Source organism: Salipiger aestuarii, assembly GCF_003259905.1.
In the GTDB taxonomy this organism is placed as follows: domain Bacteria; phylum Pseudomonadota; class Alphaproteobacteria; order Rhodobacterales; family Rhodobacteraceae; genus Salipiger; species Salipiger aestuarii.
The window spans coordinates 53,989-111,659 of sequence record NZ_QLMG01000009.1 but is presented as its reverse complement, the minus strand read 5'-3'; the positions used below and the strand labels follow the sequence as shown (position 1 = coordinate 111,659).

General features: G+C 59.2%; 53 protein-coding genes (2 of these 53 only partly in view). 25 read left to right on the top strand and 28 right to left on the bottom strand.

The genetic code is table 11. The features are described 5' to 3' along the window. The 10 genes from lnt to ATI53_RS07270 all read right to left on the bottom strand — a co-directional run. Positions 1–1,218: the 5' portion of an apolipoprotein N-acyltransferase gene (gene lnt / locus ATI53_RS07315; RefSeq protein ID WP_111550080.1), read on the bottom strand. 318 nt of this gene lie to the left of the window's left edge; the window shows 1,218 of its 1,536 coding nt (coding positions 1–1,218); the start codon lies at positions 1,216–1,218; its stop codon lies beyond the left edge, outside the window. A 6-nt stretch (positions 1,219–1,224) separates the two neighbouring features. Beyond that, positions 1,225–1,701 carry a signal peptidase II gene (gene lspA / locus ATI53_RS07310; protein WP_067293102.1) on the bottom strand — a complete coding sequence of 159 codons (477 nt, stop codon included), beginning with the start codon at positions 1,699–1,701 and terminating at the stop codon, positions 1,225–1,227. A 3-nt stretch (positions 1,702–1,704) separates the two neighbouring features. Then, complete coding sequence (locus ATI53_RS07305; RefSeq protein ID WP_090270173.1) at positions 1,705–2,487, bottom strand: ZIP family metal transporter; 783 nt, start codon at positions 2,485–2,487, stop codon at positions 1,705–1,707. A 10-nt stretch (positions 2,488–2,497) separates the two neighbouring features. Beyond that, entirely contained in the window at positions 2,498–2,950 is a 453-nt protein-coding gene (locus tag ATI53_RS07300; protein WP_067293107.1) for a DUF411 domain-containing protein, read from the bottom strand. Between the two features lie 20 nt (positions 2,951–2,970). Further along, positions 2,971–4,287, bottom strand: coding sequence for a M23 family metallopeptidase (locus ATI53_RS07295; RefSeq protein WP_190325601.1), 1,317 nt, complete (start codon positions 4,285–4,287; stop codon positions 2,971–2,973). Positions 4,288–4,316: 29 nt separating this feature from the next. Beyond that, positions 4,317–4,940: an SCO family protein gene (locus ATI53_RS07290; RefSeq protein ID WP_111550079.1), complete on the bottom strand. Its 624-nt coding sequence runs from the start codon at positions 4,938–4,940 to the stop codon at positions 4,317–4,319. An 8-nt stretch (positions 4,941–4,948) separates the two neighbouring features. Then, positions 4,949–5,380, bottom strand: coding sequence for a copper chaperone PCu(A)C (locus ATI53_RS07285; protein WP_067293146.1), 432 nt, complete (start codon positions 5,378–5,380; stop codon positions 4,949–4,951). 70 nt (positions 5,381–5,450) lie between these two features. Beyond that, positions 5,451–6,113: a DsbA family protein gene (locus ATI53_RS07280; protein WP_111550078.1), complete on the bottom strand. Its 663-nt coding sequence runs from the start codon at positions 6,111–6,113 to the stop codon at positions 5,451–5,453. Continuing rightward, positions 6,110–6,553, bottom strand: a complete 444-nt coding sequence (locus tag ATI53_RS07275) for a disulfide bond formation protein B (RefSeq protein WP_007120864.1) — start codon at positions 6,551–6,553, stop codon at positions 6,110–6,112. Before ATI53_RS07275 ends, ATI53_RS07280 begins: the two co-directional genes overlap by 4 nt. Continuing rightward, on the bottom strand, positions 6,550–7,158 hold the full coding sequence (locus tag ATI53_RS07270; RefSeq protein ID WP_067293115.1) for an SCO family protein: 609 nt from the start codon (positions 7,156–7,158) through the stop codon (positions 6,550–6,552). The genes ATI53_RS07275 and ATI53_RS07270 overlap by 4 nt, the downstream gene beginning before the upstream one ends. Positions 7,159–7,336: 178 nt before the next feature. Here ATI53_RS07270 and ATI53_RS07265 point away from each other — a divergent pair, with 178 nt between their 5' ends. The 7 genes from ATI53_RS07265 to ATI53_RS07235 all read left to right on the top strand — a co-directional run bounded on the left by ATI53_RS07265 (position 7,337) and on the right by ATI53_RS07235 (position 11,823). Then, entirely contained in the window at positions 7,337–7,765 is a 429-nt protein-coding gene (locus ATI53_RS07265) for a MerR family transcriptional regulator (protein WP_024099356.1), read from the top strand. Further along, positions 7,732–8,088: a YnfA family protein gene (locus ATI53_RS07260; RefSeq protein ID WP_205387933.1), complete on the top strand. Its 357-nt coding sequence runs from the start codon at positions 7,732–7,734 to the stop codon at positions 8,086–8,088. Before ATI53_RS07265 ends, ATI53_RS07260 begins: the two co-directional genes overlap by 34 nt. Before the next feature lie 113 nt (positions 8,089–8,201). Next, a complete protein-coding gene (locus ATI53_RS07255) occupies positions 8,202–8,819 on the top strand; it encodes a cation efflux transmembrane domain-containing protein (protein ID WP_024099354.1) in 618 nt (205 codons plus the stop codon). A gap of 86 nt (positions 8,820–8,905) precedes the next feature. Then, a complete protein-coding gene (locus ATI53_RS07250; protein ID WP_067293121.1) occupies positions 8,906–9,676 on the top strand; it encodes a transglutaminase-like domain-containing protein in 771 nt (256 codons plus the stop codon). Next, complete coding sequence (locus ATI53_RS07245; protein WP_093734380.1) at positions 9,666–10,574, top strand: cation diffusion facilitator family transporter; 909 nt, start codon at positions 9,666–9,668, stop codon at positions 10,572–10,574. The genes ATI53_RS07250 and ATI53_RS07245 overlap by 11 nt, the downstream gene beginning before the upstream one ends. Then, positions 10,567–11,124 carry a methyltransferase family protein gene (locus ATI53_RS07240; protein WP_040652314.1) on the top strand — a complete coding sequence of 186 codons (558 nt, stop codon included), beginning with the start codon at positions 10,567–10,569 and terminating at the stop codon, positions 11,122–11,124. Before ATI53_RS07245 ends, ATI53_RS07240 begins: the two co-directional genes overlap by 8 nt. A gap of 108 nt (positions 11,125–11,232) precedes the next feature. Further along, a complete protein-coding gene (locus tag ATI53_RS07235) occupies positions 11,233–11,823 on the top strand; it encodes a L,D-transpeptidase (RefSeq protein ID WP_067293148.1) in 591 nt (196 codons plus the stop codon). Between the two features lie 370 nt (positions 11,824–12,193). Here ATI53_RS07235 and ATI53_RS07225 read toward each other — a convergent pair whose 3' ends face one another. The 4 genes from ATI53_RS07225 to ATI53_RS07210 form a co-directional block, all read right to left on the bottom strand. Next, complete coding sequence (locus ATI53_RS07225) at positions 12,194–12,859, bottom strand: L,D-transpeptidase (protein ID WP_067293124.1); 666 nt, start codon at positions 12,857–12,859, stop codon at positions 12,194–12,196. A gap of 254 nt (positions 12,860–13,113) precedes the next feature. Further along, complete coding sequence (gene repC / locus ATI53_RS07220) at positions 13,114–14,271, bottom strand: replication initiation protein RepC (RefSeq protein ID WP_240778556.1); 1,158 nt, start codon at positions 14,269–14,271, stop codon at positions 13,114–13,116. A gap of 220 nt (positions 14,272–14,491) precedes the next feature. Next, entirely contained in the window at positions 14,492–15,145 is a 654-nt protein-coding gene (locus ATI53_RS07215; RefSeq protein ID WP_111550074.1) for a hypothetical protein, read from the bottom strand. Positions 15,146–15,230: 85 nt separating this feature from the next. After that, positions 15,231–15,500 (bottom strand): hypothetical protein, encoded by a 270-nt coding sequence (locus ATI53_RS07210; protein ID WP_111550073.1) that lies wholly within the window; start codon positions 15,498–15,500, stop codon positions 15,231–15,233. Between the two features lie 816 nt (positions 15,501–16,316). On the opposite strand from ATI53_RS07210, the gene ATI53_RS07200 reads away from it, so the two are divergent. The 12 genes from ATI53_RS07200 to virB11 all read left to right on the top strand — a co-directional run bounded on the left by ATI53_RS07200 (position 16,317) and on the right by virB11 (position 27,109). Next, positions 16,317–16,670, top strand: coding sequence for a lytic transglycosylase domain-containing protein (locus ATI53_RS07200; protein WP_375342731.1), 354 nt, complete (start codon positions 16,317–16,319; stop codon positions 16,668–16,670). Then, positions 16,667–16,951, top strand: coding sequence for a TrbC/VirB2 family protein (locus ATI53_RS07195; protein WP_009819927.1), 285 nt, complete (start codon positions 16,667–16,669; stop codon positions 16,949–16,951). Before ATI53_RS07200 ends, ATI53_RS07195 begins: the two co-directional genes overlap by 4 nt. A gap of 23 nt (positions 16,952–16,974) precedes the next feature. Next, entirely contained in the window at positions 16,975–17,250 is a 276-nt protein-coding gene (locus ATI53_RS07190; protein WP_037239481.1) for a VirB3 family type IV secretion system protein, read from the top strand. Beyond that, on the top strand, positions 17,240–19,609 hold the full coding sequence (locus tag ATI53_RS07185) for a VirB4 family type IV secretion/conjugal transfer ATPase (RefSeq protein ID WP_170134537.1): 2,370 nt from the start codon (positions 17,240–17,242) through the stop codon (positions 19,607–19,609). Before ATI53_RS07190 ends, ATI53_RS07185 begins: the two co-directional genes overlap by 11 nt. A 165-nt stretch (positions 19,610–19,774) precedes the next feature. Then, entirely contained in the window at positions 19,775–20,863 is a 1,089-nt protein-coding gene (locus ATI53_RS07180; protein ID WP_170134536.1) for a lytic transglycosylase domain-containing protein, read from the top strand. Next, complete coding sequence (locus tag ATI53_RS07175) at positions 20,853–21,662, top strand: type IV secretion system protein (protein WP_111550068.1); 810 nt, start codon at positions 20,853–20,855, stop codon at positions 21,660–21,662. The genes ATI53_RS07180 and ATI53_RS07175 overlap by 11 nt, the downstream gene beginning before the upstream one ends. 3 nt (positions 21,663–21,665) lie before the next feature. After that, the gene (locus ATI53_RS07170; RefSeq protein WP_072506894.1) at positions 21,666–22,154 is read left to right on the top strand and encodes a hypothetical protein; all 489 of its coding nucleotides are present in this window, start codon (positions 21,666–21,668) and stop codon (positions 22,152–22,154) included. Between the two features lie 2 nt (positions 22,155–22,156). Next, positions 22,157–23,158, top strand: a complete 1,002-nt coding sequence (locus ATI53_RS07165; protein ID WP_072506893.1) for a TrbL/VirB6 family protein — start codon at positions 22,157–22,159, stop codon at positions 23,156–23,158. 2 nt (positions 23,159–23,160) lie between these two features. Beyond that, a complete protein-coding gene (locus ATI53_RS07160) occupies positions 23,161–23,805 on the top strand; it encodes a VirB8 family type IV secretion system protein (protein ID WP_111550067.1) in 645 nt (214 codons plus the stop codon). A gap of 60 nt (positions 23,806–23,865) precedes the next feature. After that, the gene (locus tag ATI53_RS07155; RefSeq protein ID WP_163025967.1) at positions 23,866–24,540 is read left to right on the top strand and encodes a TrbG/VirB9 family P-type conjugative transfer protein; all 675 of its coding nucleotides are present in this window, start codon (positions 23,866–23,868) and stop codon (positions 24,538–24,540) included. Positions 24,541–24,542: 2 nt separating this feature from the next. Then, positions 24,543–26,000, top strand: coding sequence for a TraB/TrbI/VirB10 family type IV secretion system protein (locus ATI53_RS07150; protein ID WP_111550065.1), 1,458 nt, complete (start codon positions 24,543–24,545; stop codon positions 25,998–26,000). A gap of 110 nt (positions 26,001–26,110) precedes the next feature. Beyond that, positions 26,111–27,109 (top strand): P-type DNA transfer ATPase VirB11, encoded by a 999-nt coding sequence (gene virB11, locus ATI53_RS07145; protein WP_111550064.1) that lies wholly within the window; start codon positions 26,111–26,113, stop codon positions 27,107–27,109. Positions 27,110–27,237: 128 nt separating this feature from the next. Here the strand turns inward: virB11 and ATI53_RS07140 are convergent, their stop codons facing one another. The 8 genes from ATI53_RS07140 to ATI53_RS07105 form a co-directional block, all read right to left on the bottom strand. Beyond that, positions 27,238–30,189, bottom strand: coding sequence for a type III restriction-modification system endonuclease (locus tag ATI53_RS07140; protein WP_375342730.1), 2,952 nt, complete (start codon positions 30,187–30,189; stop codon positions 27,238–27,240). Between the two features lie 193 nt (positions 30,190–30,382). Then, positions 30,383–32,038, bottom strand: a complete 1,656-nt coding sequence (locus tag ATI53_RS07135) for an RNA-binding domain-containing protein (protein WP_111550062.1) — start codon at positions 32,036–32,038, stop codon at positions 30,383–30,385. Continuing rightward, complete coding sequence (locus tag ATI53_RS07130; RefSeq protein ID WP_205912133.1) at positions 32,038–34,005, bottom strand: site-specific DNA-methyltransferase; 1,968 nt, start codon at positions 34,003–34,005, stop codon at positions 32,038–32,040. Before ATI53_RS07130 ends, ATI53_RS07135 begins: the two co-directional genes overlap by 1 nt. Next, positions 33,998–34,687: a DUF4391 domain-containing protein gene (locus ATI53_RS07125; protein ID WP_111550061.1), complete on the bottom strand. Its 690-nt coding sequence runs from the start codon at positions 34,685–34,687 to the stop codon at positions 33,998–34,000. The genes ATI53_RS07130 and ATI53_RS07125 overlap by 8 nt, the downstream gene beginning before the upstream one ends. Further along, positions 34,684–37,944 (bottom strand): helicase-related protein, encoded by a 3,261-nt coding sequence (locus ATI53_RS07120; protein ID WP_111550086.1) that lies wholly within the window; start codon positions 37,942–37,944, stop codon positions 34,684–34,686. Before ATI53_RS07120 ends, ATI53_RS07125 begins: the two co-directional genes overlap by 4 nt. 265 nt (positions 37,945–38,209) lie before the next feature. Further along, a complete protein-coding gene (locus ATI53_RS07115; RefSeq protein ID WP_111550060.1) occupies positions 38,210–40,147 on the bottom strand; it encodes a type IV secretory system conjugative DNA transfer family protein in 1,938 nt (645 codons plus the stop codon). Positions 40,148–40,159: 12 nt separating this feature from the next. Then, positions 40,160–42,034, bottom strand: a complete 1,875-nt coding sequence (locus ATI53_RS07110; RefSeq protein ID WP_170134535.1) for a relaxase/mobilization nuclease domain-containing protein — start codon at positions 42,032–42,034, stop codon at positions 40,160–40,162. Further along, positions 42,027–42,575 (bottom strand): helix-turn-helix domain-containing protein, encoded by a 549-nt coding sequence (locus ATI53_RS07105; protein ID WP_111550058.1) that lies wholly within the window; start codon positions 42,573–42,575, stop codon positions 42,027–42,029. Before ATI53_RS07105 ends, ATI53_RS07110 begins: the two co-directional genes overlap by 8 nt. A 677-nt stretch (positions 42,576–43,252) precedes the next feature. Here ATI53_RS07105 and ATI53_RS07100 point away from each other — a divergent pair. Further along, a complete protein-coding gene (locus tag ATI53_RS07100) occupies positions 43,253–44,044 on the top strand; it encodes a nucleotide-binding protein (protein WP_111550057.1) in 792 nt (263 codons plus the stop codon). Next, the gene (locus tag ATI53_RS07095) at positions 44,037–44,726 is read left to right on the top strand and encodes a hypothetical protein (protein ID WP_111550056.1); all 690 of its coding nucleotides are present in this window, start codon (positions 44,037–44,039) and stop codon (positions 44,724–44,726) included. Before ATI53_RS07100 ends, ATI53_RS07095 begins: the two co-directional genes overlap by 8 nt. Here ATI53_RS07095 and ATI53_RS22940 read toward each other — a convergent pair. Continuing rightward, positions 44,683–45,102 (bottom strand): hypothetical protein, encoded by a 420-nt coding sequence (locus ATI53_RS22940; protein ID WP_146609894.1) that lies wholly within the window; start codon positions 45,100–45,102, stop codon positions 44,683–44,685. The genes ATI53_RS07095 and ATI53_RS22940 overlap by 44 nt on opposite strands. 103 nt (positions 45,103–45,205) lie before the next feature. Here ATI53_RS22940 and ATI53_RS07090 point away from each other — a divergent pair, with 103 nt between their 5' ends. The 4 genes from ATI53_RS07090 to ATI53_RS07075 all read left to right on the top strand — a co-directional run bounded on the left by ATI53_RS07090 (position 45,206) and on the right by ATI53_RS07075 (position 51,170). Next, complete coding sequence (locus ATI53_RS07090; protein ID WP_040179868.1) at positions 45,206–45,385, top strand: hypothetical protein; 180 nt, start codon at positions 45,206–45,208, stop codon at positions 45,383–45,385. Positions 45,386–45,545: 160 nt separating this feature from the next. Then, positions 45,546–45,815, top strand: coding sequence for a hypothetical protein (locus ATI53_RS07085; protein WP_111550055.1), 270 nt, complete (start codon positions 45,546–45,548; stop codon positions 45,813–45,815). A 416-nt stretch (positions 45,816–46,231) separates the two neighbouring features. After that, positions 46,232–47,266 (top strand): IS110 family RNA-guided transposase, encoded by a 1,035-nt coding sequence (locus ATI53_RS07080; RefSeq protein WP_111550054.1) that lies wholly within the window; start codon positions 46,232–46,234, stop codon positions 47,264–47,266. Between the two features lie 640 nt (positions 47,267–47,906). Further along, entirely contained in the window at positions 47,907–51,170 is a 3,264-nt protein-coding gene (locus tag ATI53_RS07075) for a hypothetical protein (RefSeq protein ID WP_146609893.1), read from the top strand. A 117-nt stretch (positions 51,171–51,287) separates the two neighbouring features. Here the strand turns inward: ATI53_RS07075 and ATI53_RS07070 are convergent, their stop codons facing one another. The 5 genes from ATI53_RS07070 to ATI53_RS07050 form a co-directional block, all read right to left on the bottom strand. Next, the gene (locus ATI53_RS07070) at positions 51,288–51,518 is read right to left on the bottom strand and encodes a DUF6429 family protein (RefSeq protein ID WP_111550052.1); all 231 of its coding nucleotides are present in this window, start codon (positions 51,516–51,518) and stop codon (positions 51,288–51,290) included. 50 nt (positions 51,519–51,568) lie between these two features. Further along, complete coding sequence (locus tag ATI53_RS07065) at positions 51,569–51,826, bottom strand: WGR domain-containing protein (protein ID WP_067296573.1); 258 nt, start codon at positions 51,824–51,826, stop codon at positions 51,569–51,571. A gap of 85 nt (positions 51,827–51,911) precedes the next feature. Further along, the gene (locus tag ATI53_RS07060; RefSeq protein WP_111550051.1) at positions 51,912–52,844 is read right to left on the bottom strand and encodes a DUF2493 domain-containing protein; all 933 of its coding nucleotides are present in this window, start codon (positions 52,842–52,844) and stop codon (positions 51,912–51,914) included. Between the two features lie 369 nt (positions 52,845–53,213). Beyond that, positions 53,214–54,245: a DUF7146 domain-containing protein gene (locus ATI53_RS07055; RefSeq protein ID WP_111550050.1), complete on the bottom strand. Its 1,032-nt coding sequence runs from the start codon at positions 54,243–54,245 to the stop codon at positions 53,214–53,216. Between the two features lie 3 nt (positions 54,246–54,248). Next, positions 54,249–57,671, bottom strand: the 3' portion of a protein-coding gene (locus ATI53_RS07050) for a bifunctional class I SAM-dependent methyltransferase/DEAD/DEAH box helicase (protein WP_111550049.1). The gene runs 960 nt beyond the window's last position; only the last 3,423 of its 4,383 coding nucleotides appear in the window; the start codon falls outside the window, past its right edge — the gene reads right to left on this strand; its stop codon occupies positions 54,249–54,251.

Below are 57,671 nucleotides of genomic sequence, written 5' to 3'. Positions count from 1 at the left end.
GAATATCCAGTCCGGACGCGAAGCGGCGTCTACGACACGTCCCGGAAAAATCGCCTCGTAGCAGATCGAAAGGCCGACCGGAGATAAACCGGGTAGCTCAACGGTCTGAGGGCCGGGACCGGGAGTGAAGTCCCCAAGCCCAATTGTCAGTCGCTGGAGCGGAAGAAAACCCCGCAGGGGAACGTATTCCCCGAACGGCACGAGATGATGCTTGGCGTATCTCGTGACGATCCGTCCGGTCTGATCGACCGCGAGGATCGAATTTCTATAGCGTGTGCCAGTGCCGGCCGACTCGCGCGTCTGCGCACCGGTCAGAAGAACACGGCCCTCAGGCAGACGTTCGGCAATTTGATCCAACATTTCAGGATTCTCATCAAGATAACCGGGAAATGCACTTTCAGGCCAGAGAAGGACGTCGAAGCTGCCAGACTGCGCGGACAGGTCCAGATAGCGGGATATGTTCCGGTCGCGGAACGCGGGGTCCCATTTCTCCGTCTGAAGAATGTTTCCCTGAACGGTCCTGACGGTTGTGTCTGTTGGCGGTGTGGTGGCCATAAGGCGAACCGTACCGAGGGTTCCGGCACCCCCCACCACCGACATGAAAACAAATGCGGCGAACGCATTTTGCCGACGATTCCGCATGAGGAGCGTTACGGGCAGGACCGACAGCAGAACTGTGAGGAGGCCAAGTCCGTAGCTGCCAACCCATGCGGCCATTTGGCGTGGAATATCGTAGTCGGCCCACGTGTAGGCAATAAGGTTCCAGGGGAAGCCTGTCAGCATGGTGCCGCGCAGCCATTCCGAAACCGACCAGCAGACCGCGAAGATCAATGCGCCGGAGACACCTTTCGTCCTGCTCCATGCGAACGCTGCCATTGCCGCCGCTGGGAACAGCGCAAGGCCGGCGGCCAGTCCAGCCACCGCAGGAACGGCCATCCAGGCGAGCCGCTCCGGGTCGACGAAAAAGCTCTCCGCGATCCAGGACAATCCGAACAGGAAGTAGCCAACGCCGAACGCCCATCCGGCAAGTCCGGCCCGCATGCGGCTCTCTCCGACCGTGAGGAGATACAGCGCGCCAAACGCGACGGGCAAAAGCACCGGCATCGAGAATGGTGGCAGAGCGAGAACCGCCAAAGCGCCGAGGCCGAATGCACAGAATGTGAGGATGATACCTGACATTCCGGAAATGCGGAGAACAGTGATGCCGATTGAAATCACCGAGATCTATCTTGAGGTTTCGGACGCAGCGACCTTTTCGCGCCCCGAGAAGATCAGCAAAATCCCGACGCCGCAGACCACGAAGACATCCGCAAGGTTGAACGCTGGCCAATGCGCCGTTCCGAGATAGAAATCCAGAAAATCGGTCACCCCTCCAAAGCGAAGACGGTCCACGATATTCCCAAGAGCGCCGCCGATCACCATGCCGTAGGCAACCGCCTCGGCTGCCTGCGTTGCCCGGATCAGTGAAACGACGAGGAACAGAACGACGGCGGTGGCGACCAATGCAAGGACCCACCACGGCACATTTTGAAAGAACCCAAAGGTCACGCCGTAGTTGCGGTGGAAGATCAGGTTAAAGCCGGGGAATACAGCGACGCCGGTGGCGAGCGCTTCTGCGTTCGCAAGCACGAACGCCTTCGATGCCTGATCGGCGGCGAGCGCCGCGACAGCTGTACAAATGCCGATGGAACGAGTTGCCATGGATCACCCCAACCAGACATCGAGGAACAGCATGACGACGAGCCCGATCGCGAGCCCGGTCGTCGCCTGCTTCTGGTGGCCGCTGCGATGGGTTTCCGGGATGATCTCGTGACTGATGACGTAAAGCATCGCACCCGCCGCAAAAGCCAGACCCCAGGGCAGGAGAGGCTGCGCCACGACGATCACCGCGGCACCGAGAAAACCTGTGACGGGTTCGACCAGACCGGTCAGTGCCGCAATGCCAAAGGCGCGGCCCGCCGAGTATCGCTCGCCCAGTAGGGCGACTGCAACAGCCAGCCCTTCAGGCGCATTCTGCAATCCGATCCCGAGAGCGACGGGAAATCCGCCTGTAAAACCATCAGCTCCGAACGCAACGCCGACGGCCAAACCCTCCGGCGCATTGTGGATCGTGATGGCGATGATGAAGAGCCAGACACGGCGCAGCGAGACCGCCTCCGGGCCTTCGCGCCCGCTGCTGAAATGCTCATGCGGGATCATTTCGTTCATCATGGCGACCGCGCCCATGCCCATCAGGATCGCAGCACAGACGATCAGCGCCGGTATCGCGCCATCCCCGTATCGGCCCTCCGCTGCGTCGAGTGCCGGTATAATGAGAGAAAAGAAAGACGCGGCAAGCATGACCCCGGCGGCAAAGCCGAGCGAAATATCGCGCCATTTGCGTGAAGGGGTCTTGCCGAGAAGCACGGGCGTCGCCCCGACGGCGGTCATGAGACCGGCGGCCAGGCTGCCTAGAAAGCCCAGTGCGACTGGTGAGAGTGTTGTGATTTGCTCCACTTTAACTCGCCGGATAGGACGAAAAGATCTCAGTGGAGCCGTCGGATTTCACCAGAAAGACATCGTAGGCTTCGGCAGCGTCGCCGAAATCCATGCCGGGCGAGCCGATGGGCATGCCGGGCACGGCCAGGCCTATGGCATCGGGACGTTCTTCAAGCAGTCGAGTAATATCGGCTGGCGGAACGTGACCCTCGATGGTGTAGCCTTCGACGGTCGCCGTGTGACAGGAGAACATATCGACGGGAATACCGCGATCCATCTTCAGACGGATCAACGCCCCGCCCATATTCTCACCTTCAGGGGCAAAATCGGCCTCGGACAGCTTTTCCATCCAGGCAAGGCAACAACCGCAGCCGCGCGTCTTTCCGACGTGGATAGCGGTCTGGGCGGTCACGGCCGTCGCGGCAACAATCATGAGGGTCGCAGCCGCCAAGGTTTGAAACCTGTTTTTCATCGTAATTCCTGTCAAATTAGTCATGTGTCTTCGCGAAGAACGGTCACGAACCGTGTGCGCGTCGCTTCAAGGATTTCAGTGGCGTCCGCAGTGTCGAAATTTTCCACAGAGGCGAGCAATTCCTCCCCGAGCGGATCGATAGGTCGGCCGTCCACGCGCACTTCGTAGTGAAGGTTCGGAGCTGTCGCCGTGCCTGTCTCACCGACCTGGCCAATCGTTTCGCCCGCGACCACGCGGTTTCCGACGGCCAGACCCTCCGGCACAGCGCTGAGGTGCGCATAGCGGGTCATTGTGTCTGACCCGTGCGCGATCTCGACCACCCGGCCATACCCGCTCCGCCATCCGATGAAGGAGACCCGTCCGGGTGCGGTCGCTGCAATCGGTGTCCCCGCAGCGGCGGCATAATCGACACCTGTGTGCATCCGCAGATTGCCGTAGATCGGATGCTTGCGCTGCCCGAAGACCGACGACAGTCGTGCGCCTTCCACCGGCGGCGCGACCGTCCGCAGGATTTCATCATTCAAATAGACCGTTGCCCGCCCGCTGTCTTCGGCTGACCAGAGGATTTCGAAGCGGTCGTCGGCCAGATCGAGGGCCGCATAGGAGATTGACGGTTGACCGACCTCTGAACCATCGCGAAGGACGGTCTGACCCCAAAGAATATTCAGGGTCTCTCCGCCTTGAAGATCCCTGCGAAAGTCGACCGTTTCCCCGAGGATTTGTGCGAGATCGACGGCAAAACGGGCCGGGACGCCTGCTCGATCCAGCGAAGCGTAGATCGACCCGTTTACCAGCAGCTGGCTCGCACGCTCGACTGTCAACGCGCTCGGCGTTACCGTCCGACTCGCAATGGTGTCGTCCAGGGTGACTTCGATCCGCACACCGTCAACGACAGCCAACGTCACAACGGATGGCGTGCCGTCCGGGCGAAAGTCGACGCTGAGACGATGGCCCGGTCGAAGGCGGCGCAGGTCGTATTCAACCGTCAGTGCCAGTGCGACTTCGGTCCGTGTTTGCGCATCCATGTCCGCGAGAGAGAGAAGCACGTCCAATGTGTCACCCGCCTCGACCGTCGCCTCCCAAGGCGGCGTGGCGAGGGCCTGAACAAGCGCCATCAGATTATCTGGCTCGGCCCGTTCCAGTGCGGGAAACTCAGGCGGCTGAAAAGCGGCCGGAAGCATATTCGGCATCGTCTCGCCAGATGCGTTGACGCCTGGTCCATCGAGAGGTTCGGGTGGACTGTCCAAGGCTTCCGGAGCCTCGGAAAAGATGTACTCGGGCGGCGCCTCCAGGATCAAAGCCCGGCTCGCTATCGTGCTGACCGCTGCCGCGGCCATTGTCGTTCCCAGAACGATATGTCTCAGTTTCAAGATTCTGCCCTCTCGGTTCTGTTCTGCATCGCGCGCCTTATCTTCGGCACGGCGAATTCGCGTGGTTCGTGATAGTCGATGGTGGTGACGAAGCGACCTGTTGCATCGAACAAGAAAACACCCGCCGTGTGGTTCATCGTATATTCGCCGTTTTCCCCCTCAACCTTCTCATAGGTGACACGGAAACAGTCGGCGATGGCGGCGATCTGGTTGGGCGGGCCCGTCCATCCCTGAATCTGCGGATGGAAATACGAGACATACTCGGCCATGGTCTCGACCGTGTCGCGGTCCGGATCTACGGTGATGAAAACGGTATTCAGGTCTTCGGCGTCCGGCCCAATCTCGTCGAGCCATCCGGAAATGTCCGAGAGGGTCGTCGGGCAAACGTCGGGGCAATAGGTGAATCCGAAGAAGACCAGACTCGGCTCGCCGATGAGGGTTTCCGGGCCGACATCCCGACCATCCTGATCCGTCAGGCTGAATTCCATAGCAGTCAGCGGTAGAGACCGCTTGCCCGGCGCGGCGTCAGCGCCAGGCCCATCCACCTGCCACCAGCCGACAAACAGGGCGGCAAAGACCGCCGCCGCCCCGATCGCTGCGATTTTGGCCACCCTCATCATCAGCCGGATCAGCCTTCGGGGCCGCGTGCGCCGATGCCAAGGACCGGGACGGTGATTTCAAGCTCTGTTCCATCGGAAAAGAGCAGGGTCAGCGGAAAGGTCTCCCCCTCGACGAGCGGAGATTGCAGTTGCATGAGCATGGCGTGATATCCGCCGGGTTCAAGGGCGAACATACCCCCGGGCGGGATCACGATATCGTCCGCCGGAGCCATGCTGCTGACGCCGTCAGAATTGGTTCTGGTTTCGTGGATCGAAGCCATGCCGGAGATCTCCGCGCGAAGACCGATAAGGGAGATCGGATCGCTGCCCTCGTTCCGAACGGTCAGATAGGCCCCGCCGGGCCGCGACATTCCAAGGCTCGCGCGCGCCCAGGGGCTCTCGACCACAATCGATGCGTTCTCTGACAACTGCTGCGCTGAGGATGCCATTGGCAAGCCCATCAGAAGGGCGACAGACAGGCTCTGGATTGCCTTTGCGAAGGTTTTGAACACGTTGGGTCTCCTGTTCGTTCTAGTTTGTTGCCGCAGCCTCGACTTCGGCTTGGACGAGCGACAAGAGCTGCTCCGCACTGAACTCTGGCAAAGGCTTACCGTTGACGAAGAACGTCGGTGTGCCCTGAATTCCGACAGCTTCGACGTCGGCCCGGTCCTGATTGAGGACGCCGACGATGCTGGGTGACATGATCTGATTTGCGGCGGCTTCTGTGTCCAAGCCCGCCGCTCCGGCGATCTCCATGATGCGCTCCGCTGCCGGAGCGCCGTGAGAGGCCCAGGCGGGCTGATTTTCAAGCAGCGCTTCCAGCACGGGAACAAAAACGTCCTGCAACCGGGCCGCTTCCAGCACCTTGATTGCCAGCTCGGACCCCTCGCCGTGGAACGGAGTGTAGCGCATGACGACGCGCACATCGTCGGGGTATTGCGTCAGTATCTGCTTCACGATGGGATGGAAGGCGCGGCAGGCCTCGCAGGCCGGGTCGAAGAACTCCACGATGGTCACTGGCGCATCCTCACGCCCGAGTATGGGAGAATAGGACCGAACAAGACGATCCTGTTGTTCCAGCGGAGCGGCTGTCGCCACCGGGGTCGGATCGGGGCGCGATACGAACCAGACACCAGCCACGAAAACGGCCAGTACCAGAGTGAGTATCGCGAGCAGAAGTGTCTTTCGGTTCATATTGATATCCGTCGAAGTTGAATGAGAAGGACAAGGATTGCCCCGAACGTCAGCAGGGAGAGCAGAGGGATTGGCAGGCCAAGGATCAGCATCGCGTCATCGGTGCAGGATGGCCCGGACGCCGTGCAGGGGACGATCGGCGCCGGCACGATCCCTGCGTAAAGCAGGGAATGGTAAAGGGCGACGGCACCACCCAGAACCGCGAGCGGCGCGGCATAGCGCCAGATCGAGAGGTCGGCGCGCCACGCCGCCACCCCGAGGATGATCGCGAGCGGAAACATGAAGGCACGCTGGAACCAGCACAGATTGCAGGGGGTCTGCCCCAGAACCTCTCCGATGAAGAGCACGGCAAGCGACGCGGACAAGGCGACGAACCATGCCGCGAAGAGGAAAGCCACCGGGCTCGCGGCGCTTGGCGTTGCGTCTGGGCTAGCTGTCACGCGCCGATCCTTTCGCGAAGATCAGTAACGATCAGTCCGGGTTCCTCGTCGTATTCGTAGATGCGGACAAATTCGCTTTCCGGATCGAAGAGAAGGAAGGACGACGTATGCCCCATCGTATAGCCGTCGGGCGCCGAGGCTTCCTCGATCTTCTGGTAGTAGATCTTGAAGGTCTCGGCAGTGCGTTCGATTTGGTCCGGCGGTCCGCTCAACCCAAGGATCCCCTGACCAAACTGGGGAACGTAGTTGGCCAGAGCACTTGGCGTATCCCTTTCCGGGTCAACCGTGATGAACAGGGGCTGGACGGCGGAATTTTGGGTGCCGAGCTCGTCCATGACCTGCGCGATGGTTGCGAGCCCCATGGGACACACGTCGGGGCAGTTCGCAAATCCGAAAAAGACGAGCATCCAGCGCCCTCGGAAATCCTCGTCGGTCTGCACCATACCGGTATGGTCCGTCAGCTCAAAATCCGCAGTGAAACTCTCGGCCTCAGGATCAACACGCGCGGCGACCGGTCCCTGATTGCGTTCAGTCATCCAAAGCGTGGCTGACACCGCCGCAGCGACAACCACTGCCGACCAGAGAACTATCCGGACCTTCTTCATTGCTTGCGCTACCCACCTGTTCAGTTTGTCTGTGCGCGGGATACAAGCTACAGCAGATAGAGGTTCAAGCGAAAAGTTACTTTTTGTTGTCCGAAGTCACGCCAAAGTGAAACCTTTGTCTTTTCAATGGAGTTGTCTCTTCAGTAAGCTACAGTCTTTGTAGATTGAAGGATCGCACATGCTGGCAATTGGAACACTCTCGCGGAGAACCGGAACCAAGGTTCAGACGATCCGCTACTACGAAGAAATCGGTTTGATGAACGAGGCCGGAAGGACCGCAGGCGGCCAGCGCCGTTACTTTGAAAAGGACCTCGACCGGCTGGCTTTCATCCGGCACTCACGCCAGCTCGGATTTTCGCTCGACTCCATCCGGGAGCTGCTGGACCTCTCGGACAACCCGTCCCAATCCTGCGCGGAGGCGGATTCGATCGCGCGTCGGCAACTCCACCAAGTCGAACAGCGGATCAAGCGTCTGCAAGCGCTTAAGAAGGAATTGAAACGCATGGTCGCCGAATGCGACGGTGACAGCGTTGCGGAGTGCAAGGTTCTGGAGGTCCTTCGAGACCATGCGGAATGTCTGACCGAGCACGACGAGATTGGGGCTTGAACGTCGCAATTGCCTATCCGCTAGCTGCTGTCGCAGAGATCAGCGGGTGTTTCGCTATCTGGGCGTGGTGGCGTCTTGGGGCATCACCGCTCTGGCTCGCACCCGGCATATTCGCGCTCGCGCTTTTCGGCTGGTTGCTGGCGCAGGTCGAAACCAGCGCAGCGGGCCGCGCTTTCGCAGCCTACGGCGGCATCTACATCGGGGCCTCCATGCTCTGGATGTGGTTCGTCGAGGGCCAGCGACCTGACAGATGGGACTTCATAGGGACGTCTATCTGTTTGATCGGTGCCGCGATTATTCTTTCGGTGCCGAGAGAGACGTAGATAAATTCTCTTGGATCTACAGTCGCTAGAGGTTCTATATATCTTTTTGATAGCGGCATCCGAAGAGGGCGTTTCTGCCCCCTTTCTTAGAAATCGGAAGGTTTGCCAGTTCGATGGTCGAAAGCGAATTCAGCGGGAAGAATGAAAAAGAGCGCCAGACGCTCTGGATTGTTCTCGGTCTCAATCTCGCAATCGCTGCGGGGTTCTTCGCCACGGGAGCTATCGGCGATTCCAGCGCCCTGATCGCCAATGGTCTCGACAACACATCCGACAGCCTCGTCTATGGCATCAGCCTACTGGCCTTGTCCCGGTCGTCGAAGTGGAAGCGGGGTGCCGCGAACGTATCCGGCGGATTGCTTCTGATCTTTGCGGTTGGCATTCTGATTGACGCTTGGCGGCGCTATGTCGGCGGTTCCGAACCGCTCGGAACTCTGATGATCGCAATGTCGCTGATCGCTGCGGTCGTCAACCTCGCCTGCATCTGGCTGCTCGGGCGACTGAAGGAACCGGACGTGAACATCCGGGCCGCCAACACCTTCAGCCTCAACGATTTCGCATCGAACGGCGGCATCCTGATCGCGGGCGGTCTCGTTTGGTGGTTGGGCAGCAACTGGCCCGACCTCGTTGTCGGGGTCGCGGTGGCTGGCATCGCGGCGTGGGGCGGCATAGGCATCCTGCGGGACGCGCATGACGAGCATCACAAGGCAGTTCACAATCACCAACCAGAATAGTCTCTCGCGTCGCGACAAGATAAAGGTTGAAGCTACAGTGACTGTAGAAACTATCATCTCTGTATAGTTGATTCTAGGAAACGCTCATGACCCCTGTTGACCCGCTGCTTTCGTCGACGCCACTCTTGGATTTCAGGCATCCTTCACTTGCCGCTCTGATCGCCGACCGGGGGTGGGGAACCTTGCCGTTGCATGATCGAATTGGTGCAATCTACGACTTCGTGCGAAACGAGATCGACTTTGGCTATAACCGCGCCGACGACATTCCTGCCTCTGAAGTACTCGACGACAGGTATGGACAATGCAACACGAAGGGAACGCTGCTGATGGCGCTTCTACGCGCTGTCGGCGTAAGATGCCGCTTGCACGGCTTCACAATCCACAAAGCGTTGCAACGGGGCGTCGTGCCTGAACTGATCTATCCGATCGCACCCGCAGAAATCCTCCACTCATGGATCGAGGTCGAGACCGAGGCAGGATGGGTCGATCTTGAGGGCTTCATCCTCGACACACCCTTCCTGTTGGCCCTGCAGCGGTCGTTTCCCGAGACACGGTCCCTATGCGGCTACGGTGCCGGGACCGACTGCTTGAGCGCACCGCCAGTCGGATGGACGGGGGAGAGTACATATATCCAGAAGACCGGCATCGCCCGCGATTTTGGAACATTCGATAATCCTGACATGTTTTATGAGCACCATCGTCAGGCGTTTGGCCCCCTGCGCGACTGGATCTATCGGCACCTCATTCGCCATTGGATGAATGCCCGCGTCAGGGCGATCCGCGCTGGTCGTTTGCCAAGCGTTCCAGGGCTCAGCCGGCCAAACCACGGCCATGAGGAGGCTTCTCGTGCCGCATGATCATGCCCATATGGAGCCTAAAGAAGGCGACCGGCGGGTTGCCATTGCCATCTGGGCAAACGGCCTCCTGACGGTCGCGCAGATTGTCGGCGGGATACTATCCGGCAGCCTCGCGCTGATCGCGGATGCCATCCACAACTTCTCCGACATGGCGTCGCTCGTCATCGCATTCGGCGCGCGCAAGATCGCGCGCCGCCCGGCCGATGCGAAAATGACCTTCGGATATGGCAGGGTCGAGATCGTCGCCGCGCTTATCAATTATACCTCGCTGATCATCATCGGCCTTTATCTGGTCTATGAGGGCGCGATGCGGTTTGTTGATCCGCCCGAAGTCGCGGGTTGGACCGTGGTCATCCTGGGCAGTGTGGCGCTGTTCATCGATACCCTCACCGCGTGGCTGACCTATTCGATGCAGAAAGGCAGCGTGAACATCCGGGCGCTGTTCCTCCACAACCTCAGCGATGCGCTGGCGTCTGTGGCCGTGATCGTCGGTGGCGTTCTCATCCTTCTCTACGATGTCCGCTGGGTTGATCCGGCGATCACCATCGGGATTGCCGCCTATATCCTCTGGCTCGCCTTCAGCGAGATCGGTGGCCCGATCCGCACCCTGATGTTGGGAAGCCCGCCCGATATCGACACGGACAAGGTTATCGCGGCCGTGGAGGACGTGGACGGAGTCGAGGAAGTTCATCACGCACATTTCTGGCAGATGCAGGAGCATCGTGCGGCGCTCGATACCCACGTCGTAATCGCCGAGGACCGCTGGGATGACCTCGAAAACATCAAGACGGCAATCAAGACCCGCCTCGACGAGGAATTCGGGATCGACCACTCAACGCTGGAGTTTGAACGCTCAGCGACCAAACATCGGGACGCACACAGGTATGGTCATGGGTGACCTCAAAACCGTGGTTCTCGTGCTGGGTTGTGCGGCCAATCTGTTGCTGGTCGCGGGTATACTCTGGTCCATGTTCCAACCGGAGCGACGAGTCTGGCCGCCGATTCACTCTACAGGAGCCCACAAGATTGTCGTCTGGGGACTTACGTGCGTCGGCTTCGGATCTGCCATCGTTTTGGCTCTGCTAGAATGGGGTGAGCTCGACTTCCCATGGATCATACGTTGGGGTCTAGGGCTTTGTCTGATCGTTCTGGGCAATGCCGTTGTCTGGTCCGGTGTGATGCAACTTGGGATGGCGGCGACGAGTGGTGATGAAGGCGTTCTGCGGACCCGTGGCCTTTACCGGTTCTCCCGCAATCCTCAGTATGTGGCTGACATGGCGATCCTCATCGGGATCGGACTGCTCTCCGCCTCGATCCTCGCGTGGCCAGTGATTATCACCGGCGTTACTGCATTGGCACTCGCGCCCTTCGCTGAAGAGCGCTGGTTGATTGATCGCTACGGGGAAGCTTACCGAGGCTACCTCCGCACAACCCGCAGGTTTCTCTGACAGCATAAGGACAGCTGATCTCACGGCTTTGTGAGTGGCAGCCTGTTGAAGCTCTAGTGGGTGGAGGTCCGAGAATAGTCCAAACAGATAAAATTTGAGGTTTTCATGATGAAACGAGCGAACGACATGTCAGTCACGCGCAGGGCTGCGCTCCTGGGGGCCGCCGCAAGCGGCTTGGTTCTCGGAACCGGCAGGGGAGTGGCACAGACAAACGAGGGTCTGGCGACACCGGCGGTGCGAAGCAATATTTCCGGGTTTAGGGTTGCGTCCTGGCAAGATCATTTTGACAACCTGCGGAATGGCGCGATTCTCTGCGACATTGACTCCCGCGCGGTGCAGTTCTGGTCGGAAGACGAAAACGTCTACAAGCTTTACCCCTCCAGCGTCCCTCTTACGGAGGAGTTGACGCGGCGCGGTTACACCGAAATCGTTCGCAAGGTGGATGGCCCGAGCTGGCGACCTACGCCGTCGATGAAGGAGCGCAATCCCGAATGGCCGGATTTCGTTGGCCCTGGCCCCGACAATCCCCTTGGAACACACGCCCTTTATCTGTCATGGCAGTACTACCGCGTTCACGGCACAGGTGACACGCGCAAGATCGGTCGACAATCGTCGAACGGCTGCATCGGCCTCTACAACGAACATATCGAAGAGTTGTTTGGATTAGCCGAGGTTGGTACTCAGGTTAAGTTGTTCTAAGGGCGGAAATTTTAAATATGCGAATTCATCTTGGCTTACTTCTCCCAGCAGCGTTTTTGTTGGGAGCGTGTTCCGCTTCTATTCCTGGCGGGCCCGACACTGCACAAAACAGACCACTGCCGGATGCAGTCGTCGCTATGGCCGCAACGGGTCAGGATCTTCAGTCCGCGCGCCTTTTGCCGGAAGACGGCTGCTACTGGTATCTGCACAACGGTCCCGTGGAAGTTACCCTGGTGCCGCTCCGAACCCCTCGCGGAAATCCGATTTGTACCGCGCCGGCGGCCTAGCGGGGTTCAGTAATCCGAAGTGCTCCCCGGCTAGGATAAACTCCCGTCACTTTCCCTGACCGATGGTGCTTTGGTACACGGCCTCAGCTTCCCGCAGTGACACTGTCCTCGGCCGAGTAGAGGAAAGCCGTCGAACCAATATCGACGTTGGGATAAAGCTCGTTTATGTGCGCCATGACCATTCTGACGCAGCCGGAACTTGCACGACCGCCAATGCTTCTCGGCTGTGGCGTACCGTGAATGCGGAGATAAGTGTCCCGGTCGCCGAGAAAGAGATAGAGAGCTCGCGACCCAAGCGCATTCTTAGGTCCGGGCTCCATACCGTCGGCGATATCAGCGTAGAGTTCTGGGTCGCGGTCGATCATGTTCTGCGTCGGCTGCCAATGCGGCCATCTGACTTTACGCTTGATCGTGTATGTACCTGGTTCGTACAGATCACCACGAGCAATGGCGACGCCATAGCGCATGGCAGTCCCGCCCTCCTCGATCTGATAAAGGTAGCGCGCAACCGCATCGACATGAATGTCGCCCGGTGTCAGCCGGTCTTTCGCGGCCACCCGGGTCGGGAGAAACCGCGGATGTAAGCCCCAGGGGTTCGAGGTTGCCGGGTCAAAGCCGGGCGGCGTCACCTGTGCGTCCCAGGCAACCTTCTGCGATTCGGTCGGCCAGGTATTTGCCAGCACCGGGCTGGCAACCGGAGCAGAAAAGAGGGCGGCGGTGGTCATCACGAAATGTCGTCTAGTCAGCATACTATACTCTTCCAGCTTTGTCTGGCGAATGCCGTGACACGAGAAACGGCGTTTGATGTACCATAGAACCTCTACCAACTAGAGCTTCAAGGAGTTTCTTCTGACACAGATTGATTGCTCGGCTTCTACATCTTGTCGCGTGGTCGATGGCGATTATTCGAGCACTTAATATAAATTACAGTCGTATTTTACATAAACTTCATTACCAGATTTTCAGCGCGTTTTTGGGCAAGTACAGTTGCGGGTTGGAAACTCTACCTCACCCCATTGCGCCGTTTTTGCAGAGCCGCAACGCTTGCATCGAAGTCCAGCCTTCCTGCCTTGGCTCGACGGATCAGTTCGCGCATCAAACCGCCAGGATTGCGAACAGGGTAGCTCGGGTGATCTCGCTGCGCATCAACCAATAGTAGGCAGAAAGCCAACCCGTGGTCGCCCAAGGTGCTCTGGCCCTCGTGCCAAACTGAAGCATGGATATCGAGCATCGGCAGCAACGCCCAGGCAGCCTCGATGATGTCGCGCTCTTTGAGAGGTCGGTTCTGATCTCGGCTCGCGTCAAGCATCATGCGTAAGCCGTCGCCGGCAATGCGATATAGATTCTCTGGCGTCAGAGCGGGTGGCGCGGGGCAGGAAATTGATGATGGCGGTTCACTCTGTGCGATTTCCGCGTGTCTTTCAGAGTTATCCACAGCGGGCGGCGTCTCTACAGTTTGAGTTTCTTCTCTGGTGTTTTGTGTAAAGGGCCGGAAGTTTTCCACTGGCTGGTCGGAAGAAAGCCCATGGTTTTCAAGCCAATCTTCAAGGCTGTTGCACAGATCGGAACTGACCTTCAAATGGGCGTTGAGCCGCTCCAGACCGAGACGGCTTAAAGCATCGCTGCGTGGCCATTTATCGAAACTGGCGAGAATCTTGACGATCTCAGGATCTTTGATAGCCGAGGAGGGCAGGGCGGCGATGCACCGTTTCATGTGACGCAAACGAAGGGACCGAAGATCCTTCAAAGCGCGCAAATGCCTCCGTTCCGCACGGAGCCGATCGCGAAGGGCTATGAACTCTTCCAGTCGCGCGATCAGCGGAGTCAGTATCAAGCCTAGGCCAGCGCGACCATAGCGGGCCCCATTCGCCGCGACACGTTTCACGATCAGCCCAAGCTTGGCCAGCGCGGCCTCATCCGTTCGCAACTGGCGCGACGTCTTGCCAAGTTCGACCGCTGCGAGATCTTGCGTGCCAAAAAACACCGGTTCACGATGGGGAGAGGTCCAGTCGGATGCGCGGGTCCGCCCGATGATGTAGTTCAGAACTGCGAGGCGCGCCGGGCGCAGGCCTATATGCGGGGCAACCTCTGAAATTAGTGCCATAACAGCACCTTTGGTCCAGCCTTCCGGCAGGGTGAGATGGGTTTGGATCACGTTCACTGTCTGGTCCTTGTGAATTGGGACAAGGCTGCAACAGGGCATCCGTGTCCCAGCGAGCGACACGTTTTTTCATTGCCTTGACTGTCGGGACTGCTAGAACGAGATCACAGTTTGATTTGATCTGACGGAACGCCAATTCCGTTGTTCTTTGAGCCCCTCGCTTGGTTGCCGCCTTGCGGGGGTTTCTTCTTTTTTATCGTTTGCCTGTGACTGTTTGAGATCAGTAGTTGACTTGTTCGAAGCCATAGGTGCCCTCAAAATCCTCCCAATCGACGAACACAGCACGGACCCAGATATCGGGGCAGTTCTGGCCGTATCGCTCGGCCCCTCGGAAGGCTGGAGGAAGGGCACTTATCGAGCTGTTTTGCCACCGAAATTGGCCGTCCTGATCATACGTGCCACGCCGCACGGAAGCATATCTGTTGCAATCGTCACGGCCCTCCCTCTGACGTGCCGTAACCTGAAAGACATCTATGGAGCGGATGAAATCAAAAGCAGGGTCCGTCACATCGATATCGGCGGCACGCCCGACAGCTTGGGCGAGTTGGAGCGTTTCTCGCTCTCGGGGCAGGGAGACTGCTGGACCCGGATTGAACCCCGCCAACCTGTAGAGGCGCTCAACCGGGTTCGGCGCTTCGAACTCAGCACGCATTGGACAACGCCAGATCTGCAGCGGTGGCTCAATTGGCCAGGGCGTGATCCGGCGGATAAACTCCGCGCGCGCCCGGGCACATGGGACCGAAGGCGGCCAACCGCCTGCGAGGCACAGGAGGATCGCACAATCGATCTGGTAGCCTTGTGCGGCGGCAGGTTTGGCAGCAAGCGGTGTAAGCCCGATCGCGATGATCGCGGCAGTTGACAGAAGCCGCCTCATAACAGAGCGCCGCAGCTAAAGCGTTGTCGTATAATAAGACTTATGTTAATTGTGTCATAATTGCTGACATATTTTGCGCGTCGTTTCATTGGAACATCTCCTGGTAAGCGTCAAGCACAAGACGGACTTCGGCCTGCGCGGAAGCTGATGCTGCGGCGAGGCAATTCAGATAGGTTTGTGCTTCATCGAAGTAGGTGTTGAACTCGGCTCTGATGTCGTCGCCGTACTCGTTCAGGAGCGCAGGCGAGGCCGCCAGCTCCGGCCGCAACGGCAACACGCAGTCCATCGCCAGCGTCTCGGCGGTTGCTGGGATCGCTAGGGCGATGAATGTGCTACATGCCAGCAACCGCGACATCTGGTGGTCTCCCGACAATCTGGGGGCGAATCGTGTGTCGGACCTATCATCGAAAAAATATCGTAATCAATCAAAAGATATCTATTGACCATCTAAAGTGTTTTCCGCTACGTCGCCGCATATCTTGTGACATGCACTGTTTGAAGCGGTGCAAAAGCAGGTTACTTCCGTAGGAACTTCTTTCCTTCGGAGGCAAAATGGCAGGAACAAAATACCCCGTGATCCTAACATCGCACATGCAAGAGGCGATCGAGGGTGGGGCATGGATCGAGGTGGAATGCATTGAAGCCCCGGAAAAGGGCGGCAATACGCATAGGGGTGGCTGGACGGTTTTCGTCTGCTCCAATGACGGTCAAGGCGGTGTGCACCGGTCGGTCTATGTGACCAACCGGGATCTGAAACCACGCGTCTTCAAGACCGCAGCAGGGCTCATGAGCTTCTGCCTGGAGCTCGACGCAAAGGTATTCAGCTGCCCTCTCCGAGAAGGCGAGAGAGGCACGTGGGAGTTTGAGACGACAAGGCATCCTACCAGCGGCTAGCCTCGTTCTCTGGGGGCTTTCAGGCCCTTCCACTTATGCACAATCCGTTATCGATCTCGATGCTCCAGACCGTGTTGGTCGACTGACCAGCAGCGTTCTCGACTTTGCAAGACCCCAACCCGAGCAAAGCGACGTTGTCGCACGCATCGAGGTCGTCCCTCTTGATTCACCACGCCTTTCTCCGTCTCGGGTCCCATCGGGCCGCCCTGCGATCGAGACTATGATCCTTGATGTGGGGTCGGTTTACGTGGACCACCCGGCCCTGCGGAGAGCCGGGATGTCCTCTCGCGATTGGCTCGCATTCTTTCGCGCCAACATCGCTATTGAAAGCGCATTTGATCCAGGCGCGCGGTCGCATGTCGGCGCAATCGGGCTTGGGCAGTTGATGCCGGACACTGCGCGCGTGCTTGGCGTCGATCCGCATGATCCTGAGCAAAACCTGCATGGATCCGCCCGCTACTTGCTGACACAACTTGATCGTTTCGGCACGCCGCAGCTTGCGCTTGCAGCCTATAATGCCGGCCCCGAAGCCGTGGCGCGCCATGGCGGGATTCCCCCCTTCCGCGAAACCCAAGGCCATGTCCGCAAGGTCATGGCCGTCTATGCCCAATCCATCGGAGACCAGATATGAAACGCATCGACTATACCCGGGCGGCATTGGCCGCGTTGCTGATGTTGGCCGCAGCCCCGGCGCTTGCACAGGACCTCAGCCCGGTCTCTGACATGATCGACAACATCATCGACGCGGTGACGGGTCCGATCGGTCGTGGCCTCGGCGTGCTCGCTCTCGTGGGATCGGGTGTCATGATGTTTTTCGGGCGTCTCAACTGGCCGATCTTCGTCGCCGTGTTTGTCGGCGTGGTGCTGATCTTTTCGGCCGAGACCATCATCGACGGCTTTGCGGCTCCTTGATCTGACTGACTGCAGAGACCTTCATGCGCGACACACCACTCTTTCTGGGGCTGACCAAGCCGCCACGGATATTCGGTCTCCCGATCGGATATTTCGTGGCGCTGGTCTTCGCATCCGTGATCCCTTTCATTCTGGTTGACGACATGCGGTTCCTGCTGGTGTTCCTTGCGGGCTACCCACCGCTTTGGCTGGTCGCAGACCGCAATCCACATCTGTTTCAGATTTTGAACGTGGTGATGTCGCGCACCCCGCGAACGAGTGTGCGATCCTGTAATGGGGGCGATCTCTATGTCGCGTGAGTTTCGGGGGTTAATTGCCAGCAGCGCTGTTCGGGATGCACTTGGGGACAAGGTTTTGAAAGCCGAGCGTCTTGGGCGGCACCTACCTTACATTGCTGCGGTGCGAGACAATGTCATCCTGACGCGGCAGGGTGATCTGATGGCGTCGGTCACGCTTGGCGGGATCGACAGCTTCACCAGCGATGACGCCCGGATCGATGAGATCAGTGAAGGCTTTGCCCGGATCGTCAGTCAGTTGGGCGAGCGTTTCGGTTTCCACATCAACAAGGTATCACGCCCGGATGTCGCGGACCTTGCTGCGCCTGACGGTATGCCTTTTGCAAATGCGGTAGACGCGGCGTGGCAGAAAAGCCTGCGCGCACGTGACCTGAAAGCCCGCACCTTGATGCTGACAGTATTGATGCGTCCGTCGATGCCGCAGGCATTCTCGAAGGTTCTGGGTGCCCTAGGCGGGGGCCGCGATTTCCAGAAAGACATCGATACGCGAATTGTTGCCCTGGAAGAGGCCATGACGCTGCTCATGGCAATGTATTCCGACGCAGGTGCAGCGCGCCTGACAGTCTCGAGCGGGGACTGGCTTGCAGTGTTGGCCGCGGTTCACGGACAGAGCTACGGCAAAATCATCGCGGCCCCCGGGCAACTGTTGGCTGACACGATGAGCAATTTCGACGTCAGCTTTCAAGGCAAAACCATGCGGCTGGAAAGCGGCGACAGCGCACGATACGGCGCGATTTTCGGGATAAAATCCTATCCCAGTCGCACCTGGCCAACCATGCTTGACGCGTTGGAACTGCCCTATGACATCACGATCACCAACTCTTTCACGCCGCGGCGCGCCAATGAGATGGTTGAGCGCATTCAACGCACCTTTCGCCAGCGGGGTGCCTCCGAGGATGCTGGTGTCAGCCTGACAGAGCAATTGATCGAAGCCGCCGACGCCGTGGCATCCGGACGGTCGACCTTTGGGACACATCACGCCTCCGTGCAGGTTTTCTGTGACAGCGCCGAGGAACTGGAACAGGCAGCTTCCGAGATCTGGCGGGCGGGGCAAGAGACCGGTGCCGTTCTGGTCCGGGAATCCTGGGCCGCAAAGGCACTCTATTTCGCGCAAGCGCCTGGAAACTGGGCCTACCGGATCCGTGACGGGATCGTTTCGTCGCACAATTTCGCGGAACTGGCGGCCTTTCACAAGACACGGCCAGGGCGCGGACCTGAGGCCAGCCCATGGGGCAAGACGATCACGGCCTTCCCGACCGTGACCTCCAGCCTCTACCGGTTCAACTTTCACGAAGCCGGGCGCCGGACCGATGAACCAAGCGTCGGGCACACGCTTGTTCTGGGCCGCACCGGGTCCGGCAAGACACTCGGCACGGCTTTTCTCATGGCACAGGCCCGAAGAGTGGGTGCGCGAGTCATCGTTTTCGACAAGGATCAGGGGTTGGAGATGGCGATCCGCGCTTTGGGTGGCAGCTACAGCGAAATCAAGGTGGGCCAGCCCACCGGCTTTAACCCGATGACCACGGAGACCGATGCGCGGGGGGCCGCCTGGCTGACAGATTGGCTCGGCGACATTCTGGCCCGTCACCGTCCATTTGAGACGGTCCAGACCGCAGCACTGAACGAGGCGGTTCGTCAGATCGCCGCCGCGGAGCCGGGCCTCAGAACCTTCGACGGTTTGGCAAGTCTCGTGGCCTCCACCGATGATGATGGCGACCTGGTGTCCCGCGTGCGGGAATGGACAGAAGTCGGCCGGTACGGTTGGCTTTTCTCAAGGCCCAGTGCCCAGGCGATTGCCATTGGCGAGGATGTCCTTGGTCTCGACATGACCGAACTTCTGGACCAGGACGCAGAACGCTCAGCCCTGCTCGCCTATCTCTTCCGCCGTATCGAGCGCGTGATCGAGGATCGCAGACCAACAATCATTGTGATCGACGAGGCGTGGAAGATGTTGGCTGACGATATCTTCGTCAAGCGCCTCCATGACTGGCTGGTTACCATGCGCAAGCGCAACTGCGTGGTGATGATGTTGACCCAGACACCGGGCCATCTGGACCAAAGTTCGGTCGGCCAGATCATCGCGGAAAGTGTGGCAACCCAGATCCTGTTTCCCAATCCACGGGCAAATCCGGAGGATTACAGCATCCTGCGCCTGAACGCGCGCGAGGCGGATTTTCTTTCCAGCCCGACAGCCGGGTTGCGGCTGGCATTGATCCGTTCTGGCGCCGACAGCGTGTTCGTCAATACCGATCTCGCAGGCTTGGGCGGTCTGGTTACTGTTCTTGGTGGCGGCAAGACCGGCGAGGAAAAGGCGCCTGCCAATTGGCGCAAGAAAGAAGAATTCTGGAAGGACATGATGTGAAAGCACGATTTTTTCTGTTGGTCGCCATGACGGTCCTGAGCGCTTGCGAAGGTGCATCAACAGGCGTGCGATCGCCCTGTTTTGAACGGCCCGCGATGGCGTTCTCGGCCCCTGCTCCCGATCTTGTTTCACGGAATGCGCATTGTGATTTCCAGAGCTTCTAGAATGGCGATTCCGTTGGCCTTGGGTCTTGGCTCGCTTGCCTCCGCGCAGGGCGTGCCAGTGATCGATGGCTCCAACCTTGCCCGCGCTGTGTCGCGCGTCGAAGAGCTCGCACGCGACGCCTTGCGGCAGGGCCAGAAGCGCGACGCCCGCCAGGATCAAGCGGACATCTATCAAGAGCAGCTTGAAGCCTACGAACGTTTCCTTGCGGAGACCACCGGTGTCACCGACCTGAGTGGGTTCGAGGCTGGTGGGCCCGGCTGGGCGAGCGCTGCAGAGACTTACCCAGCCCAGGAAGATCATCCTGATGCCGATCGCCTCTTCGGTGAGCCAAGCGACGTGGAGCGCATGATCATCACGGTGGCGCGGCGCTATGAGGGGCATCCCGGTGTTGCGGCCGCCGGTCTGACGCCACTGACATGGCGTATCTTGTTTCAGTCACTGATCAAGCAGGAAAGTCGTTTCAACAATGCAGCCGTCTCCCACGTGGGTGCGCGCGGTTTTTGCCAGCTGATGCCGGGCACAGCATCGGATCTCGGTGTGAACCCGTATGATCCTTGGGAAAACCTGGACGGTGGCGCACGCTACATTCTCACGCAACTGAACCGCTTCGGTCGGATTGATCACGCTCTGGCGGCCTATAATGCAGGCCCCGGCCGTGTTCTCGAATATGGTGGTGTGCCTCCTTTCGAGGAAACCCAGACCTACGTCCGGCGTATCAACGGCTATTACAACGACTATCTTGGCACCATCACCGGCGTCGACATGACAGGGTCACTGGCGGGCTTCGATGGTGCCTCGGCCGCCTGGGGCAACTGGGCGGATGCCTCGGTCGGCTATGGCGCCTACATGGGCACCCAGATCGATCAGGCCATGACGAGGATCGCGGCGCTTTTGCGTGAAGATCCGCCCGGTAACGCAAAAGAGGCGCTGGACCGCTCCACCTATATGCTTGCTGAACGGGCGCGGCTCATCGCGCTGACGCTGCGTCTGCGCGCGACCCACGTGAAAGTCGAAGCGGCACAAGGTTTGACCGAGGCCGCCGATCACTTAGAGCAATCCACTTTCTGGAGGTATTCCGATGAGGGCTGACACCCGCATTGCCGCAATTATTGTCGCGGGCACTCTCATGGCGGCACACCCGCCCGCTGCCTTCGCTCAGGGTGTGCCTGTGATCGATGGATCGAACCTCGCGCAGAATATCGAGCAGCTGCAGGCCGCGCTGCGCGATGCAGAAAACCAGCTCCAGCAAATCGAGGAATTGCGCACCCAGATCGAGCGCCTCACTGACATTCAGGGCCTTCTTGATGACGTCCTGGGTTCAATTACCGGCCTGAATGAAATCGCAGCCCTCTACAACGATGTGGAGGACCTGCGTGCCCGCGCTCAGAAGATCACCGATCTATCGGGTTTCATGGACAACCTGTCACTCGGGGATTTTGACAGCCTGCTGGACGATCTGCTCGATGGCGACGTCACCATGGGTGAGCGCCGCGCCGCAGATGCCATGCGCGAGACCATGGCCAGTGCGGGGTTCACCTCGGAAAAACTCACCGAGCTGAACGACGCCGGGAACCCGCAAGGCGCTGCCATAGCCGATCTGGCGGCTGCCAATGCCATGGTTATCGGGCAAGCCCAAATTTCCTACGAGGAAGCCGCCCAGAGCATCGAGCGCATCGATGGGCTGGTGGAAGCGATTGGCGATCAGGAAACGCTCAAGGAATCGATCGATCTCAACACCCGTATGGCCGCGGAGACGAATTACATGCTGGGTCAGATGTGGCGCCTGAATGCCGCCCAAGGCTTGGCGCAAGGTCAAAACGGCATTGATTTCGCGGCCGAGCAGGCCCGCACACGCTCCTTCTTTGATTTCTCCGGCGCCGAGGACTGACCCTTGAATACATCACTCAAAGCACTTGCAGTTTTCATCGCCCTAGCAGGCAGTGCCTGGGCGGAAGACTTGCAAGACCTGCCCGACGATACGTTGCTCGGGGAGGTCGTCACTGCCACCGAAAATGGGGAGGAAGAGCGCCTCCTCGATCTCATGCGCGAGGTACAGGCAAGAGGGCTCTTGATGTTCCCGAAGCCGCAAACCTGCACCTTCAGCTATCCGGACACTGAGTTTTTCGGCAACGAGATTTTTCGAGGAGCGGTTCGGTGGGGCTTCGGCACCGACCTGAGAGAGCTTGCAATGTCGCAGGGCTTCTGCGGCTGCATCTATGATCTCGGGTCGCTCGATGCGTTTACGCAGGAACGGATTGGCAAAGCGGCGCAGGATGCAACTACCAGCGATTTCAGCGTCTTTCGCAAATACCGTCGTAGCGATTGGTCAGATGTAAACGAGCGCTATCAGAACTTCCAATTGGAGCGGTGTGGTAGTTAAGGATGGCCATAATCGCTGAGGTTCTGGCATTGGTAGATGCCACTGTCGCGGGCGTGGCAGCTGACACGTATGCTGATACGGTTGCCGCAGTACGCCCGGTTGTACAGACCGCATCTGTGTTGGTGGTCGTTCTTGTAGGCGCAAATGTGGGTCTGCAAGCCGTGCCGCTCTCGGTTTCCACAATCGTGTCGGTAGGGCTGCGCATTGTGCTGGTCAATGTGTTTTTGATCTACGCAAACCTTTCTGTTCCGTACGATGCGCTGACAAATGCTCCTGCCGAACTTGGTGCAGGTATTCTCAACTCCCTCTCAGGTGGTGATGTCACAAACCTTTATGACGGCATAGACGATCTCTACTCCCAAGCCCTGAATGTCGGGCAGGCGATCAGCCAGAATGGAGGCTGGCTGGCCGGTGCCATGACCAGCGTGGTCATGTTTCTTGTGGCCGCCGCCATGGCGACGATCACCATCATCGTTCTGTCGGCCGCCAAGATCATGTTGGCGGTATTGATCGCCATCGCACCTGTGGTCGTGGCTTGCACATTATTCAAACAATCGGCGCCGCTGTTCGAGGCATGGGTCAAACTCGCCATCGGTTTTTCCTTTGTGCCGCTGTTAGTGGCTGCCATGGCTGGCTTCACCATAGCGACGGGTGAAGCTGTCGCACCTGATAGCCTCGACAGCGTCGAAACACTCGGGGACGCGATTTCGTTCGTCGTGGTGATGATGATCGGCGCCGGCCTGATGTTGCTCGTGCCAACTTTCGCGCAAGGGCTTGCCGCCACGAACATCGGCCTCGCCTCGATCGGTGCAAATGCCGCGCGGATGCCCGGGAACGCGTGGCGCAATACCGGTGCCGCGATCCGGGGCGGAGATGACATGCGACGGGGCTTCAATGCAGGACTTCAGGGACAAGGCGTCTCCGACCGATCGTCCAGCGCGGCCCGCGCCGGGAGCTATGCGGGCGGTGCGGTCAAGCTCGCCGGAAAGATGAAGAAGGGATAGTCATGAGTGATTTCGATATCGATTTGGTGATGGGTCCGCGCCGGGCAGCGCGCGCCGCATGGATCGTTGCGGGCTGTTCCTGCGCCGTATCCGTGCTGTTGGCCCTGACCATTACGGTTATGTTGCCCCTGCGCGAAACCGAAGTGTTTACCGTCCTCGTCGACAGCACGTCGGGTGCAGCAGAACGCATCTATCAGGTTCAGCCGACTGGTATCACCGATGAGGAAGCGATCAAGGAATCCCTGCTTGTCAGTTATATCAGCGACCGCGAAAGCTATTTCAGGAACGGCATTCAAGAACGGCTCGAAAGTGTCCAGCGGCGCTCCAGCGGGCCCGCCCGCGCCTCGCTGATAGAACTCTGGACCGCGGGGGCCGAGAATTATCCACCGCGCAGCTACGGCGCGAATGCGCAGGTCGATGTCCGCGTGCGGGCGATCACCTTCCTGCAGGACGAAGTGGCTCAGATCCGGTTCGACAAACGCCTCACCCGACCCAACCAGACCCCCGTCACGCAAACATTCATCGCCACCGTAGGGTTTGAATTTGCCCCCCGCCGCGAACGCTCCCTGACACGCGTTTGGGAAAATCCCCTTGGCTTCTCGGTGACCGCTTACCGGGTCGATGCCGAAACACTGACACGAGAATAGTTCATGAAAACCTTCATAATTGCCATCGCAACGGTCGGCGGGTTGCTCGGAACGCCCGCCTTGGCCGAGCGCGCACCGGTCACCATGGGTCAGGACGCCCGCGTTCGCCACGTGACCTTCAACCCTACGGATGTGATCCGGATCGACACCCACCTTCGGGTGAACACGTCAATCGAACTCGGTCCCGGCGAACGGATCAATCAAGTCCTGATCGGTGACTCCGCGTCCTATGAAGTGGAGGTTCTGTCAAACCGCAATACGATCTCGATCAAGCCTGTCGAGGCACGGGCTGCGACAAACCTGACGATCTTTACCAACCGCCGCGCTGTCGCCTTCTATCTGACAGAGGGACGCTCGCGGACACAGTCTTTCCGGGTCGTCGTAAACTTTCCCGACGAGCGACCCGCCGGGCGCCAGCTTGCGGCTGGAGGCCGAGATACCGGCTATCAGTTCGCGGGCAGCGGTGCGATCCGCCCGGTGCGGGTCTGGAATGATGGGCGCTCGACCTTCTTTGAATTCCGGCCCGGCGTGCGGCCCTCGATCTTCGGCTTGAACGCTCAAGGCTATGAGATCACCCAGAACAGCCAGACGCAAGGTGCGGTCGTGCGGGTCACCGGCGTGCGGGACGCCTACACGATCCGCATGGGCGACGATCATATCTGCATTACCCGTGAAACTGGTGGGTTCACGACCGAGGCTGCTGCCGTGGCCGCCCTGCGTGGACGGGAGTTCTGATCATGAGCAACGAGAAAACCGGGGAAAAGGAATACAGCTTCGCACCCAAGCGGCGCGCATCTCTCGGGCTCAGGCTTGGTTTGGGTGCGTTGCTTCTGGCTGGGACCGCCATCATTGCCTACCCGCTTGTGCAAGGCAGCGGCATCACTTCTGCCGTTGAAACATCGAAAGCCGACGACTTTCAGGATCAGGTCGACGGTGACGGGTTCGGCCGCATGACAACCGACGCGGAACCGACCGAACAAAGATCAGAGCCTAGGTTCGATCCCGGACCAATCGAGGATGAACTCGCGGCGCAGCGCCAAGCCCTCGAGGAACAGAACGCCAAGCTTGCGAGCGACGTGGTCGCCCTACAAGCCCAGTTGGCAAGACTGGCCGAGGCCCCTGCCCCCGACAATTCCGCCGAGCTGGCCGAAGCGCTGCGCTCGGTCCAGGAACAGAACACGGCGCTCATCGCCCAGATGCAAAGCGAGATGGACACCCGGTTGGCAGAAGCCGATCTTGAAGCGCAAAAACGTCTCGCTGATGAGGTTGCCGCACGCGCGCGTGTTGCCGATGGCCGGATGGAGCAGTTGATGGAGCAAATGCTCGGACTGCAGCGCCAGAACGACGCCCTGCAACAGCAGATCGATGACGGTATGCGTGACGCTCTACGCGCGCAAACCGAGCGGGATCAGCTCGCTGCCGAGGAAGCCGCGCGACGGGCTGAACTGGACCGTCGGCGTGCCGAGGCGGCGGCGCTGCGCAACACACAAATCCGGTCCGAAGGGGTGATCTTTGATGCGGGCGGCCTGACGGGCAGTCCGGCATCTGACCCTGAGAGGGGACCTGCGGTCGGAGATGCGGCGGCGCGCGCCTTCGTGTTGGACGGTGCCCAGCCCGTTCAAGTCGCGACAGCGGAGGTAATCGCCAATCCTTCCAATACGGTTCTGCAGGGCACGCTCATTCAAGCGTCACTGGAAACCGCCATCGAATCCACATTGCCCGGACAGATTACCGCCATCGTGAACTACCCGGTCTGGAGTTTCGATCAGTCCCGCGTTCTCATTCCCGAAGGCTCCCGCCTCTTCGGGACCTACAATTCGAATGTCTCTTTGGGCCAGGCCCGCATTCTGGTTGGCTGGTCACGCATCGTCACACCCGAGGGGCAATCGGTTCAGCTCGCCGCATTTGGCGCGGACGATCAGGGCCGCTCGGGCGTCACTGGCTCCGTGAACTCCCGCTTTGGGCTGCGCTTTGGCACAGCCGCATTGCTCTCGATCATCGGCGCAGGACCGGCAATCGCCGCATCCGAGGCCAGCTCCGAGACCGGATCAGAAATTGCCGAGGATGTCGCGGGCAGTTTTTCGCAGGCCACCAATGCGGTGATCGGCGAATATACCACCCTGCCTCCGGTTATTTCGGTCCAGCCAGGTGCTGCGATCAGTGTGATCGTCGACCGTGATCTCGAGTTCTATTGAGTGCGTTTCAGGTTCGACAAAATAATCATGTGCCGAAACACGCGTTCGACCGAAGGGAGAGGCCGCGTGTCTAAAAGCAACACAAACCTGAAACACACGGGCGGCCAGCCATGAACCCGACGGCAGAAAAAGCCAGTTTTCTTTCGACCTATCTAAAACCCCTGGCTGCACCGATCGCCGATCCCTGCGTGGTCGAAATAGCGGTCAATCCCGATGGAAAGGTCTGGGTGGAAACCCGGGGGGCTGAGCATATGGTCGGCCTCGAAGGTGTGTTTTTCTCCCCTTCCCAAGCTCGGGACCTTGCAACATCCATTGCCAGCGCCACCCACGGACAGATCAGCGAGAAAAAGCCGCTCGTCTCCGGCAAGATCGAGATGAACGGCAAGCCGATCCGGGCACAGGTCGTCTATCCACCGGTCGTGGATGGCGGGCCGTCGATCACCTTGCGCCGCTACAGTGAAGACCAACTCACCTTGGGCGACATCGGTCTGTTGCACGGTGGACTGGTGGATTTGGATGCCGAACGACAGGCAAAAGCCGAACGGGTGATCGCACTGACCGAGGCGGGGGATATTCGAACCGCCATGAAACTCTGCATCGAAGAGCGGTTGAACATCATGATCAGCGGCGGGACGTCCACGGGCAAAACGACTTTTGCCCGGGCGCTTCTCGCGCTGGTGACCAAGACGGAGCGTATCGTGACCATCGAGGACGCATTCGAGCTCTTTCCTCCGCAGCCCAATCGCGCGATGCTCAAGGCTGACCGTGTCCCCTCAAGTGAGCGCACCGCGGCCAAATTGCTGGAGACCTCTTTGCGCATGCGTCCTGACCGGATCATTCTTGGCGAGTTGCGCGGCGATGAGTGCAAGACCTTCCTCGACGCGATCAACACCGGCCATTCAGGCTCTTTCACCACAATTCACGCCGATACCGCGCAGAAGGCGCTCGACCGCCTTGCCCTCATGGTCATGTCGGTGGGCATCAATATGAGCTTTGAGGAGGTAAGGCGCTATGCCGCGTCCAGCATCGATGTCGTGGTGCAGCTTGGTCGGAAAGACGGAAGACGTGGGGTCGAACAGTTGTGGGTGCCTGGCAGCTCAAATCCTTGAGGGGATCTGCTAGTCCGCCACAGAGGGCCTGCACACAGCGATGATGCTTAACGGGGCACCCTGATCTGCAAGCGGAAAATGGTCTGTTTGGCGTCAACAGGAAACTTGAGGGAGATACCGCGGTTTCTTCACCCCACATCTTTCACCAGCGTCATAAGTTCAGAGTAGCTGGTGACCACATCATACTTGACGCTGTTGTCATTGATCCGTCGACCGATTTCGTCAAAGAACTTTCGGGCACATTTGATCTTGGTCTGTTCCAGTTCACGCATCTTCATCGAGGGGAGGTCAGACTTGGTCTCTGCGACAAAGTAGAGATGCTTGATACCGCCTTCTTTGAACGCGATCGCCCAATCCGGGTTGTAGTCACCAACGGGTGTCGGGATCAGGAAGCCGCGTGGTAGTTTGGAGTAAACGACAACCTCTGCGCTTGTATCGAGATCCCTGACAAAGTCGCGCTCTACCTTTGAATCCACGATCGCATAATCATAGACGTGGTTCTTCAGCTTCTCAGTCGCCTTCTTGAAGTCGTTGCCCGTTTCGCCCGCCGTGAACAGCTCGGAATCATAGCGCTCTTCGACTGCATCGTAGGTCAGCTTTTCGATGATCGCGGTTGCTTTTTGCTCTTGGATCAAGTGCGAGGCATCAGCGATGAATTGTTCAGGGTTCTTGGCAAACTCACCAAATTTTGCCGGTTGGATCCCGGCCAGGATTTCGCCCACGGTCTTGCGTGTCAAATCAGTATTCTGAGCAATTGATCCGATGACATCGTATGACACGCGTGAATGTGCACTCTTGCCGCTCTCAGACCGAATTTTCCCCTGCACGAAGGCACTGCCATCCCGAAGGTTTTCATCGGTCACGTCATCGGACAAGGCACCCTCCGTCACCAGATATTGCAGCGGCGCAACCTGCAGTTCGCTTTCCAACCGGTTAATACAGCTTTGGACCAGTGCGACGCTGTCGAACTCGACCTGATAGACGGCCTTTCGGTTTATCCGGCGCCAAAGCTCTTGAAACTCCTTGCGCTGGAAATTTTCATTCAGCCGGTTTCTCTTTGGGGTGCGCCCGTCGCTGAACATGTCGTCGATGGCCCTGCCATTGAAAACGGTGTCAATCAGCGCGAAGACGGCATCGCGATGGGCTTCCAGCTCCTCGGGAAGCTCTGCCAGTGCCTCCGACTTACGGGCCTCGTGATAGGCGGCGGTGATGTGGCCATCTTCATCGACATAGTCGCTCTTGATCAGGAAGCGCTCCAACTTTTTGGCAAGCGATTTGTCCAAGACCAACTCCAGATCGCCGGTTTTCAACGTCTTGCCATCAAAATACTCGGCATCCGCCTGCTTGGGCCGAGCCGACAGGTTCTCGACGATCTCTTTCTGCAGGGCTGTCACAAACCCCTTGTAGCTCTCCGATGCGACTACGGTCAGCACGTTGATGTCATGCACGGTCACCGGATGATCCATCCTCTCGCCATTGCGATTGACCGCGATCCGCAGACCGCGCCCGACTTCCTGACGCCGTGAGATGGTGTTCTGGCTTTCATTGTGCTTGAGCATGCACATCACGAAGACATTGGGGTTGTCCCAACCTTCTCGCAGGGCTGAGTGGGAAAAGATGAAACGCGTGGGTTCCTCAAAGGACAACAGCCGCTCCTTGTCCTTCAGGATCAGATCGTAATCACTGGGTTCTGTCGATTGGCCCGCCAACTCGCCACGGGCGGCAGCCTTGGGGTCTGTCATCCGCCCCTTCTTGTCGATCGAGAAATAACCGCGATGGGTCTTGCCCACCTCGATCCCGGTCAGATAGTCGCGATACTCCACATTCTCCAGCGGCAACTCAGCAAGTAGCTCGTCAACCGCCTGCGCGTATTCTTCCTCGAACACCCTGGCATATTCGCCCTGCTCGTCAGCCTGGTCGTAGTCACGATACTTCACCACCTCGTCGATGAAAAACAGCGACAGCACCTTGATCCCACGCGCGAACAGCGCCTGTTCGCGTTCCAGATGGGCCGAGATCGTTTCGCGGATCTGAATGCGCCGGATGTCGCGTTCCGTCACATCGCCCGACGCCTCACCCGCGTGCAGTTCATCACCATTGGTGAAATGCACCGTGTCATCGCGGGCGTCGATATTGCTGACAACGAAATCCTTGTAGACCTCCAGCCCCTTGGACAGATCGAACAGGTTGCGCCCCTGTTCCAGTTTGCGGGCGACACGTTTGATCCCGCTCTGCATCTTGACCTCGATATCCACCCAGGCGACCGGCGCGGCGCTTGAGGTCTCGATCCGGTGCAGGAACAGATAGGGGTTCGTCCCGCTCAGGCCTTTGGTTTCCACACCGCGCACCTTGATTTTCTTGACCAGCTTCCTGTTGAAGGCATCCACCGCATCCAGACGATGCACCTTGTTGTGGACGGTTCTGTGCGTCGCCGAATAGCGCAGGATGAACAGCGGGTTGAACAGCGGTAAGCTTTTTTGCGTCGCCGGCCCTTCCATTTTCTGCGGCTCGTCCAGGATCAGGATGGGGCGGTTCTTGGCGATCACGTCGATGGGCTTGCGCGACTGGAAATCGTCCAGCTCGTCATAGATCCGCCGGTTATCCGCCCCTGACGCGTTAAAGGCCTGAACGTTGATCACCATCACGTTGATGCCCGCGTCCGACGAAAAGCTCTCCAGCTCGTGCAGCCGCTTTGAATTATAGACGAACGCCCGGACCTTCTTGCCGTATTCTTGCTGGAAATGCTCAGCCGTCATCTGGATCGACTTGGCCACCCCTTCGCGGATCGCCACGCTGGGCACCATGATGATGAACTTGGACCAGCCATAGCGTTTGTGCATCTCGAACATGGTCTTGATGTAGACATAGGTCTTGCCCGTGCCTGTCTCCATCTCGACGTCGAGGTTGATCTGCGCGCCGGGCTTGTAGCTGGCGGGCTTGGTCTTGCCCTTGTCATCGGTGTGATGCGTCAGGCTGTCCGACGGGGGCAGCATCGCGCCGCGCTGCACCTTGCGGATGTTCTCCAACAAGACGTCCTCGGGCAGCTTGACAGGGGCGTTGCCAAAACCCTCCACCTCCATCTTGGCCTGCCGGTCTGCGCCGGGGTCGATGGTGTATTTCTGAACATCCTGCCGGGGCTGGCCCTCAAAGCAATCGACCACCGCATCGACGGCATCGGTCTGATAGGGTTGCGACTTGAACTTGATTTTCATGACTGTCGCTTTCTTAAATCCAGCGCTTCTTTCGTAATTTCTTTCGTAGGATGTTCTTGTTTCATTCGCACAGCTTCCATTGTGGGGCAGGTTTGGAGCCAGCGTTAAAAATCACGTCTTTGCGCCGTAAGCCGCTGAGAAGGTTTCCGATTTTGTTTCTCTTCTGCGTGTCATCCAAGGCGTCGCTTAACTTGTCCCAGAGCAGGTCATCAACGTCCTTTCGTGAAGCGCTGCCGAACTTTCGTAAAAACTCAACCACCATGTCCGCGTAATGCTGATCGTCAAACGCACGGGTCTTGATGTATTCGGCCTTCTTGGACGATGCAGCCGCGACAGCAGCCGAGACGCGGAACCGAGGTTTACGCCCCTCAACCAGCCCCTTGCGCTTCAGAGCCTGGATCGCCGCATCCGGCACCTCCAACCTTTTCTGCACCCGGTCCAGCGCCAGCACGTCGGTCAGCTTCAAGCCGCCGTTTTCCATCAGAACGCGTGTATAGGCCGGATCGACCACCCCACCATAGATCGTCATCACCACTGCATCGCCCGACACCTCGTAATCCGGCATCGGAAGGTAGCGCCGACGCTGCGTTTCATACATCCGCTGAATGCCATAGCCCATCTGGTCGATCATGTTCAGCTCGACCATGGCCTGCACCAGATAGGGGTTGCGATAGCCCCTCGGCGTCTTGTCGCCGCGCACATAATCCTCGGGGGCGCCCTCAAAGAACCGGCCGGCGTTCTCCAACACCAAGCGATCCGGCCGCTCGGTCACAATGATCCGCTGGTTCTGGCGGTAATCCTGATGGGCGATGCAGTTGTGCAGCGCCTCCAGCACCACCTTCTGGTCGTATTTCGACACCTCATGCGGCAGTAGCTCGTCATCGGGCAGCAGGCGCAGCTGGATGTTGCGGATACGTTGATACAGCTGCGAGGTCGCCAGCAGGAATGGTGGGCCGAAGTGTTCATAGGCCGTTTCCGGTCCGACCAGCTTCCATGTCATCTGTGCGGGATGGGGGGACAGCAGATAGGCGCTTTCCGCACGCCCCAAGAGCAACAGCGCCGTGCGCGTCACCTGTCCGCGTTGGGTCACCTTCGCGCGGTCCAGCAGGGTCGCCACCGGCCAGCCGCGCACCTCATCCGCATTGATCCGGTTTTGATGCTTCAGGGCAAAGTCACTGCGCGCGCGCTCCACTGCCACGGGGTCCAGATCATCCAGCGTGGCGCCGTCCACCAACTGCGCGCTCCAATCGTCATGCAGGGTCTGGTTGCGGATCTCATCTTGCTTCGCAAAGCCAAGCGCGCTCAGGCTTTCCCCTGCCCGCGCATAGGTCTGCCCCTGCCACGCAATGGGAATACCCCTTGGCGCGGGCGGGATCTCCAGCATGACAACCCGCTTGCCGTCCACATCCACCTCATGGATTTGCCGGAATGTGGTTGTCGGGTCTGCACCTTCGGCAATCTGCTGTTTGAGGCTTTGCAGATGCTCAGGGGCGGGCCGGTAATCCGTCCCTACGACAGTCCTGCTTTTGTTGTTCACCCCGAACACAAGCCAGCCCGCGTCGACGTCCTTCAGGTTTGCCTCATTCGAGAGGGCCGAAAAGTATTTCCCGATATCCCCTGTGGAATAGGAATTGGACGCCTCCTTGAACTCGACCACCTCGTTTTCCCAGGTGGCGATCAGGTCGGTCAGTTTCTGGCGCAACTCGGCGGGGGTCATCAGATGGCTTTGACGTCTGTGTCGGGCGACAGGGATTTGAAAATCTGCTTCACGTTGATCTTGGTCGCGTCGTCCTTGAAGCCTGTGTCCTTGAACACCACGCGCAGGGGGTGGCGGGTGGCGAGGGTTTTCACCAGCGTCTCGTCCACGCCGTTGTCGAAACAGGCGATCAGGGCGGTGCCGGCGACGGTGAAGACGGTTTTGCCCGCGACGCTCTCGCGGGTGATGGGCAGGGTCAGGTCAACGCCCCAGTCCAGCAGCACCTGAAACAGCAGGTCCTCGGGGCTGCGGTCGGGTTTGATATTGTCAACGCGAGTCAGAAGGTCGGCCTGAGAGGTGGCGTCGGGGGTGTAATAGACATCGGCCATGTTCGAGCTGTCGATTTTCAGCACGCGAAAGCCCACATCGCGGTTCCAGTCGGGGTGACATTCCCCTTCGAGGATTTTCGCCCCCGCGCGGCGGATGCGTTCTTTGGAGATTTCAGCGATGGTGGAAAAGCCCGCTTTCTGAGCGGAGCTTTTGTCTTTCGGCGCTTCCGGAATTTGAACCATGACGAAGCGTCTGTTGCAGCCATCAAGGGCGCATTGAAGAAACACAGCGTGCGCAGTGGTGCTACTTCCGGCGAAAAAATCCATGACAATGGCTTCGCTACCACTTTCATCGCCTGCCATATCAACAAATTTCTGAATTATGGTTTCGTCTTTTGGATAGTCAAACAAACCGTCGCCCAATAGCTTAGAAAGCCTTTCAGAAGCAGAGCGCGCTGGTTGATAGAATACACTCTGCGGTGTTTGAGAGTCTGTTTCGTGCAGATACCTCCTGACCATAATACTCGTTGAGGAAATGAATGATATCCGGCCTTGTTCCACTAGGTCATTGAATGTTTCCTGATCAAAAGCCCAACCTCGGTTTTGACGCAAGGGAATGACTTCGCCCGTATTTGGATTCTTTAACTCAAATTTCCGGCCTCCTGGGGCCGTCGGATCATCTTCCTTGTAGACTCCTCGTTCGTCAATATAACGGAATCTCCGAAGGCCAAATGAGGGTTTTGCTTTCATTGCGCGGAACCAGCCAGCGAGATCATCTGACGCGGCGCTGTAGTCTTCTCCGTATTCTTTTTTTAGTCGCTCAACTTCTTTGAGGACTGGCTCCACCCCTTCTTTGGTCACCGTCCAAGCAGTCTCGGTTGCCTGCTTGTTCTTTACGTAACAAAGCACGTATTCGTGGCAGACGCCAATTTGCCGCGCATCATTTTTGTTTGCGCCTTCCCAGATGACTTCGGTGATAAAATTTTCTGCTCCGAAAACCTCATCCATCAGGTGTCGTAATCCGGCAACCTCTGTGTCATCAATGCTTACGAAAACTGCGCCGTCATCTCGTAGTAAATTCTTGGCAACTCTCAATCGTGAACACATCATTGACAGCCAATCCGAATGAAACCGCCCATTTGATTGCGTATTCGCCACCAGCCGATTACCCGCCTCATCCACCTGATTTGACTTCGCCAGAAACTCTGCCGTGGACTCAGAAAAGTCATCTTCATAAACAAAATCATTCCCCGTATTATAGGGCGGGTCGACGTAGATCATCTTGACCTTGCCCAAATACGACTCTTGCAGCAGCTTCAGCGCCTCAAGGTTATCGCCCTCGATGAACAGGTTGCGGGTGGTGTCAAAATCCACCGACTCCGCCCGCACGGGCCGCAGGGTTTTCGCAATCGGCGCATTGGCCGTGATCAGCGCCTGCCGCTTGCCCGGCCAGTCCAGATGATAGCGCTCTTGCGGGCCGTCCACGATGCTGTCGCTGAGTTCCTGCCGCAGTAGGTCAAAATCCACCGCGCGGCGCAGCGTGCCGTCCGGCCCCCTGCTTTCCGTCACGCAGCCCGGAAACAGCGCCGCGATCCGCTCCACATTCTGCGCGGTCAGGTCGGGGCTGTGCATTTTCAGCTTTTCAATCTCGTCACTCATGGTTTCCCCCGCCCGTTTTTCCCGGGTCTTTCATATGGTCAAAGGCCGCCTGTGCCTCGGCCAATTGGCCGTGCAGCGTCACCTTGATGTTGAACTGGCTTTCGCGCCTCAATCTCGATTGAAGCTGCGCAATCTCACGTTCTTTTGCCCTGATTGCCGTCAGTCGCGCAAGGCGGCTCTCCACATCCTCGCCCGGCACGGGCGCAACCGGCATCAGCGCGGACAGCATCCTGTCATAGAGCACACCCATGTTGACCGCCACCGGCAAGGGCGCGCGGGGGGCGTCATGCGCCGCCCACTCCCCCCGTAAGGGATCGGACAGCACCCATTTGCCGCGCTCCGCCTCGGACGGGCGTTTGTAGGCGGCGGCGGGTTGGATACGGTCCCCCGCCACCAGCTCGAACATCAGCGGGAAGGGAATGGCGCGGTCCATGGCGCGCAGGATGTCGTCATGCAGCGTATCGCCCTTGAGCGTGACGCGGAACACCTGAATTTCCGGCACGGCGGGCGTGGCGGGCAGGTTCAGCGTCTCGGGGGCGAGCTTGTGCGCCCATGTGATCTGATCCACCTCGCGCACGAAACGCTCGCGCAGCGCCGTGCTGGCGGCGGCCCCGTCATAGATGCGGGTCTTGGGGATCACGCGTTTGAGGGCGGTCTGGGGCGGGTATTGATACAGCGTCATGGGTCGCGCACCACGATGAAGGCAATGAGTTCGAAATCCTCCAGCCCCGCGATTGTCTGGGTCAGCGCCGTGGTATGCCCACCCGAGAACAGACTGTCGATATCACGTTCCTCCTTGACCTCGATCATCGAGCGGATGGCGTCGTTGAGCAGGTTTGAGTAGGTGCCCATCTTGCGCCCGTCCTGCGTTTCCGCGTTGAAGGCTGTGCACAAGTCGCGAATGGGCTGTGTGACGCCCTTGCAGCCCGACCGGATCAGATCAAGCAGCCGTTTGACCTGTGTCTGGTCCGCGATGATCTGGCCGTCCTGACCGATATAGATCAGGTAATAAGGATGCAGGCGGTTCTGCTGGCCCACGTTCACGCTGTCATGGATGTTGCGCAGCGTGAAGATCACGCCGGGGTGCAGGCCGCGCTTGGGGTCCGACGGGATGACCGTGTGCAACCCATGCGGCATGCGCGGCAGGTCATCATGGGTCTTGAGGTAGTTGAGCAGGTCCATCCGGAAGTCGTTCAGGCCCAGGTCGGTGATGGAAATGCCGGTCTTCACGTCCTCAAGCTCGATCACCTCGTTCTGAAGGCGCTGAAGTTGGTCCTTGCGGTAGGCGACGTCCGAGCTTTTGGAGGTGAGCACGTTATCCTCGCCGGTGCCCGCCATGTCGACGATATGCATCCGGTTCTCGACGCGTTCCTTGAGGTTGATGTATTCGTCCAGGCTGATGTCGGGCCAGTAGTTGGACAGCTGGATCTGGGTGTTGGGCGAGCCGATGCGGTCGATCCGGCCGAACCTCTGGACGATGCGAACAGGATTCCAGTGGATGTCATAGTTGATCAGGTAGTCGCAATCCTGAAGGTTCTGCCCCTCGGATATGCAGTCGGTGCCGATCAGGATGTCCAGCTCAGCCGGATCATCGGGCATGATCTTGTCCTTCTCTTTGGCGCGGGGGGCAAAGAGCGTCAGGACGGATTGGAAGTCATAGTATTTCTTGAGCGTGGTTCGCGGATTGCCCGATCCGGTGACAATGCCGCTGTGAATATTCTGCGCCTCGGCGAAATGCGGCGCGAGCTGATCGAACAGGTAGTTCGCGGTATCGGCATAGGCGGTGAAAACGACCACCTTGCGGTTGCCGGGGTTCAGAGGGTTGGCCATCTTTCCGGCGATCTCGGCAATTAGATGCTGAAGCTTCGCGTCGTCTTCGGGCGTGACCTTCTCCATCTCGGCAATCAGGCCATCGATGATGATCTTGTCGACCGACAACTCCTGCTTCCAGGCCGTGACGTCCATATCTGCCAGATCAATCTTGATCTTCTTACCTACAGAGAAATCGGCGAAGTCGTCATCCTCGTCCGCAACAGCTTCCAGGTCGATGTCCAAATCCTCGACCGTCGCTGCACCGCCGGAAGCCTCGAACTTGGCAATGGCATCCAGCGTCCGGCCGATATTGCCGGACAGCGCGCCAAGGGTCTTGCGGAATGCATGGACAGAGCTTTCCAACCGCTTGAGCAGGTTGGTCGTCATCAAGGCTTGCAGGCTCTTCTCGCGGTCAGCCTGTTTCAGCGTGCCTTTGCCGCCCTCCGTCTTGGTGTCATAGAGGTCTTCGTATTTTTTCAAACGACTGGGCTGGATATAGTTGACCGGTGCATAGACGGCCATTTTCAGGTCGCTCAGCTGGGCGAATATCTCATTGAAGCCGATGACGTCGTCACGGTGCGTGATCGGCAGATGATGTGACAACGGCTTCAGTCGCGTTGGAAACTTGCCGATGTCCGCCGTGTCGTAGAAGGTTTCGATATGCTTGCGGGATCGCGCGATCGTCACCGCATCGAGCAGCTCAAAGAAATCGAAATCCAGTGCCCTTAGGATGGAGGCTGGCGTCCTTTGATCCGGGGGTAAGTTGGACCAGACGTTAAACGCAGTCTGCGCGCGACGAAATATCTCTTCCACGCTGGTCTTGGTTTTCAGGTTCTTGCTCAGGGCATCTGAATGCCCTTCATAGGCAAGCGCCAGTTGGTTTCTCAGATCTGTGAAACGATTGTTAACCGGCGTCGCCGACAACATCAGGACCTTGGTCTTGACCCCGGCCTTGATCACCTGGTTCATCAGACGTTGGTAACGGGTTTCGCGATCCTTGTAGACATCGTTGTTCCGGAAGTTGTGGGATTCATCGATGACGACCAGATCGTAATTGCCCCAGTTCACACGATCGAGCCGCATCCCGAATGACTCGCCAGACGTTCGTGAAAGGTCCGTATGGCACAACACGTCGTATCGAAACCGGTCCTTGGCGAAAATGTTGGTGGTCAGGTTTGCATTATAGTTGCGCCAGTTGTCTGCTAGCTTTTTCGGGCACAGGACCAGAACGTCCTTGTTGCGCAGTTCGTAATACTTCACCACCGCCAGAGCCGTGAAGGTTTTGCCCAGCCCCACACTGTCGGCCAGAATGCACCCGTTATAAGTTTCCAGCTTGTTGATAACGCCGACGGCGGCATCTCGCTGGAAATTGAAGAGCTTCTGCCAAACAAGACTTTCAAGATAACCGGTTCGATCCTTAGGCAGAACGTCCTCATCGATCTCGCTCAGGAAGTCGCTGAACAGGTTGAACAGAATCATGAAGTAGACCCGTTCGGCAGGATTCTCCTGGTACACGGACTCGATGTGCTCAAGGACTTCGGCCGTGACATCTCGCAGCTTTTCCTCATCATTCCAGATCTGGTCAAAGAGGTTCAGGTAGGTCTGCGCAAACTGGGGCTCATCCATGACCTGTGTGTAGCTTGAGACCGCATCCCCGCGCTGATACCCGAGGTCAACAGCGGTAAACCCTGACAGCGGCATATAGGCCGCACCGGTCTCGGACCGCTGCACATGTCCGAACTGCTGCATCGGTGCTGATGTGACGTTCGACTTGAAGCGCGCCTTTTTGCGGATCCAGTCGGCACATTCCCGCGCGACCGCCCGTTGAGTCATCTTGTTCCGAAGCTGAATCTCAAACTCGCTGCCTGAAAGCGTTTCTGCCGCTCGCCCTTTGGGAATGAAAAACTCACGCTTCTCCTTCTTGATGCGGTCGATCGCACCGTTTGGGGTAAACGTCGGTGTGGTAAAAATGAACTCGAACTCTTTTAGTTCACTCAATTCCGTTTTCAGGGCATCGAATGCGTAAATAGAGAAGCACGCGGCGGCGACCCGAAATTTCGACGCGCCGGACAGCTCGCTTTTCAGATCATCTCCCAGCAGCGTGGTTGTGTTGTCGACAATCCGCAAAAGTTCCCCCATAGGTCATATGTTCGGAAATGATGTCACACTAACTCTCGCGGCAGAATGTGCAACGCTTTGAAAATAAATGCGCAAAGCTGTTTACACTGCCAAAAAGAATAACTCGGAGCCTTGGGCGAAGCCAAGCGTCAGCCCTTCTCCAAGCATTCGGCCATCGGCCACCCCATCACCTTAATCCACTACCTAAGCCCAGACTAGGATCGTAAGCGCTTCTTAAGCCTTGGTTTTTATTTGTTTAATGATTTAGAAGTGGTCAGGCTGTACTAGTTCCGGCCAAGCCTGAGCTCCGTTGCCTACGACCAGATCGTGTTTTCTTTGGCTTTGCCCTGGCGGCTTCTGCGTATCCCTGTAGCGCGCCTGTATAGGTCTGGACCGCAGTCTCGAATTCCTTGTCGCCCATGGAGATCGCCGCGGGTGCTGCGGGTTCTGGTTGCTCGAGGGTGATTTTCTTCGGCCTGTTCGAGACTGGCGCTGCAGCAGGAGGATAGGGCAAGGCATGCCCTTGCCGTGCTTTGTCGATCTCCTCAAAATGCCGGTCCGCATAGTAGCGGATGTGATCCGCCTTGATGGGATATTGCCCCTCGGGCAGGACAAGGACCTTGTCGAGCGGGAAACGCAGCAATTCAGCGGGGGATACCAGCGCCCGTTCTTCCGAGCGACGGCTGATATTTGCGCTTTCCGAGAGCTTGCGCACGGTTGCCTGTGATCTGGTCTTGCCCACGATCGTGCGTTTGCCGAGAGCTGCGGACAGCACGTCGGCAGTGCGATCATCTTGCGGGGTCATGTAGATCTGTACACCCGCACCGGCCTGAAGCGCACGGCGGTCGGTTTCGCCGTAGATGCCCTCAAGACCGGGGATCGACTGCGAGATGATAAAGAGCCGCCCGCCATAGGAACGGATCGTCTTGATGCTTTGCAAGACCAGGGGTTGTTTGCCCAGTTGGTCGAATTCATCCATCAGGAACATGACGGGATGTGGCTCGTCCGGTCCGGGATGCGCGCGCTGCAGACATGCGATGGCATCGGCGAACAGGAGCCGGATCAGGGGGGCCAGTGTTTTCAGGTGCTCCGGCTGCACGACAATATAGAGCGACTGTGGCTCTCGTCGGAACGTCCCGAAGTCGAAATCGCTTGCCTGTGTCGCTCGGTCCACCGCCGGATCGAGCCAAAGCTCCAATCCGGCCCCGCGGATCACACTGACATAGGAATCGAGAATCTTGTCCACTTCGTCGGCCATGCTCAGGAAAATCTCTGCCACCACCGGGTTTGCGGTCTGCATCGCGGCCCGTTTGTAGAATTCCTTTTTATTGCCGCCGCCAGTCATGATCCGCAGCGCCTCACCGATCGTCGGCTTTCCGGTCTCGATGGCATAGAGGCAAGACGCCACGAACAGGCTGCGTCCGGCCTGGAAAAAGCTCTGCGCGTTCACGCTTTCGACGATGAGGAACAAGTCCGCCATGGTGTTGACGGCGGTGTATTGCTGCTCGGGGCTGGGCAGATCGGCAATGCGCTGGAGAGGATTGAACCGGTGCGTGCGGGTCAGGACAGGCCCGTTCTTGCCCTCGGGCTGAACGTAGTCATAGGGCGAAAAGTACCAGACCTGATTGTTCAGCGCCTTTTGGCGGTGGATGGATGTCTTCTCGAAATTCTCGCCCTTGACGTCGAGGATCACGGTGCTGCCCTGGAAGTGCAAAAGGTTCGGTAAAACGAAGCCTACCCCTTTGCCCCGGCCCGTTGGCGCGATCATCATTGCGTGTGGGAAGCGATCTGGCGTGGCCGACACGAAAGGCGCACGGGACGCAGGTGACCCGAGCTTGCCGAACAGAAAGCCGTTCTGGGAAAGAGACGCAGACATACGGTTGCGGCGGAGCTCGGGACGCGACTGGAAATGCGCATCATCATAATCGGTGAGCGACCCGCGATGAACGGATGTCGCTCCTGTCGCCGCCAGAAGCAGGGCAGGAAGTGCCGTGATGAGCCACGCAGTATGTTCCACCGCAGGGTTTGCCTTGACCCGTGGATCAGACAGATTGAGCAGCCAAAGTTCGAAAATATCGAACCCACCCAGGTCTTCGCCAAATCGCGCCATCAGATAGAGCGTGGCGATCGCGGCACCGATCCAGGTGCCAACACCGAGACCGAGCAGGATGGCGATTGGATACCGCCAACGGCTTTCCATTGCATGCAGCATGTTTTGAATCCTCTAGAGGCCGTAATCGCCACTGGTATCGTCCCGGTCGCGCCCCCGCTCCTCGGCGCGCTCGAAAGCCTCGATCCGGGTCCGGTAGGTGGCGGCTGGTTCGCTGTCGCGCCCGGTAATGTCATCACCCGCATCCACTGCGGCGATGGCCTTTAGCTCCGAGAACACGGCTTGTCGCAGACCGGGGTCTTCGATGCGGTCCATGAGCGGATCGATCCGGCCAGCGGCCAGCTGATCCATATCCCCGTCGCGCAGGTCTTGCCGCACGTCGGAGATCAGCTTGTCCAGCGTGGCGATGTCGGCAAGGCGACTGCCCTGCCCCGCGTCAAGAATATCCTGACGCGCCAGATCCGCCAAAAGATCACGATCCATGTGCAGCCCCGCAAAAACATCACGCGCGCGCGCCTGCAGGTCGCGTTCGAGCCCAAGCCAGTCCGAGCGCTCCTGGGCGTCCACTGGGCGAGAGGCTTCGAGTTGCGCCTCGCTGCGATGGGGTGCGGTGAAACGGGCAGCGACTTCTTCGATGCTGCTGCCCGCCTCCTCGAATCGTGCCTCCATCGGTGCCAGAACGCGCGCCAATTCCGCTCTGAAACGACCCAGTGCAGCATCGGCCTCAGCGACGAGCGGATTGCCCTCCTCTGCTGCCCGTGCGGCCAGCCCCGCAATCCCCTGAACTCTGTAGGGATCGCGCTCGGGCGACACCGATGAAGAATGATCCGCAAGAAAGTCGCGGCCCAGAAGCCTGCCCATTTCGCGGGCCTGCCCCGCAAAGAGCTGTTCCAGTTCGACCTTTTCGGCACCGGGAGCCATGTCCTGAATGGCGCTCCACGCGGTGTCGGCTTCCGCTTGCAATGTCTCGCGGGCGGCGATCAGACGACCGATCACATCCGCTCCGGCAGCGGGGATATCAACCCCTTCGGCAAACCCTTCTTTCACCGGCATTCCTTTCATCAAGTTGGTGGCGGCAAGCTCTGCGCCCTCCGCGATGCGCCCCATCCATCCATCCGGAGGGGTGTCGGCCTCCAGGCCCATCCCCGCAAGTTGCGCCAGCTGCCGATACCCCTCGGCGTGTCTGCGTATCTCGGCCTCTCGCAGAGCGCTGCTTTCAGGATCCAGCGGGGCAACCACTGGCTCCCGTCCCTCCTTGCGGGCCGCCTGCAAATCAGTGTCCCGCGGGGCGTTTTCCATGATGCCGCGCGACAGACGGGAAGAGGCGTTCAGCACCAGCCCGTGCTCGCCCGCGATCTGCGCATGCAGCTCGCGCATCATGTCATAGCTGATCTCGGAATGGCGGCTGATCGAGAGGAACTTGCCGTCCTCCATCCCGACCTTGTCGACAAGAACATGAGCATGCACATGATCTGTGTTGCAATGAAGGGCCGCCACATACCGATATCGATCCCGGTAATCCCCGCCGAACACCTCCTGCGCCCATTCGCGCGAGATGGCTTCCGCCAACTCCGCCTCGGTTCCCTTGGGAAAGGACAGGATGATGTGATCGGTGTGACCCCGTTTCGGCGCCCCGCACCAGGAAGCACTCCAATCGGCAATGACATTTTCCATGCCACGCTCGCCAAAGACGCGATCGATGCCGATCTGGTTCGACCAGGCTGCGACCCGCGCCTCGTCGCGCAGGATGTACTTCATCTGTCGACGTAACTCTTTTGGCGAATGACACCCGCCCGTGCCGACCCGCTTCACCACGCTTTGCGGCACCCGCAGCGCGTTCCAGGACAATACCGCAACTGCCCCGCCGGACGTGCCACGCCGACGGCCCGGCGATACGCGCGCCTCGCCCGCCATGGCTGCAGAACGCCGCCCCACATGAGGCAGTATCTCGCCTAATACCGCCTGCTGGAGGGTGCGTGCTTCAGCCATCGCGCTGCCCCTCCCCAACGTCCCGAAGATCGGACAACCGGACGAAGGCCCCGCGCAGCGAGGCCGCGCGCAAAGCCTGCACAGCCAGGGCAACCTCTTCAGCCCGGTCCGCAAGCCGACCGACCAGTGCCGCGTCGCGCGCGTTCCACCGCAGCTTGCCTGCATGGGCAAGCTTCAGCATCTGCACAAGATTGCGCGCCAAGGCATTGAGCTGATTGGCCGACGCCTTGAGCGCCGTGACCTCGTCCCGGCGAAACGCGACAATGCCGGATGACAGACGGATCATGTGCCGGAGCAAACCCGACGTGGTCATGCCCGTCTCAGCCACAAGCGCCTCGAATGCTTCAGCCTCACGGGCGGACACCCGAACCTGCAGCACGCGGCCCTTTGTGGTTCGATCCGTCACCACACCGCGCGCCCGCACGCGGGCGACAGTGGGCCGGGAGCAGCCAACACGCACGGCGATCTCCCCATCGCCAAGCCCTTGAGCAGCGAGCCGGAGAACCTCTTGTCGGGCTATGGTGGAGAGGCGTTTGGACATAGCCGGCAAGATTTATCATTAGATAGTTTTTGTAAACACGAAAACTCTAATGAGTCGCCGCACAAGTTTTGTCATACACAATACCGTTCCTGTCAACGTCCCTTCGGTCCGTTGTCGCACCTTCGGTGATCAGCAGGCAGGGCCTTGGCCATGCCTGCTGTAAACCCCACGCGACAACGAACAGACCGAAGGGACACCGCCTCCCCCGCGCCGCGATCCGGGACCCCAGCCCGGATCCTGAACAGGCGCGGGAATGACGTCGGCGCAGCCGACACGATATCCCTTCATTAGCGTTGAATGCTCAAAGGGGTTCTCCCGGAAGGAGAAGAAGACCTTGTGGGATTGGAACGCCTGCGCAGCACCGTGCGTATTACGTCGGCGCTGATACGGATAGTCGATGGTCAGGTGACCCGACACCTCGAAGGCTGATGGCAGCATTGGGAAATTGCCACAACGACGCGATGGCGAAAAGGATGGACGCTGCAATCACGGTCGGCGTGAGTGACCTGCTGACCAATTGACCGAACGCGTACGCAGATGATCGCCAAAACAGCACATCGCCTCAGCAGATACACATCTGTCTGACCCAAAGGTTGAACGTCTGTATCGCGCAAGGTCTGGACGCCATCCCGAGGCATCGCCATAACGGCGCAAAATATACGTTATGGAGACATTGAATGCTTGTTGTGACGGCCATCTCCGCGAAGGGCGGTTCGGGAAAGACAACTCTCATACAGATGCTTGCGTCCGCCATGCTGGCACGCGGCCGCCGTGTGCATGTCATGGATGCGGATGCTGACAAGCAGATCCTCGAATGGGAATCAAAAAGCGCGCGCGCCGACTTCGGTGATCTGCCACGCCTTCCATGGCCCACGGGCTTGACCGTGGCCGATGCCCCCGAGACCGTTGAAGGCCTTTACCACGCGCTGGACAGCTTTGAGGCTGAAGGTGTTGATCTGGTTCTGATCGACACCCGCCCCGGCGAGCATCCCGACACCGAAACACTGGCGCTGGCCTGCGACATGATCCTGGTGCCGGCCGTGCCGGTACAATCGGATTTCGTGGCGGCCCTGAAAACCCTGACATGGGTTATGCGCATGATCGAGACCCTCGGACCGGATGACCCCGCCCCGCTGTTTTCCGCGGTATTGATGAACGCGGACAAACGCGCGATCGATTTCGTGACCGCAGGCGATGACCTTGAGCGTGATGCGGCAAGAAGCAGGGTTCACCGGCAGGACCTTGAGGTCTTCGAGGTGATTTCAACCCTGCCACTTCTGCCCACGCCGGTGCCCCATCTCGCCGCGATCCAGCGCATGCCGCTGACCGGGCCACTGGGATATGTGCGGGACATTTATGAACAAGATCTTCGTCATCGGTTGCAGGCGGGGCATCTTTCCTCCGCCCTCGCCTTATGCAGTGAGATCCTTAGCGACATCGAGGCCGTGGTGGATGCTGCCAATGGCTAGGAAGATTCCAAACCGGTCCGGGACCGCTGTCTCGAACGAAGACAGGCTGGCGCGGTCGCGGCAGTTCGCCACGAGCGCCACGAAATATGCCGCGTTCGATCAGAGTACGGCGGAAGCGGTCGCGACAGAAGGCCCAGCGGTAAAATCAGTGGTCAAGAATGAACCCCGGAAAGGGGAAAAGGCAGCCGCGGCTGAAACGGCGCGCATCAACTCGGGGGTATCCACCCAGCCGGTGGCGGATGATGCTTGCAGCACTCGCACCGAAGGGCAGTCTCGAACCTATTACGTGCGCATCGGAGCTGAGGATCAGGCACGGATTGAGGCGCTGGCAGAACGATCTGGCCTTGATCCGGACTACGTTCGGCGTGCCTTGATCAAAGCGGTTCGCGCCCGCATGCAAAACCTGCGCGACACCGCGACCTGGCATGAGGTTGCCTCCGCTGCACGACCACGCCTGGCCGAGTCCAAAGGCACTGGTGCCCCCTTCATGAAATCGATGATCAGACTCGACGCCGCCCATATGGCGGCGTTGCAGACAGGCATTGATGACCCGCTCAACGTCTATGGGGTGACGCAGCTGTTATCCGCCTTCGGTAAGGCGCTGCTGCACTCCGAGATCGAAGAGCTCGCTCAAAAGATCAGCGGCATCGAAGCCCGGGCAGCGCGTCCTGATCCAGCGTAAAGGCATCGCGTGCGGTCACGACAGCGATCTGACCGCCCGCCTCGATCATGTCGATGAGCTGTGCCCATTCGGCAGGATCAGCATCGCGTTGCGTTGCGATCCCGTCTTGCACAGAAAAGGCAGCCTGCTCTCCGGTCGCCGCGAGAAGAACAACTTGTTGCGGGAATTGGTCATCGTCAAAACGCGACAAAAAGTACGCATGGCTCACGTTTGGGTTGTAGACACGGTCAGGATCGCAAACTAAGAGCAAAGTTCCGTCGTTTGCAGTCGCAGCATAGGTCTCCAGACCTCGCGACAAGCCGATCTCCCACTCGGCAGCGACAGCCGATGAAGCCGCGCCCAGAAAGAGCGCAATATGTAGAGGCCTGTAAAGCAAGTTTGTAAACTCCGTTTTGTGTTGGCCAAGCATATATAGGTACAGGCATATACCTGCCACCTGATAACTGCGGCTCCGACCAAATGGAGGTCAGGAGTTGAGCATGAAGAATTATGCGGGTTACCCGGTCGAAGTCATTTGGGCGACGGTAAACGGTGAAGATGTCGAGGTTGGCGTCGTGTTCCAGTGGATCTGCGGCATGCGCCGTACAAGATGGTCCGATGACTTTGAGCCGTCGGACGGTGCGAACCTGAGGTACGAGCCCTATGAGGACGCAGGATAGACCGCCTCCAGCACTAAAATGCTCGCGAGCGACCGGAGCAGGACACGATTGTGATCCGGGGGCAATGACACCGAGAGAGAGAACACGCGGGGCAGAGATCGTTGCAAAGGCGACGACGGCTTGCAACGCTACCAAAGAGAACCGATAGGAGACCCATGAGATGAAAGAGATTTTCAACGTTGGCGAGACAATCTTGCTGGACGGCGCGCCGCTTGCACTGGTGACCCCCGATGGCGTCAAGGCCTGGATCGAAGACGGCGTTCAGCACAGCTTTCGCTATGACCAAGTGCGCGATCCGCTCAGCGGCCAGATGAAATACCGCTGTCTCTACGAGAAAGACGGGTCGGATATGCCGTTCGTGCTGGTAGGCAACCCTGACAGTCACGAAGGCGCGCACGTTATTCTGTTCGACCAGAAGCCAGACGCATAGCCCTTCGGAATCTTATGCCAGGTGGCGAACACTTGAGCCCCTCGGCTTCGCCCGGCGGCAGCGTCCACCTTGCAAGAGGGATGCAGACCCGTCAGGGCTGAAAGTGGATCGTGAAGGCGACCATGTGGCAAACGTCTTGGGATGGCTCAGGATGAGACAGGCCAAGACGTATTGGCACAGGAATACAGCAAGGTCAGAATTCAGGGCGGAGCCTCAGCAGCCCGGCCCCGCTTACGGGGCTTGCCCATGTCGAAACCTTCACCATTGTAGACAGTCACGCACATCGCAGCATGGACGCCTCTTTCCCAGGTGCTGCATCGTGTTCGGCCCAGAGCATGCGTAATTGGGCTACCCTCTGTTCTGAGGTCGAGCTCCCGATAGGATCACAGGATGACTGTGAACAAGGGAGATGAGAAATGGAATATTTTGCTGGAATAGACGTATCGCTACGATCCTGTGCGCTTTGCATTGTTGATGGCAAGGGAACGGTGTTGCTTGAGCGAGAGCTGCCATGTGAAGTTGGCGAGATCGCTGAGTGCCTCGGAGCGTTTCCCCATCCGATTGAACGGATCGGCTTTGAAGCAGGCACGCTGAGCCAACATCTGTTCTTTGGATTGAAGGCAGAAGGTTTTGACGTCGTGTGTATGGAAGCACGTCAGGTCAATGCGGCGCTGTCGGCAATGCGTAACAAGACAGACAAGAATGACGCGCGTGGCATCGCTCAAGTTCTACGCACTGGTTGGTTCAGCCCAGTTCATATGAAAAGCCGAGAGGCACACGGGGTCCGTGCTTTGCTGAGTACACGCAAGGCACTGCTCAAGAAGACGATGGATCTCGCCAACGAAGTTCGTGGCCTGTTGAAGATCTTTGGCATTCGCCTTCCAATGACGGTGAAACACGGGAGCTTTGACGGCGTCGTCCGGCCGCTCATCGAGATTGATGACGTTCTGGCGCATGCCTTGGTCCCGCTCTTGGATGCCCGCGTGGTTCTCTACCAGCACTATCTGGAGCTGGATCGGCGGGTCAAACGCGCGGCCAGCCATGACGAGGTTTGCATGCGGATGATGACGGTCCCAGGTGTTGGGCCGATTGCATCGCTAACCTTCAAAGCTGCGGTTGACGATCCGGCACGCTTCAAACGGTCTCGGACGGTTGGCGCGCATTTTGGCCTGACCCCACAACGCTATCAGTCGGGAGAACACGACAATCCCGGTCGCATCTCTAAAGCAGGCGACCGAGATGTCCGTGCGACGCTGTACGCGGCCGCGAATGCGTTGCTGATGCGCACGATGGCTGGGTCGCAGATCAAGTCCTGGGGCATGCGCTTGATGCGCACCAAGGGTCGTCGTCGCGCCGTTGTTGCTGTTGCACGCAAAATCGCCGTCTTACTGCATCGGATGTGGATTGATGGCACGGAATTCCGTCAGGATCAGGTGGGAGGCAAGGCATGATCTAAAACGCCGACCACCAAATCCTAGCGGGGTCGTCCCTCACCGGACGAGGTCTGTGGACGAAGCCGAAAATGGCTGCTGCGCAACGTGAAGCGCGTCTCAAAGCAAGGCTATCCACTGCCGATCCGACATATGCGTGCAGCGGTGCCATCACGGCATCAACCAGACTGCGAAGAGAAGCGTGACCCGGATGAGTGACAATGACCCAAAAGAATAAAGGAAAACGAGCTTGACCCAAACACCCAATTAGAGAAGCGGTCGTTCATCGAGCCGCCTCGCGCCGCATTGCGGTATCTCTGAACCTGCCGTTCGTCGCCAGTCGCAGCATTCTTGACCGTCCAACATCAGGAACCGCTTTCCAACTTGAATGACCTGAAGCCTTCGGGCGAAGAGAGTGTCGCGACGATCAGCATGGGAACTGCTCAGGCTCCGTTCCCAACAGCCCAGCCCGAAGGGTGCGCCCACCACACACACGTAAACCCCATGGCTGGCGTTGTTCAGGAGGCCTACCGAATCCACTTTCAGGTCATATGGGCAACAACATCTAGCGCTTGCACGGCACATATCATACCATAAACGAGAGACCTTGCCCAACCACTACGTACCACTGGCTTGCGTTTATGGCCGCTTGGAATTCGATATGAACAATTTTCCCCGGCCCTCTGAAATCATGAGGCACAACAGACCCTATCTATTCTCGGACAGCAAAACTGAGGGCGTATACATATTGGCAAAATCCGAGCTGAGCCATCATTTGGAAAGCTTAACTCAGCGGAATCAGCACCAGGACTTTGAGATTTTTGCGCGCAAGCTGTGCGAGAGAGAGATTTGCCCGAACCTCCGTCCTCAGACCGGGCCGGAGGGCGGCGGCGACGGAAAAGTAGATACGGAGACTTACTCCGTTGCGCCCGAGATATCAGACCGCTGGTTTCAGGGACTGCCAGGCTCAGGTGCGGAAAGGTGGGGATTTGCTTTCAGCGCGAAGGAAAAATGGGCGCCGAAAGTTCGGAGCGACGTCCAGGGCATTGTTGATACAGGTCGTTCTTACGACAGAATTATATTCGTCACCAGCCGCGCGGCGCGATCCAAGGATCGCCTGCGGGTCGAGGACGAACTCGTCAAAAAGTTCAATGTTCCCGTCACGATTCATGACAGATCATGGATTATTGACCGGGTTTTTGAGCATGATCACAAAGACCTTGCATATGAATATCTGAAGGCTGGTCAGTATGACGAGTCCAAAATGGTGGTCGGGCCGCGCGATTTTGAACGGAGGAAGACTCTAGACGCACTCGAAGAACGGATCGCCAAGGGAGGACAAAACGGCGGAGAAATCACGCAGCGGGTCGTGGACGCTCTGGAAGCTGCGCAGTTGTCGAGAATGCTGGAAAGGCCGCGGATCGAAACAGTCGGTCGATTTGACCGGGCAATAAAACTGGCAAAGAAGCACGGAACTAGGCGGCAGAAAATGCAGGCCATCTATGAGGGCGCCTGGACCGATCTGTGGTGGTTCGATGAAATTGACGCCATCAATGAATCATACGAGGAGATTGAAGCGCTTGCGTTTGAGGAGAACCACGCGGACGACATATCCAAGTTGTCCAACCTGTACACGGTTCTGACTGCGCGGGTTATGCAGGGTTGGGAAGGTGCTGAGGAACTTGAGATTGAGGCGCGCGGCGAACGTCTGCGAGTCAAGGTTCAGGAGATTAGCGCAGACGCGTCCCGGCCAAACAATGCGCTTTATGGAAAGGCGCTTGGCCACCTGCTGGAGCTATCGTCTGCATCCGTCAAGACAGATGTAGAAAGCCTGGATGCAGTCTGGAACGGCCTTTCCGATGTTATTGATCAAGCACATGGACTTGGAGAATTTCCTGCTGAGATGATCGATCAAGTGATCGATGCGCTACAGCCCTTTGCTCCTGCCAGCGATGCATTCGATGCTCTGGTGCTTAAGCTAGCTGAGTTTATGGGCGAAAGGGCCAAAGAAGGAAAAGCCGGAAAAATCCTCTTTCGAAGAGGCGAGCAGCGGCTCGAAGCCGAAGAGCCAATAGAGGCCATTCGCTGGCTTGGCAAAGCGTCGATTTATTTCATGAAGGAGGAATACGCGGAAGAGCAGTTCGAAACGCTCTATTGTCTTTCTGTTGCCTATCGCGGCGCAGGCCTTCTGTGGGCAGCGCGCGCGACGTCGCTATCAGCGCTGGTCAGAATGGTCATTTTGTCAGATGGCACTGACGGCCCCAGGCCGGAGCTTGTTCCATCCGCAAGCCTCTTCGCCATGATATCCATACAGCTCGGACGGTTTGTCGATGCGCTGAATGTGATCCTCTGGCTGAACAGCCTGCATGAAGTTCTGCCCTTGTCCGATGAGGGCCGCGAAGGCCTCCGGAACAAGCTGCTTGAGTTTGACCGCCTTCTGATGTGTCAGATCGTCAACCTGGAAGCAGACGATCTCCGGGCGCTGTCCACTGTGCCCGACATGCTTGAGAAGCTGCGTTTGTTCTCGGCCCGCATGGCGTTGATACTCTTGCTGGGCCATGCCGAAAGCCTGGAGCAGGATGGCTCGATCCCTGAAGAGGGCTCGATAGATGAACTCAAAGAACTTGCAGAGCTGGCCGCTGTGCAGCCGGCGGCCCGAGACCTTCCCAAGCGCCTTCTAATGTACCAGAACCGCGAGTTTGAGGCCTCAGTGATCCTCCTGGGTGTAAAGGTGAAATTCACTGCGGACGCGTCGGTGTTCGGGCACTTGCTGTGCGAGGCCCATATCGGCGCGCTCGAAGGCTTCCTGGCAACATCTATTGAGACGGGTATGCTCGCCCACGCCTCAGAATTGTCTGTGTCGGTAGAGATATGCGAAGACCTCGGTGAACCTGACATTATTTTTGATCCGGGCTCAATGATGCTGACGGTCAAGTGGCCTGTCGAACTGGATGTCAGAGATGTTGCCCACCATCAGACGCTTTGCGATCATCTTATAGACTTTTGCGCCCGGGTTATCGACGCAATTGCTGTGGTGAATCCTGACAAGGACAACGGGTTCATGTCGCAGCTCGTAGACGAGTTTGTTATCCAGCGCAGTATCAGCTTCAGCAATGCTTGCATTGGCAATCATCGGCTTTTCGGTACGCACGCATCAACTATCGCGGGGCTGCAGTTCCTTTCCGAGAGGGAGTACCAGCTTAAGAGTGATGCGCCAACTGTGATAAGGGGAGCGTTTCTTGATGAGCGTAGGGGAGAGGACGAGGGATTTACGGACCCGGAGAAGATTGTTCAAAGTCATCGGGGTTGCGTCGTCGAGTCCATCATTAACTTGCATCTCTGGGATAGGGCCGGATGGAACGGAATAATGTTTGCGGGTTATGGCCCTGCATATCCTCCCATGCTTGCGCTGATATTTCGTGATGAACAAACGGCATGTTCAATATTTTCCGGATGGCGAGATAAATTCGGGTCGCGGGATAAGGAGGATGCTATTCGGATTGCGCTCCTGAGAGGGGTTGATGCGCAGCATCCGTCACATTACCGCGCGTCGATCTCCAAGAATTTCGACCCCAAAAAGGATGGTCTGGACCCAAGCAAGAAGTTTATGCAAGCCTCGCGGATGCTAACCATGACCCCGCCAAACAGCAACAACCTGGATACGTTTCTATCTGACTTCGAGGAGAAGCAGTGTTTCATTCTGGCACCTGCGGTTCTTGGGCCTGAGGGTGAACCGCAGTTTTTCACTGACCTTTCGATTTTGAAGCGAATGCTCTATGTCCGGGAGGCGTGGGAGGTTGGCGTTCACGATCAAGACGGCATGGCACTTCGCAGTGACGACAACATCCTGGTGCCGGATGGGATTGAAAACCCGCCATGCTTTGAATTGATGGAATTGAAGAAGCGCCTTCGGGAGGCGAGATAAGACACTTGCGCCTACCATGCGATCACCTGATTCTGCCACTCAGACATCCGCTTCCGCGCAAGCAGGTCATTCGTGCGGCGCGCAGCGAACGACTGGAAGGTCCCGCAAAGCCGCCCGTCACTCAGCCTTGCTGAAATCCCGCGCGAGAATCTCCCGCGCATGCGCGACCCATTCTGGGGTCAGGCTCAGCGATTTCGCCTTGTTTTTGGGATCAAAAATCAGGCCGTTCTCGAAAAGCCGGTTGGTGATGGCCCAATCGACTCCCTTCCAGACCTGATCGCCGTAATGCAGCGTCAGGCTAAGGATCGCGAGAGCCGCATCATCGATCTTGTCAGTGTCGAGTGCCATCTCCCCCTCGTTTTCCTATGTCTGCCCGCTTTTCGAACCGCGGCCGCGCATCATGCATAACCCCGCCGCTTCTTTATCGCGGCAAGTTTCATCAGCGCGGTGACAGCGCGCCCTTCATCTGGATGCTGCTCAATCATCATCTGCCCGCGCGCGCCAATGCGGCCCCATTCGCGCACCAAGCTGGCGCCCCCAAAGAGATCGGGCTGAATGCTCATGCGGTAAAACCGCCGCATGTTGCATGCTGGATCGATCCGCCGCATCTGCAGGTCGGTCGGGAACACCTCAAGTTGAGCGACAGAGTGAGACATATCGTGATCCAGCAGGCTTTCTTCCAAAATATCAGGTGGAAGCCTGCTCTTCCACCTCGATTTCCCCGCGAGGGGAAAAGGGGGCTCACGCCCCCTTCTCGAACTTCATGACCGGGATGCCCAGCTTCTTGGCCTTGTCGGCGAGGTTCTCCTGGATGCCGGTGCCCGGGAAGACGAGAACACCCACCGGCAGCACCTCCAGCATGGCGTCGTTGCGCTTGAAGGGGGCAGCCTTGGCGTGCTTGGTCCAGTCGGGTTTGAAGGCGACCTGCGTCACGCCCCGAGCCTCGGCCCATTTGGCGGCAATGAGTTCTGCGCCCTTCGGGCTGCCACCGTGCAGAAGAACCATGTCGGGATATTTGGTCCGGACCTGATCGAGCTTGCCCCAGATCAGGCGGTGATCGTTGAAGTCGGTCCCGCCAGTGAGGGCGACCTTGGGGCCTGCGGGCAGCATCACCTCGGTTTCCGCGCGGCGCTTGGCGGCCAGGAAGTCGCGGCTGTCGATCAGGGCGGCGGTCATGTGCTGGCGGTTCACCATCGAGCCGGTGCGGGGGCGCCAGGTGGATCCCGTGTGATGGACGAACTCGGTGGCTGCATGATCGCGCATCATGTCCATGCAGTTGCGCCGTTCGATCAGGGTCAGGCCTTCGGCCGTCAGGCGCTCGAGTTCGGTGGATTTCACCTCGGAGCCATCCTGCTCGCGCTGGAGGCGGCGCTGCGCCTGCTCGTTCTCATCGAGCGACCGCTCAACCCTCGCCGTGGCACGGTGGAAGAGGTTGACCTGGCCCCAGAGCACCTCTTCGAGGTCGGGTTCCATGCGGGTGTCTTCCAGGGTCGCGACGAGGGCATCGAAGATGTCGGCGACTGCGACCGCGAGGCGCTGCCCATCGGGCATCGGGCGCGGATCGGGCTCATCAAAGGGGCGGTAGCCATAAAGCTGCAGCTCGTCGAGCGCATGGGCGGTCTGGGATGCGGTGTGGGCGGGTTCATACGTGTCGTCGTGAGTGTGGATCGTCATCTGTTTCTTGCCTCCGGGCCTGTCTCATCCGCGCGACAACCCGCGCGGCCTTCATGGGCTGCGAAAGCTGTCACTGGGGACGCCCCCTCACCCCGCCTTCGGGGCCGGAACGCATGTGGAGGAGGGCGGCAGGCAAGCTATTTGTTTCGCGATGCAAAGCGGGGGCTCGTCCCCCGCGGCAGAAATAGCTTGCCTGCCGCCCTTGAGGGGGCGGACCCTTTGACGGCCGCCTGCCCATCTCTTGAAGGCCGTGCGGGTGTCGGGTGGATGAGATTTACCCCGAAAGAGGCAAAGGGGATGATCAACACCCGCGACAGGGATACATGACCCCTGCCCCGCACTCCCGGACCGCCCCTTGCGCGATGCAAGTCAGCCGGACAGGCGATGCCGATCCTCTGGCCCGATCTGCCCTGCCAGATGCTGGCGCAGCGCATCCTTGCCGCTCGTCCGGAGATCGTCGTTGAAATCCCCGAGCCGTGGTTCCAGCACCCGTACGACAATCCCGGCATCAAGGGCTCTGGCGCTCAACCTCTCTGCCGCGCTGCGCCCCGCCGGATCGCGGTCGATGGCGATGTAGAGGCGTTGCAGCCTCTCCGGCAGCAGGACCGCCCCGAGGTGACCTGATGAGAGCGCCGCCCAGACGGGAAGGTCGGGCACAGCTTCGACCAGTGACAGCATGGTCTCGATGCCCTCGCCGACGACGAGGATGTCATCATGCGGGATCAGCCTGACGGCATTGCCTAGGAGGTGACCCATGGCACGCCTCTGCGTCTCGACAGCTGCCTTTCCCTGTCCGTCAGGCGCCAGCCAGGTACGATGCACGCCCTGCAAGGCCCCTGCCCCATCGGTGACCGCCGCAATCAGCGCTGGTCTGGGGATGCTCTGGGTCTGACCCTCATCCCGATGCCAGCATTTCGGGTGGAAGCGAAGGGCGCTCATCTCCCCGCCTTGGGTCAGGCCACGGGCGCGGAGGTAGGTGTCGGCAAGCGTGCCTGCGACCGGCATGGAGGCTGCAAACAAGCGCGCCGCCGCCGCTGGCGTGCCGCCGGGGGTCTTGGCCTTCTTCGGCATTGGCGCATCCGGGAGGACCGGCTGCGGACGGCCCAGATGCGCCCGGGCTTCAGCCAGAAGATCGGGAAAGCGCGAAATCCCGGTCCTCTCGCGGATGATGTCGAGAAGATCGCCATGTTCGCCCGTGGCGCCGTCGGTGAACTTGCCGGCCGCGCCCGGCCCGGACGCAAGCCCGGTCAGCCGCACGAAGAGCGACCGGCCGGGATTGTTCTGCAGATCGCCGACGATCCAGTAAGACCCTTCCCGCCGTCCGGCGGGAAGGTAGGCGCGACACACGCTCTCAGCGTTCTCCGCCAGAGCGCGGATCACATCTTCAGTTTCGGAATACATGGCTCAACACCCTCCGCGCGCATGTAGTCCTGTCACGGGACAACGTGCAAGTATACGATCAAGCACTGCGATGCCGCTGGGGTCTGCTGGGCAGAAGAGCCGCAGCTTCCAGGCGATGATCTCCGAGAAGAACCCATCTGCCTTGAGCCGGTCCTTGGCGGCACCCAAAAAGCCCGACAGTTCTATCCGGTTCACCCCCATGACGCGGGACCGGTGCAACTCCATCCCCTCGGCCAAGCGCACGACCGTCTTGCCCTCCAGAACAAGGGCATGGACCTGCGCCGCCGTGAGCTTCGGCGCATCGGCGGCAAGTGTGGTCGCGACCCACGACGGCGAAACGCGGCGACCGATGATGCGCTGACCGTCATCGGTCTGCAGCCGGTAGACGCGGGTTTCATCTTGGGGGAGCTGCTTCCAGATCGGCAGCAAGAGGCCCGCCACGATATGCAGGGTGGTTTCCGAGAACTCCGGCACTTCAGCCAGTTCTGCCGTCCAGGCTTCAGTGAAGGCCGCGCGGTCGGCTTCGAGCCAATGGGTGTCGTCCATGATCTTGGCCGGAACCGTGCTCGCCTCGGTCGGCCGGATCAGCCTGAGGCGCGGCTCGATAGTGCCGTCGTCCATCATTAGGCTGGTGGCGGGCGCCTGCACGGCAGACCGGCCCGAGCGGCTGTTGACCAGCAGGCGTGTCTTTGGGTCGTCGAGCCAGTCAAGCGCATCCGCGAGCGCGGTCGGAGCATTACGCCGCTTTTCCGCGATGCTCAGGAGCTGGGTTTCCGCGCCGGAGCCGGGATGGGTGTAGATCACCCGCGCATCCGTGACGCGAAAGCTTTCGGCGCGCAGCGTCTCGAGCCCGAGGTCGTAGACCCCGGCGGCGATAGCACCCTCGATCCGTTGGTCGAGGAGTTCCTCGAAGGCCGCGAAGAGCACAGCCTGCATGTCGATTGTGAGCGCCAGCAGGCGATTGAGGAAGGTCGTGATCGGGGGCAGGTCGTCCTTCAGACCGTTGTCATCGGTCAGGCTGAGGCCTGTCGCGTCCTCAAACGCCATCAGCGAGCAACCCGCCACATCGCCGCGATAGATGCGGCGGTAAAGCTGGCGCAGAGCGTCGCGGGCATAGGGAGATTCCAGATTGTCCTCGGGCCGGAACAGCCCCTGCCCGCCGGTTTGACGCTGGCCGCGCGTGATGGCACCCAGCGTGTCGAGGCGGCGCGCGATGGTGGAGAGGAACCGCTTCTCCGCCTTCACATCGGTGGCCACGGGCCGGAACAGCGGTGGTTGCGCCTGGTTGGTGCGGTTGGTGCGGCCCAGTCCCTGAATGGCCGCATCGGCCTTCCAGCCCGGTTCCAGGAGGTAGTGGACCCGCAGGCGCTGGTTCTTCGCCCCGAGATCGGCGTGATAGCTGCGCCCCGTGCCGCCGGCATCCGAGAAGATCAGGATGCGCTTCTGGTCATCCATGAAGGCGGCGGTTTCCGCGAGGTTGGCAGAGCCCGCCCGGCTTTCCACGACCAGGCGGGCGGCAGCACCCTCGCCCTTCCTCACAATGCGCCGCGAGCGTCCCGTGACCTCGGCCACGAGATCGGTGCCGAAGCGCTGGACGATCTGGTCAAGCGCGCCGGGCACAGGCGGCAGGCTTGCCAGATGCTCGATCAGCGCATCGCGCCTGCGCGCAGCTTCGCGACATTCCACCGGCTGGCCGTCGCGCGTGACAGGCCGCGAGGAGAGGTTGCCTTCGCTATCGGTGAAGGGCTCGTAGAGCTGCACCGGAAAGGAATGCTGCAGATAATCCAGGCAAGCCTCTCTTGGCGTGATGTCCACCCGCACATCGTTCCACTCGTCCGTGGGGATGTCCGACAGGCGGCGCTCCATCAGCGCCTCGCCCGTCGAGACAATCTGGATGACGGCCGCGTGGCCTGCGGCGAGATCGGCGTCGATGGCGGCGATCAGCGTGGGAGTTTTCATCGAGGTCAGCAGATGGCCGAAGAAGCGCTGCTTGGCGGACTCGAAGGCTGAGCGGGCGGCGGACTTGGCCTGGCGGTTCAGCGTACCGCCGGATTCGCCAGTAATGTTGGCCGCTTCCAGCGCCGCGGACAGGTTCCGATGTATGACTCCGAAGGCGAGCGCATATGCATCATAGATCCCGCGCTGCTCCGGCGTCAGCGCATGTTCCAGCATCTCGTATTCGACGCCGTCATAGGACAGCGAGCGCGCCGTGTAGAGGCCAAGCGACCGCAGATCGCGGGCCAGCACCTCCATCGCGGCAACGCCGCCAGCTTCGATAGCTTGCACAAATTCCGCCCGCGTCGAAAACGGAAAGTCCTCGCCACCCCAGAGCCCGAGGCGCTGCGCATAGGCGAGGTTGTGCACCGAGGTTGCGCCGGTGGCCGAAACATAGACCACGCGGGCATTGGGCAGCTTGTGCTGCAGACGCAGGCCGGCCCTGCCCTGCTGCGAGGCCGTTACATCGCCGCGCTCGCCCTTGGACCCTGCGGCGTTGGCCATGGCATGGCTTTCGTCAAAAAGGATCACCCCGTCGAAATCAGCCCCGAGCCAGTCGACGATTTGGTCGACGCGGGACTTTTTGGCGCCCCGTTCTTCGGAGCGCAGCGTCGCATAGGTAGTGAACAGAATGCCCTCGCTCAGCGGGATGTCGCGGCCTTGTGCAAAACGCGACAGCGGCGTGACCAGCAGCCGCTCCTGGCCAAGGGCAGACCAGTCGCGCTGAGCGTCCTCGAGAAGCTTGTCGCTCTTCGATATCCAGAGCGCCTTGCGCCGACCCTGAGCCCAGTTGTCGAGCACAATCCCGGCCGACTGGCGGCCCTTGCCCGCCCCAGTGCCGTCGCCAAGGAAGAAGCCGCGGCGGAAACGGACGGCGTCCGCGGCATCGTCCGGCGCGGCCGAGACCATGTCGCCGGTTTCATCGACAGTCCAAGACCCCGCGAGATACGCGCCGTGCGCCTCGCCCGCGTAGATCACGGTCTCAAGCTGCGCGTCGGACAGAAGGCCATCGCGCAGGATGGCGGCTGGAAGCTTGGGCCGGTAGCTGGGTTTCGGAGGAGCGACCGAAGCCATGGCCGCAGATTGCACAAGCTTGGTCGGGTGCGGTTCCGCTCCGGGAATGTCGATAGCCTGCAGCCGGAAGGTCTCATAAATGGCATCCGACAGGCGCGCGCTGGTATCATCCTCGGTTACATCGCGCAGGCTGTAAGCGAGGTCGGCGGCGGCAGTCGGCGCAGCGGTGTTGGTGGGGGCTGTTGCAGGCGTGGCGCGCCACGAGCTGATGCCTGTGCGCGTGGTGCGGGCAGGATTTCCCGGGAAGGGGGAAGTGAGGCCCTGCCCTGCTGGTGCGACCTGCGCCAGCACAAGGCGCGGGGGGACGTGGGCGATAATCAGCGACAGCAGGCTGGCGACATCAGGCGAAATCGGGCG

What these genes read in the sequence shown, in the direction of transcription:
- lspA (WP_067293102.1), bottom strand. Translation starts at nt 1,701, where the DNA reads ATGGCAACTCGTTCCATCGGCATTTGTACAGCTGTCGCGGCGCTCGCC.
- ATI53_RS07300 (WP_067293107.1), bottom strand. Translation starts at nt 2,950, where the DNA reads ATGAAAAACAGGTTTCAAACCTTGGCGGCTGCGACCCTCATGATTGTT.
- ATI53_RS07295 (WP_190325601.1), bottom strand. Translation starts at nt 4,287, where the DNA reads ATGGCCGCGGCAGCGGTCAGCACGATAGCGAGCCGGGCTTTGATCCTG.
- ATI53_RS07290 (WP_111550079.1), bottom strand. Translation starts at nt 4,940, where the DNA reads ATGATGAGGGTGGCCAAAATCGCAGCGATCGGGGCGGCGGCGGTCTTT.
- ATI53_RS07285 (WP_067293146.1), bottom strand. Translation starts at nt 5,380, where the DNA reads ATGGGCTTGCCAATGGCATCCTCAGCGCAGCAGTTGTCAGAGAACGCA.
- ATI53_RS07280 (WP_111550078.1), bottom strand. Translation starts at nt 6,113, where the DNA reads ATGAACCGAAAGACACTTCTGCTCGCGATACTCACTCTGGTACTGGCC.
- ATI53_RS07270 (WP_067293115.1), bottom strand. Translation starts at nt 7,158, where the DNA reads ATGAAGAAGGTCCGGATAGTTCTCTGGTCGGCAGTGGTTGTCGCTGCG.
- ATI53_RS07265 (WP_024099356.1), top strand. Translation starts at nt 7,337, where the DNA reads ATGCTGGCAATTGGAACACTCTCGCGGAGAACCGGAACCAAGGTTCAG.
- ATI53_RS07260 (WP_205387933.1), top strand. Translation starts at nt 7,732, where the DNA reads ATGTCTGACCGAGCACGACGAGATTGGGGCTTGAACGTCGCAATTGCC.
- ATI53_RS07255 (WP_024099354.1), top strand. Translation starts at nt 8,202, where the DNA reads ATGGTCGAAAGCGAATTCAGCGGGAAGAATGAAAAAGAGCGCCAGACG.
- ATI53_RS07250 (WP_067293121.1), top strand. Translation starts at nt 8,906, where the DNA reads ATGACCCCTGTTGACCCGCTGCTTTCGTCGACGCCACTCTTGGATTTC.
- ATI53_RS07240 (WP_040652314.1), top strand. Translation starts at nt 10,567, where the DNA reads ATGGGTGACCTCAAAACCGTGGTTCTCGTGCTGGGTTGTGCGGCCAAT.
- ATI53_RS07235 (WP_067293148.1), top strand. Translation starts at nt 11,233, where the DNA reads ATGAAACGAGCGAACGACATGTCAGTCACGCGCAGGGCTGCGCTCCTG.
- ATI53_RS07225 (WP_067293124.1), bottom strand. Translation starts at nt 12,859, where the DNA reads ATGCTGACTAGACGACATTTCGTGATGACCACCGCCGCCCTCTTTTCT.
- ATI53_RS07215 (WP_111550074.1), bottom strand. Translation starts at nt 15,145, where the DNA reads ATGAGGCGGCTTCTGTCAACTGCCGCGATCATCGCGATCGGGCTTACA.
- ATI53_RS07210 (WP_111550073.1), bottom strand. Translation starts at nt 15,500, where the DNA reads ATGTCGCGGTTGCTGGCATGTAGCACATTCATCGCCCTAGCGATCCCA.
- ATI53_RS07200 (WP_375342731.1), top strand. Translation starts at nt 16,317, where the DNA reads ATGTCCTCTCGCGATTGGCTCGCATTCTTTCGCGCCAACATCGCTATT.
- ATI53_RS07195 (WP_009819927.1), top strand. Translation starts at nt 16,667, where the DNA reads ATGAAACGCATCGACTATACCCGGGCGGCATTGGCCGCGTTGCTGATG.
- ATI53_RS07190 (WP_037239481.1), top strand. Translation starts at nt 16,975, where the DNA reads ATGCGCGACACACCACTCTTTCTGGGGCTGACCAAGCCGCCACGGATA.
- ATI53_RS07185 (WP_170134537.1), top strand. Translation starts at nt 17,240, where the DNA reads ATGTCGCGTGAGTTTCGGGGGTTAATTGCCAGCAGCGCTGTTCGGGAT.
- ATI53_RS07180 (WP_170134536.1), top strand. Translation starts at nt 19,775, where the DNA reads ATGGCGATTCCGTTGGCCTTGGGTCTTGGCTCGCTTGCCTCCGCGCAG.
- ATI53_RS07175 (WP_111550068.1), top strand. Translation starts at nt 20,853, where the DNA reads ATGAGGGCTGACACCCGCATTGCCGCAATTATTGTCGCGGGCACTCTC.
- ATI53_RS07165 (WP_072506893.1), top strand. Translation starts at nt 22,157, where the DNA reads ATGGCCATAATCGCTGAGGTTCTGGCATTGGTAGATGCCACTGTCGCG.
- ATI53_RS07160 (WP_111550067.1), top strand. Translation starts at nt 23,161, where the DNA reads ATGAGTGATTTCGATATCGATTTGGTGATGGGTCCGCGCCGGGCAGCG.
- ATI53_RS07150 (WP_111550065.1), top strand. Translation starts at nt 24,543, where the DNA reads ATGAGCAACGAGAAAACCGGGGAAAAGGAATACAGCTTCGCACCCAAG.
- virB11 (WP_111550064.1), top strand. Translation starts at nt 26,111, where the DNA reads ATGAACCCGACGGCAGAAAAAGCCAGTTTTCTTTCGACCTATCTAAAA.
- ATI53_RS07140 (WP_375342730.1), bottom strand. Translation starts at nt 30,189, where the DNA reads ATGGAGGTGGAGGGTTTTGGCAACGCCCCTGTCAAGCTGCCCGAGGAC.
- ATI53_RS07135 (WP_111550062.1), bottom strand. Translation starts at nt 32,038, where the DNA reads ATGACCCCCGCCGAGTTGCGCCAGAAACTGACCGACCTGATCGCCACC.
- ATI53_RS07130 (WP_205912133.1), bottom strand. Translation starts at nt 34,005, where the DNA reads ATGAGTGACGAGATTGAAAAGCTGAAAATGCACAGCCCCGACCTGACC.
- ATI53_RS07125 (WP_111550061.1), bottom strand. Translation starts at nt 34,687, where the DNA reads ATGACGCTGTATCAATACCCGCCCCAGACCGCCCTCAAACGCGTGATC.
- ATI53_RS07115 (WP_111550060.1), bottom strand. Translation starts at nt 40,147, where the DNA reads ATGCTGCATGCAATGGAAAGCCGTTGGCGGTATCCAATCGCCATCCTG.
- ATI53_RS07110 (WP_170134535.1), bottom strand. Translation starts at nt 42,034, where the DNA reads ATGGCTGAAGCACGCACCCTCCAGCAGGCGGTATTAGGCGAGATACTG.
- ATI53_RS07105 (WP_111550058.1), bottom strand. Translation starts at nt 42,575, where the DNA reads ATGTCCAAACGCCTCTCCACCATAGCCCGACAAGAGGTTCTCCGGCTC.
- ATI53_RS07100 (WP_111550057.1), top strand. Translation starts at nt 43,253, where the DNA reads ATGCTTGTTGTGACGGCCATCTCCGCGAAGGGCGGTTCGGGAAAGACA.
- ATI53_RS07095 (WP_111550056.1), top strand. Translation starts at nt 44,037, where the DNA reads ATGGCTAGGAAGATTCCAAACCGGTCCGGGACCGCTGTCTCGAACGAA.
- ATI53_RS07090 (WP_040179868.1), top strand. Translation starts at nt 45,206, where the DNA reads ATGAAGAATTATGCGGGTTACCCGGTCGAAGTCATTTGGGCGACGGTA.
- ATI53_RS07085 (WP_111550055.1), top strand. Translation starts at nt 45,546, where the DNA reads ATGAAAGAGATTTTCAACGTTGGCGAGACAATCTTGCTGGACGGCGCG.
- ATI53_RS07080 (WP_111550054.1), top strand. Translation starts at nt 46,232, where the DNA reads ATGGAATATTTTGCTGGAATAGACGTATCGCTACGATCCTGTGCGCTT.
- ATI53_RS07075 (WP_146609893.1), top strand. Translation starts at nt 47,907, where the DNA reads ATGAACAATTTTCCCCGGCCCTCTGAAATCATGAGGCACAACAGACCC.
- ATI53_RS07070 (WP_111550052.1), bottom strand. Translation starts at nt 51,518, where the DNA reads ATGGCACTCGACACTGACAAGATCGATGATGCGGCTCTCGCGATCCTT.
- ATI53_RS07065 (WP_067296573.1), bottom strand. Translation starts at nt 51,826, where the DNA reads ATGTCTCACTCTGTCGCTCAACTTGAGGTGTTCCCGACCGACCTGCAG.
- ATI53_RS07060 (WP_111550051.1), bottom strand. Translation starts at nt 52,844, where the DNA reads ATGACGATCCACACTCACGACGACACGTATGAACCCGCCCACACCGCA.
- ATI53_RS07055 (WP_111550050.1), bottom strand. Translation starts at nt 54,245, where the DNA reads ATGTATTCCGAAACTGAAGATGTGATCCGCGCTCTGGCGGAGAACGCT.